Raw genomic sequence first — 54,501 nt, 5'->3', positions numbered from 1 at the left:
CCCTGCATCAAATGATTTTTGCTGATTTACTCACTACCGATTAAAAAGTAGACTCCCCCGCTGACGGATAAAAGGGCAACACAGGACCAGGGAAATGGCGAAAGGCATCGTGCTTTGTCAGGGTGACAAGACTAAATGCGGCGGTAAAATTACCGCAGGAACAGCGCAGGGTTTTTCTTTCGGCAAGCCTCAGGCAAGGGAAGGCGATCCTGTTACCTGTGGGAAAAATGGCAAAACGTATCGAATCATTGGCGATATATCTCACTATACCAGCGGACCCGATAATAAACGTATTGCCGGGTCGTTGGACAGCCATAACTCTTGCCCCTGCAAGGCGAAAATTATTCCTTCCAATCTTTACCCAACTTATACGCAGGAAGATGTTGCGGGGATACGGGGGATGGATGCCACCAAACAAGTGCCTGCTGAAACGGCAACAAAACCGAATCAATTTATCCAAAATCTTCTGGAGCAAAACAGGCAACTTGTTATCAGCCAACAAAATGAAAAACCTATACCAGATGGCGTTTATATCTGGACAGAAATCATCGGTGCAGGACACACGTTTGTTTCTGTACATGAAAATGACCGCATATACCTTTATACCTATGGGCGGTTTGGTAGAACCGGGCCTGGTGGATTCACAGGAGATGGAATTCTTAATTTTTTAAAAGATGAAGATGCAGAGGTCTACTATAAAAAGGAACTCCATAGAATGAATGCTCGTGTCTTTCGTATTGATGATGCAGACAAAAGATTGATCAGAACGTACTTTGAAGATCTTTGGATTAAGGACAATCCAGCAATTCAAACAGAGAAAATGAATGAAACAACCAAAAGGAGAGGTTGTACGATAGACGAGTATGATGTCACTGGGAATAACTGTACAACACATTCAGTTTCTGGAATAAAACTCTCTGGCTCAAAACTATTTAAAAGTGGTTATACTTCGCTTACTACTCATTTACCCATCGAAGCAGAGGACGACTTTACCGTCCCGATTTCTCTGCAACGACATTTAGCAAAAAGAGCAGCGGATATGTCTTCTATGTCCGTCATGGAGATGACAAAAAATTTTAAAACACAATATCCTAATAATGATAGCATCCACCCTTTAGAAAAATATCCCGGCAGAATGATCGACCAAGTTGCTGCGGAAATCGCTACTACTGGCAATTCTTTATCTCCGTACTCAGGTGGAACCATTGGTGGCCTTCCTGGAGGTTCTTATGACATTAACGAACAAGACTAAATTCTTTCTGCGTTGGAGTGGGATTGGAATTGTATCCATATTCTACTTTTTGGGTTTGATGATATCATCTTTTTCCTACTCTGATATCTACGATAAACAATCAATGCAGCTTACCAAAACCATACCCGTGACCGAGCATTGGGCAATAACTGAATCTTTAATTGAATCATTAAATGTAATTATTAACACAGCCTTTTTGGGTTTTATTATTTGCGTTCCCCTGATCCTGATTATATTCAAAAAAGTAAGATAATCCTGAATCCACCCAGACATAAACTTTTTATAATAATTAACAAAATCGATGTATCATCGTGAAATGGCTTCATAAGCAAAAATAGGTTTCTTACAACTAAAAAACAATATATTCAGACTGAAGAAATACGATTATTCAACATATTGTCAATAACTATTTAATTACGTCAAAAGATAGTTTGAAAAAATCAAAACAGACCAATCAATTTTAATCAGAGCAGCTTCACATTTTTTGAATTTCCCTGCATCAAATGATTTTTGCTGATTTACTCACTACCGATTAAAAAGTAGACTCCCCCGCTGACGGATAAAAGGGCAACACAGGACCAGGGAAATGGCGAAAGGCATCGTGCTTTGTCAGGGTGACAAGACTAAATGCGGCGGTAAAATTACCGCAGGAACAGCGCAGGGTTTTTCTTTCGGCAAGCCTCAGGCAAGGGAAGGCGATCCTGTTACCTGTGGGAAAAATGGCAAAACGTATCGAATCATTGGCGGTATATCTCACTATACCAGCGGACCCGATAATAAACGTATTGCCGGGTCGTTGGACAGCCATAGATCTTGCCCCTGCAAGGCGAAAATTATTCCTTCCAATCTTTACCCAACTTATACGCAGGAAGATGTTGCGGGGATACGGGGAATGGGGGAAAGAACTTTTCCTTTAGCAACTGAGCGGCAGCCTGAAATGCAGTCTGAACTTACACAAGTCGCACCAACAATCAGGGACGATATAAAACCTGAACCGCTGCCCCTACCCGCGCTGATTTTTCAAACCCTAAGACAGATGGATGATTATCAGGCTGACGATATGCGGCATGGTGATCTGGATATTGTCGCACTGAGAGACCGTTTTAATATTGACGTGCATGACGTTTCTACGAAGGTTAGTCCACATACTCTGAAATTAAAAGCGCCCATCGGATCCCATATATTCAAATCCCCGTATTCATTGCCTGATTTTGGGTTAAAAGAAATGCCATCCGTCAGTAAAGAACAATGTGCTGCATTGATGTTTGACGAGTTTCGCGAGCTGGCGAAGCTGTTTTCCTTTCATGGTGAATATAAAAATGTGATCACTGAGATGATTACGCATATGCAGGGAAATACAGGAAAGACCTTCAGGAGTTCGCTACTGGATAAGGCATTGAAACAGCAGATACTAAATGACGAATCTAAACATAGCTCATTGCTAACCATAAAAAACACATTAAAAGACATCATTGATTATGAAAAAAGAACAATCCCACACACAAAAAAAGAAGTATTTAAGACCTTATTAAATAAAAACTCCATCCTTCCTAAATTTAATCTTATAATAGACAGAATAAATGGACTTGTAATCAGCGTCCATGATACATGGTCAACTTACATAACCATTGAATCAATTTCCATCCAAAGTAACAAATACCATGCCATCATACATTATCGTATCCAGGACCATTTCGGCTTAGATGATCTTGACATTAAAAATCCGCTTTATAATAAGTTTAGAATTTTTCGTTTATGGTTTACTCTTCAACGGTGGAGTAAGTACAATTATCAACCATTCATCACTGAGATGAATGCTACTTTAGAGATATACGGGTGAAGATATGTATAAAAAATCTCTACCTGGATTAATAGTATTTCTTCTCTTTGCTTACATTTCAAGCAAAATAATAATACCTGTTGAGATTGTTGCTGTGCATGATGATGTCCTTCTTGTCAGACATTTTCCATTTTTAAAAAACAGGCAAATTGCATGGTGGGAAGCTAATAAAAAATGGTTAAAGGAAAAGTATGGAGTTCCTCATATACAAAGCGACGGTTATTACAATGTATTCATTCAAAATTTCGGAGAAGGTTATCAACCGGATCATGGAACTGATGAAGATTCTGATCTATTATGCTTCAATGATATGGTTTTTTCTTCACATTGCATTAAGAAGGACCCTTTATTATGGATCGGATGGAGTAAGAATTCTGGGCAATTTTATAGATAGAGTTGCATCAAAAAACATTTAAATTTAGCGTGTCTGAGGTAAATTTATAAGCAACTCCGCATTTTCAGGTTGTGGTTCACTCTTCAGCGTTGGGATGAATATGACTACAAACCGTTTATTACAGAAATGAACGCGACTGTTGACATAAGCGGCTGGAAAAATGAATAAACACAAAATAAGAACTTTCATAGGAATGATATTTTTTCAGGGCTTACCTACATTCTTTGGAGTTTTTTAACTCCTGTTGAGATAGTTGCAGTATATGGTAAAAATGAATGCAAGAAAGTTTATGACTGTCATGGTGACGTCATACTGGTCAGAAATTTCCCCCATTTAAAAAAAATGCAAATTACATGGTGGGAGAACAACAAAAAAATAATTAATGAAAAATATAACATTCCACACAAACGTGATGATGGTTACTACAGTATATCTATACAAGGATTTGGCGATGGATTTCGAGTTGACCGTGGAACGGATGAGGACTCAGATTTGCTATGTTTTTATGAAATACCAACCGAGGCTAGATGCATTAAGAAAGACCCACTAATAAATATTGGGTGGAGTAGAAACAGAGGTTTTTTTTACAACTAAAAACAATATACTCGCACTGAAGAAATACGATTAATTCATCTCTGGATTCATTATTTTTGTTACGCTGATAGTATATATATTTAAACGGGTAAGATAACTCAGATCGCCTCTGACATAAATCACCTGGCATCACCTGCACGAAAGCTGGATACAATTTGGAGTGTGCATTGTAAAAGGGAGAACGTTATTGGCCTGAAACTAAAGTAGGTAATTGAAATTACATGGTGCCGGTAATAGGAGTCGAACCTACGACCTTCGCATTACGAATGCGCTGCTCTACCAACTGAGCTATACCGGCATTGAGGCGGGTAACTACGGGGCAATAAGTTAGAAAAAACCGCCAAACGAGTCAAGTGGCAACATACCGCGGGCGGAACTTATCAGCATTCCCTGATAAAACCGTTCATATCGCAAACACCCACCTGTAGGTAGCGGCGCGATTTATCGCGCGGGTTTAAACCCCGGAGTTGCCTGAAAACCGCACGATAAATCGCGCCGCTGCGACTCCTTCAACCAAAGGTGTCTGCTGAACAGGAAAGATTCATCGCGCATATTATATTCAATTTTTTTGAATTCTTTCAGCAAATCCCTCAGCTTTTACTCACCCGGCGACAGGTCTATTCTCTCTCACATCGAGGCACAACGCCTCACCGATTAAACAAACTTCTGAGGAAATGACCATGAAATCCATCAAAACTTTCGTTGCAGTTGCCGCCCTGTCACTGGTTTCTTTCGGTAGCTTTGCGCAGAGCATCACTGCCTCCGCTTCTACCCTGGATGGCGCAGAAGCCAAAATCGCTGCACAGGCCAAACAGGCAGGGGCGTCATACAAAATCACCGGCGCACGCGTGGACAACGGTGCTTACCTGTCAGCTGAACTGACTAAATAGGGTAATAATTAGCACGATCACAGTTATCGCACTAATTATCAATTATGAAACGATAACTGTAGTTATTATTACTTTCATCGAAGGAACACAGCCTTCCAAACAAACAAATTAAGGATTAAGACCATGAAAACTATCAAAGCACTGTCAATCGCCGCTGTCGCCGCTCTTTCCCTGATGTCAGCAGCCAGCTTCGCGCAAAGCATCTCTGTTACCTCTTCAACGCTGGACGGTGCAGAAGCGAAAATCGCCGCGCAGGCAGCACAGCAGGGTGCACAGTACAAAATCACCGAAGCGAACACCAATAACCGTGTTCACATGACCGCAGAACTGTACAAATAACGGATGGTCGTACAGGGACGTGCCGGAAGAGGTCGCCGCAAGGCGGCCTTTTTCGCATCTGGAGACTGGACAGTTGCGCGATAAATCGCGTCGCTACAAATCAGTGACAAAAAAGGCACCATAAAAGGTGCCTGTTTTTCATCTGACAACACATCAAGCGCGTGGCGTATCGTCGCCCCAGCCAATCCATTTGTAGGTAGTTAACGCTTCCAGACCCATTGGCCCGCGCGCATGCAGTTTTTGCGTGCTGACTGCCACTTCAGCCCCAAGACCAAACTGGCCGCCGTCAGTAAAACGGGTGCTGGCATTGACGTACACCGCCGAGGAATCCACCTGATTAACGAAGCGGTTAGCATTGCCAATGCTGCGCGTCAGGATGCCATCGGAGTGCTGGGTGCCGTGTTCACGGATATGATCGATAGCCTCATCAATATTATCCACCAGCTTGACGTTAAGATCGTTCGACAGCCACTCATCGTCATACTCGGCAGCCTGCACCGCAACCACGCTGGCCGGGCCGTTCTGCACCAGACCAATTATGTTTTCATCGGCGTGCAGGGTAATTTTTTCATCCGCCATCCGTTGCAGGAAAGCCGGGATAAAACGCGCCACCTGATCACGATGAATCAGCAGCGTTTCCAGCGAGTTACAGGCACTCGGGCGCTGTTTTTTGGCGTTAACGATTACCGTCAATGCCGCCTCTGTCTCCATAGTTTCATCAAGGTAAAGATGACACACGCCGATCCCGCCGGTGATCACCGGGATGGTAGAGTTTTCACGGCACAGCTTGTGCAGGCCAGCGCCGCCACGCGGGATCAGCATGTCGACATAGCGATCAAGCTTCAGCAGTTGATTCACCAGTTCGCGATCCGGGTTCTCAATCGCCTGTACCGCACCCGCCGGTAAACCGTGCTGCATCAGGGCATTCTGAATCACCCGCACTGTCGCGGCGTTGGTACGATACGTCTCTTTGCCGCCGCGCAGAATCGCCGCATTGCCGGTTTTCAGACACAGCGATGCAACATCCACCGTCACATTGGGACGTGCTTCATAAATCACCCCAACCACACCGAGGGGTACGCGACGACGTTCAATACGCAGACCGCTATCGAGCAACCCGCCATCAATCAATTGCCCGACCGGGTCGGCCAGACGGCACACCTGACGCACATCATCGGCAATACCTTTCAGACGCTGCGGGTTGAGTGTCAGACGATCCAGCAGCGCTTCGCTCATACCGTTCTGGCGCGCATCGGCCAGATCCAGCTCATTGGCCGCAAGGATATCTGCGCTTTCCGCTTCCAGCCGATCGGCGATGGTCAGCAGCACCTGATTTTTCTGTGCGGTGGAGAGTTCCGCCAGTTTGTACGACGCTGCCCGCGCCGCTTTACCCATTTCTTCTAACATCATCCGCTCCTTAACTGACGATCATATCGTCGCGGTGCACCGCCACCGGGCCATATTCATAACCGAGGATCTCGCCAATCTGCTGGCTGTGATGCCCGGCGATCATCCGCATCGCATCGCTATTATAACGCGTTACGCCGTGGGCAATATCACGCCCCTCAAGGCTACGAATACGGATCACTTCCCCACGCGAGAAGTTGCCCTGCACCTCACGGATACCCTTCGGCAGCAGTGAGCTGCCGCGTTCAAGAATCGCCGCCAGCGCACCATCATCCACGGTGAGTTCACCGGCCGGTGGTGCGCCAAAGATCCAGCGTTTACGGTTTTCCAGCGGCGTTTGCTGAGCATGGAAACGGGTGCCAACTGGCTTACCTTCAATCACTTCGCCAATCACATTGCTACGGCTTCCGGCAGCGATAATCACGTCGATACCGGCGCGACAGGCCACATCCGCCGCCTGCAACTTGGTCGCCATACCGCCAGTGCCCAGGCCCGAGACGCTGCCACCCGCCAGGGTACGCAACGCATCGTCGATCTGGTGTACATCGCTGATCAATTCAGCTTCCGGGTTGCTACGCGGATCAGCGGTAAATAACCCCTGTTGATCGGTCAGCAACAACAATTTGTCGGCCCCGGCTAACATTGCCGCCAGCGCGGAGAGGTTGTCGTTATCGCCAACTTTAATTTCGGCGGTAGCAACCGCATCGTTCTCGTTGATCACCGGCACGATATGGTTGTCGAGCAGCGCACGCAGCGTATCGCGCGCATACAGGAAGCGCTCGCGATCTTCCATATCCGCACGCGTCAGCAGCATCTGGCCGATATGGATGCCATAAATGGAGAACAACTGCTCCCACAATTGAATCAGACGGCTCTGCCCCACCGCAGCCAGCAGCTGCTTTGAGGCGATGGTAGGTGGCAGTTCCGGGTAACCAAGGTGTTCGCGCCCGGCCGCCATAGCGCCCGAAGTAACGATAACGATACGATGGCCCGCCGCGTGCTGCTGTGCACACTGACGAACCAGCTCCACCATATGCGCCCGATTCAGTCGACGTGAACCGCCGGTGAGAACGCTGGTACCCAACTTGACCACAAGGGTCTGACTGCCACTCATGTTTTTCCTGCCATATAAGAAAAAAGTTCTGCGAAGGGACGTTTTATCAGGAGTGAGCAAGGAAGCCAACAGCCACCGGGGGAAAAGCACAAAATTCCCCGGACAATGCCGTAGACCAAAAGTTCGCGATTAACAAGAAAACAGAAAAACTGTCATAAAACTTTCATCGCCACCCGGTAAAAAGTCCCCGTGATTTATTACAAGTCCTTTCACGGGCATAACAAATTTTACTCATTGGGATTGATAGCAAAATGATGAAAAGCAAACTGGCATTAGTCGTCTCCGCGCTGGCTCTGGCCTCCACCGCACATGCCGCCGAAGTGTATAACAAAGACGGTAACAAACTGGACTTCTACGGCAAGGTGAAAGCTGAACACTACCTGAGCGACAATGCCAGCTCAGACGGTGACAAATCATACGTGCGCATTGGCTTTAAAGGCCAAACGCAGATCAACGACCTGATGACCGGTTACGGCCAGTGGGAATATCAGTACAACGTCAACAACTCGGAAGGTTCAGACGCCAACAGCGGCAACAAAACCCGCCTGGGCTTTGCCGGTCTAAAGTTCAGCCAGTACGGTTCATTTGACTACGGCCGTAACTACGGCGTGCTGTATGACGTGGAAGGCCTGACGGACGTGTTCCCGGAATTCGGTGGTGACGGCACCGCCCGCTCTGACAACTTTATGACCCAGCGCGCCACTGGCGTCGCCACTTACCGCAACAACAACTTCTTTGGCCTGGTGGATGGTCTGCGCTTCGCGCTGCAATATCAGGGCAAAAACGACGCCACCAGCGCCAACGCCCGTGGTAGCGCTACCGATACCTCCCGCCAGAACGGCGACGGCTACGGCGCATCGCTGGGTTACACCTTTGGTGACACCGGTATCAGCGCCATCAGCGCCATCACCTCTTCTGACCGCACCAACCAGCAGGAAGCCCGTACCTACGGTAAAGGCCAGAAAGCGGAGTCCTGGGGTGCTGGCCTGAAGTATGACGCCAACAGCGTTTACCTGGCCGCGATCTACACTGAAACCCGCAACATGACGCCAATCAGCGGCACTTATCAGGGAGCTTCAGTAGCCGGTGCGGCGAACAAAGCGCAGAACATCGAATTGGTGGCACAGTATCAGTTTGATTTCGGCCTGCGTCCGTCACTGGGCTATGTGCAGACCAAAGGCAAAGATATCGAAAACGGTATCGGCGATGCCGACCTGGTGAAATATATCGACGTGGGTGCGACTTACTACTTCAACAAAAACATGTCCATGATGGTGGATTACAAAATCAACCAACTGTCGGATGACAACAAACTGGCACTCAACAACGACGACGTTGTAGCTGTGGGCATGACTTACCAGTTCTAAAAACGTTTTACCCTCATTGTGTCTGTAATCAGAGGGCAGGCTCATCACCTGCCCTTTTTATTGGTTACGCGCTCAGCTTTACCGGTTGTTCATCAAATCCCGCAGCAGGTTTGAGATCCAGTTTCAGCTCATGCAGTGTCGCTTTAAGACGCTCGTGGAAGTTGCGCAGCGTCTCCTCAACTTTTGTATTGTTATCTTTGCCCTTGATGGCGGCAGCACTCCAGTTACCCGCTTTGTCGAACAGACCAAAGGTGTACTGGTAGGTAAAGTGATCTTCCTGGGCTTCCAGCTCCATCCACCAACCCCAGAATTCACGGCTTTCCGGTGCCGGTTTCACATTGATGCATACGGCAAGGCAATCAAAGAAGAAGCGTGTTTCTTCGCATTTCCCTTCACGAATATAGGGGCCAAGCTCGGTGAAGCGCTTAAGCAGACGGCTGCGGGGGTGACCACTCGGTAACGACATGCTAATTCTCCCTTTTCGATTAACGGACCGTGTAACGATTGCTACTTAGTCTTTTAACTGCTTTGCCAGCCAGTCGCAAATCTGATTTAGCGCTTTGTCGAAGCTACTGAAGACCGGTGCGGTTGGAATCATCAGCGTTTTCCCCTGTGCCGAGGAGCTGGCAATCATCCGCGCATCCTCTTCAGGACAGAACAGATCGTTGTTCCAGTAAGCCGCCAACATCGGGATCGGCGTACGGCGTCCCAACAACCCCTGGACTTTCAGCGAGTAGCGATTCAGTTCCGTACGCAGATTGCTGTCCGGGGTGGATGACATACCGAGGCGACTCGCCAGCATATCCATATACATATCCGGCAGCTGATCCTGACGCTGCGCATCGACAAACACGCCATGCACCATCGCACCCAGCGTGGCGACCGCACGCAAACGCGGCACTTCGAGATAAGCCAGTCGCGTTGCGACGTTGGCACCAAAACGGTAGCCAAATAACCCCACACGCGTGTGATCAATCCACGGGATGTTGTTCAGTTCACGCAGCACCTGCTGATGTAACTGGCTGGTGTCCTGATTCAGCGTCCATTTGCTGCTCAGCCCCACCGACGGCATATCCAGCGTCAGCATCGCGATACCGCGTGGAGCGAGGTAATCGTGGAACAGACGATAATGGTCGATTTGCAGCGAATCCAGCCCGCCGCACAGCATCACCGTCGGATAAGGCGCTTTGGCCTGCGCAGGCATATGCAGAAAGCCGGTCACCGGGCTGCCGCCGCTGATGGAGAAGGTCAGGGCTTTTAACTCGCCCGAAAGGCGCTGGGTGGCTTCTTCGTAAGCCCGGTTGGCGAGCACCTGCGCCTGATCGGCCAGCTCGTCACCTTTAATATAGGGATAGGCTGCCAGGCTGTAGAGATTGGCCGCGTGCAACCACTCCTGACCTGCCTGTTCAGGGTTTTCATCCTGCATCGCTTCCTGCTGCCACACCGCCGCCTGCTTCGACCACTCAAAATTCCAGTTGCCGCTGCGGTAGCCAATCACCGTATCCAGCAATTCATCGCTGGTGTGTTCAACATTGCTGATGGCGATACGCGCCAACACTTCGCTGATCTCCTGCGGCGTCAGTCCACGCCAGGTCCACAGCAGTTTGTTCAGCATGCGATACCAGCAATGCTGGGTATCCCCTTCCAGCGTGTTATGTACCTGGATTGGGCTATGGTGCTCACGTCGCACCAGGGCGGATGTTTCAGGGTGTTTGAAACGCGGTTTGAATAGCTCTTCGCTGAGGTTTTTGCTCGGCATCGTAAACTCTCTCCTGCGACGGTCACGGCGAGGATCAGTTTACTGCACCCGCACTGTCGGTGCGAGAGACAGAAAGCACAACGCCCGGCGAAACCGGGCGTTGTTTGCGTTACATCAATCAGCTTTTGACGATGGGGGGAATGTACACCACACCCATGTCCCACGGCTGTTCGATCCAAGTGTTCTGCGGGATATCGACGATGTAATCATCCACCAGCGCACGGCCTGCCGGTTTCGCAAAGATGGTGACGAAACGTGCTTTCGGGTACATATCGCGGATTGCCTGCGCGGTGCCACCGGTATCCACCAGATCGTCAATCACCACGAAGCCTTCACCATCACCTTCTGCGCGCTTCAGCACGGTCATCTCACGCTGATGGTCGTGATCGTAGCTGGAGATGCACACGGTATCGACGTAGCGAATACCCAGTTCACGCGCCAGCAATGATGCCGGCACCAGACCACCACGGCTTACCGCGATGATGCCTTTCCACTGTTCCACAGGAAGCAGGCGCTGGGCCAGTTTACGGGCATGAATCTGCAACATGTCCCAGGTGACGACGTATTTTTCGCTCATAAAAGGAGTCCCGGCCAATTGAAGTTGGCTTAAAAATGTGCAAGGGGGAATGGGTTGCGCGAGATTATAAGGATCTGTCGCATTAAAAACCAGCATCTGCACATCGGTTGCGGGTTTTTAACGCGCCTGATTACGCACCCGGCCAGAAACAGTGATATTCTCAGCCCCATCACGTCAGATGAGCTGACGGCGATCTTTCACTGGAACCCCGCGTGCGAGCGGCCTGTCCGCCACGCTGACACAGGAGACGCGTTGTGTCTGAATTGTCTCAACTTTCCCCCCAGCCGCTGTGGGATATTTTCGCCAAAATCTGCTCCATTCCACACCCGTCTTATCATGAAGAAGCGCTGGCCGAATACATCGTCGGCTGGGCCAAAGAGCAAGGATTTTGGGTTGAACGCGATCAGGTCGGAAACATCCTGATTCGTAAACCCGCCACCAAAGGCATGGAAAAACGCACGCCGGTCGCCTTGCAGGCGCATCTCGACATGGTGCCGCAGAAAAACAATGACACGGTGCACGACTTCACCAAAGATCCCATTCAGCCGTATATCGATGGCGAATGGGTGAAAGCGCGCGGCACCACGCTGGGTGCCGATAACGGCATCGGTATGGCCTCGGCGCTGGCAGTGCTGGCTGACAACAGCCTGACACACGGCCCGATTGAAGTGCTGCTGACCATGACGGAAGAATCCGGTATGGATGGCGCGTTTGGTTTACAACCAAACTGGTTGCAGGCCGATATCCTGATCAACACCGACTCAGAAGAAGAAGGTGAGATCTACATGGGTTGCGCGGGCGGTATCGATTTTATCACCACCCTCCCGTTGAGCCGTGAGGCAGTGCCTGCCGGTTATGAAACCCTGAAGCTGACGCTGAAAGGCCTGAAAGGCGGCCACTCCGGCGCAGATATCCACCTCGGTCTGGGCAATGCCAACAAGCTGCTGGCGCGCTTCCTCGCCGCCCATGCGCGCGCCCTTGATGTGCGTCTGATTGAGTTCACCGGCGGTACGCTGCGTAACGCCATCCCGCGTGAAGCCTTCGCGACCCTGGCGATCGACAGCCACAAAGTCGATGCGCTGAAATCGGCGGCGGCGCATTTCCAGGCGACGCTGCAAAACGAGCTGGGTATTAAAGAGAAGAACATCGCGTTGCTGAGCGAGCCGTTGGCGCATCAGGGCCAGGCGCTGACTGCCGACAGCCGTGATCGCTTCCTGAACCTGCTGAACACCACCCCGAACGGTGTGATCCGCAATTCAGACGTGGCGAAAGGCGTGGTGGAAACCTCGCTTAACGTCGGCGTGGTGACGATGGACCAGGACAACGCAGAAATCATCTGTCTGATCCGTTCGCTGATCGATACCGGTAAAGACTACGTGGTAGAAGTGCTGACCTCGCTGGGTGAGCTGGCGGGTGCTAAAACCGCACCGAAAGGCGGTTACCCAGGCTGGCAGCCGGATGCCGATTCGCCGATCATGGCGCTGACGCGTAAAACCTACGAAGCGCTGTTTAGCAAAACGCCGAACATCCAGGTGATCCACGCCGGTCTGGAGTGTGGTCTGTTCAAGAAACCGTATCCGAATATGGATATGGTCTCCATCGGGCCGACCATCACTGGCCCGCACTCCCCGGATGAGCAGGTTCACATCGCCAGCGTCGGTTTGTACTGGCAGCTGCTGACCTCATTGCTGAACGTTGTGCCAGAAAAAGTGTAACTATTTCGTAAAGTGACTAACCAGGCTCCGGCCTGGTTTTTTTATGCCTGTTAACAACCCCAGCATAATTCGCTACAAATCCCTCACATCACCTCCCTCTTTCACCAGTGGCTTTGGTTACAGCCAGTTTTAGCCGCCGTTACGCCCAGATGTCTGGATGGCTAATAAGATTTTGTGCTAGCTTATGCGCTTTCGTTTGTTGCCGAGCCTGGATGTTCAGGAAAAAATGCGCCCAATTCTCTTTATTAAAGGCCCTGTCCATGAGTGCGATTAACCGCCTGGAGATGCGTAATATCTCCATCGCTTTTGGCGGTTTTGCCGCGCTGACCGAGGTGGATTTCACCACCGACGGTGGCTCGGTGCATGCGCTGACCGGCGCGAATGGCGCGGGGAAATCAACACTGATGGCGGTGCTGGCCGGTGCCCACAGCCATTATCACGGCGAGATCCTGCTCGACGGTGCTCCCGTCACCATTCGCTCACCGCGCGATGCTAAAAAACTGGGTATTCATCTGGTCCAGCAGGAAGTGGATGTGGCGCTGGTGCCACAGCTCAGCGTGGCGGAAAACATCCTGCTTGATCATCTGGCAGAACCCGGCCACGGCTATCGCTGGGGCGAGATCCGTCGCCAGGCGCGTGCGCTGCTGGAGCAGTTGGAAGTGAACATTGATGTCAAACGCCTGGTGGAACGCTGCTCGCTGGCGGAGAAGCAGCAGATTTTGCTGGCACGCGCCCTCTCCCACCACTGCCGCTTCCTGATTCTGGATGAACCCACCGCGCCGCTTGACCAGCATGAAAGCGAGCGTCTGTTTAACGTGGTACGCCGTTTACAGGGCAACGGCATTGGCGTGGTGTTTATTTCCCACCGTATCCATGAACTGAAAGCGATTTGCGACCAACTGACGGTGCTGCGTGACGGACGGTTAATCGAAACCGCACCGATGGCCGCACTCAGCGGTGAACAAATCGTCGAGAAGATGCTCGGCCACCAGCTGACCGATGTCTACCCGCCACGTCGTGAACGTCAGTCGCAACCGCTGTTGCTGTCGGTGGAAGGTCTGCACGACGACCAGTTGTTGCAGGATATCTCGCTGCGTCTGCATAAAGGGGAGATCCTGGGGATCGCCGGTCTGGCCGGTGCCGGGAAAACCGAGCTGTGCAAAGCATTATTTGGTGCCAGCAAAAGCCGCGTCAGCAAAGGCGAGTTACATGGTAAGCCGTGGCAGCCGCGTTCCCCGCACGATTCGGTAGAAAATCGCATGGCGCTGGTGCCGGAAGAACGGCGTAAAGAAGGCATCTTTATTGATGAGTCGGTGGCGATGAACCTGAGCATCAGCGCCGATAACAGTTTCTCCCGCTGGAGCCTGTTTGGTCATCGCCAGGCCTGGCGCTGGGCGGAAGAGGTGATTAACCGCCTCAACGTGCGTACCACTGGTCCGGCGCAGACGCTGCGCCGCCTGTCCGGCGGTAACCAGCAGAAAGTGGCGATCGGCAAATGGCTGCGCAATAACGCTGACGTGCTGATTTTTGATGAACCGACTAAGGGTGTCGATATCAAGGCGAAAACCGATCTGTTCAGCCTGATCGACGGTTTAGCGCGGGAAGGCAAAGGCATCATCTACGCTTCGGGCGAGTTTTCCGAACTGGTGGGCCTGTGTGACCGTATTTGTGTGCTCTGGGATGGGCGCATTGTGGCAGAAATGGAGGGACGTGAGGCCACAGAAGAGACGCTTTTGCTTTATTCCACCGGAGGAACCCCTGCGTGAGCAGCAAAGAAATAATCCTGAACCCGCAGCCTTCTCTGCGCCATCAACTGTTTGATTTTCTCTATAAATGGGGCATGTTGCTGACGGTGGTGATCCTGATCGCTGCCTTTGGCCTCGCGTCAGACAGCTTCCTTGAACCCACCAATATCATCAACATTCTTCGCTCGATCGCCATTGTGACGGTGATTGCGATTGGCGTGTCAATCTCGCTGACCATCGGCGGCTTTGACTTGTCGGTTGGCTCCACCGCGTCGTTAGCAAACGCGCTGGTGATTTCGCTGTTCGTCTGGTACGGCTTTGGCACTACCGAGGCGATCATTATCACCCTGCTGCTGTGCACCCTTGTGGGCCTGTTTAACAGCTTCCTGATTGTGGTGCTGCGCATTCCCGACATGCTGGCGACCCTTGCCACCCTGTTCGTGATTCAGGGCGTGGCAATGACCTACAGCTTTGGCGGCTCGATTACCGAGAACATGGTGATGCCAAATGGCGACATGGCGGAAGGGGCCATTCCGGCAGGTTTTAACCTGCTCGGCCAGGTACCAACCATCGTCATTATTATGCTGGTGGTGACCGTGGTCGCCCAACTGGCGTTGTCGCTGACCAAACATGGCCGCCGTATGTATGCCCTTGGCGGCAACCCGGAAGCGGCGCGTCTCTCCGGCATTCGCACCACCCGCTATCGCGTGCTGGCTTATGTGATCGCCTCACTGCTGGCGGGTCTGGGCGGCATCTTGCTGGCATCGCGTATTGGCTCGTCACAGGTGAATGCCGGTGGCGGCTATCTGATGGATGCGGTGGCGGCGGCGTGGATTGGCTTCTCGCTGGCCGGTTCCGGCAAACCTAACGCGCTCGGCACCCTGGTGGGTGCGGTGATCCTCGGCGTGCTGCAAAACGGGCTGGTGATGCTTTCCGTGCCTTACTACGCGATGGACATTATTAAAGGCCTGGTGCTGGCTCTGGCCCTGGCGATTACCTATATCCAGCGCCGCTAAGGCGCTTCCCTTGAGAAAGAGAACAACATGAAAAAAATCACCCTTTCGCTGCTGGCCGTAAGCCTGCTGAATGCCAGCGCCGCCTTTGCCGACACCGTGGTGCCGGTACCTGCCGCCATCGCTAATCATCAGGGACCGGTGCGTATCGCAATTATTCGTAACCTCGGTTCTGACGATAACACCACCCAGTTTGTCGCCGGTGCGATTCAGCAGGGCCGCCAGTTGGGCTTTAAAGTCAGCACCTTTCTGAGCAACGGTGATGACGCTCGCTTCCAGGATTTCGTCAGCCAGGCCATCAGCCAGAAGTATGACGGCATCATCCTGTCTCACGGTAAAGAACCCTACTCCACCGCGCTGGTGAAGCGTATCGCTGATGCCGGAATTAAACTGTCGGTGTTTGATACTCCGGTGGATACCCCGGTGAACGGTGTGACGGTGACGGCGCAAAATGATGCGTCACTGGCGCAAGAGTCACTCGGCCAGATGATCAAAGATTTCAACGGCAAAGCGAATATCGTCAAGCTGTGGGTCGGTGGCTTCCCGGCGATGGATCGCCGCCAGGTGGTGTATGAAAAACTGCTGAAAGAGAATCCAGGCATTCATCAGCTGGAGTCGATTGGTGCCGTTTCTTCTGACGTTCAGGGCGACACCGCCAACAAAATTGGCGCGATTCTGGCCAAGTACCCGAAAGGGAAGATTGATGCCATCTGGGGTTCGTGGGATGCCTTCAGCCAGGGGGCTTACAAGGCGTTGCAGGAGAATGGTCGTACCGAGATCAAGCTTTATAGTATTGATGTCTCCAACCAGGACCTGCAACTGATGCACGAGAAGAACAGCCCGTGGGTGCAGACGGTAGCGGTTGATCCAAAAACCATCGGTGCGGTGAATATGCGCCTGGTGGCGAATAAAATCGCCGGTGAAGCCACCCCTGCCAGCTACGAGTTTAAAGCGTCGGCAATTTCGCAGCAGCAGCTGAACAGCCAGCAAGGTGCAGTGAATGTGGCGTCGCTGAACAAAATTATTCCGGGCTGGGGCGAAAACAGCGATTTCGTCGCTCCGTGGTTCGCCACGCTGGAAGCGAAGTACGGCAAGAAATAATTTTTGCCCTCACCCTAACCCTCTCCCGCAAGCGGGAGAGGGGACCGATCGAGCCTGTGGCACACCTCCCTCTCCCTCATGGGAGCCGATCGAGCCTGTGGCACATCTCCCTCTCCCTCATGAGAGCCGATCGAGCCTGTGGCACATCTCCCTCTCCCTCATGGGAACCGATCGAGCCTGTGGCACATCTCCCTCTCCCTCATGGGAGCCGATCGAGCCTGTGGCACATCTCCCTCTCCCTCATGGGGACCGATCGAGCCTGTGGCACATCTCCCTCATGGGAACCGATCGAGCCTGTGGCACATCTCCCTCTCCCTCATGGGAACCGATCGAGCCTGTGGCACATCTCCCTCTCCCTCATGGGAACCGATCGAGCCTATGGCACATCTCCCTCTCCCTCATGGGAGCCGATCGAGCCTGTGGCATATCTCCCTCTCCCTCATGGGAGAGGGCCGGGGTGAGGGTATCAGCCCGCACCTCACTACAACCCCAGCAACAACTGCCTTTCCAACTGTGGATTCACCAGCGTGACATGCAATCCCACCAGCCTGACGCCCCGTCCGGCACGGCGTTCATCCCAGGTTTTGCGCGCCACGGCGATCATGTCCTCTTTATTCAGCACCGGCCAGATATGCTCCTGGGTCGTCAGCTGGAAATCATTAAACTTCAGCTTCACCCCCTGACGAGCGATCAGTTTATCCGGGCGAATTCGCGTCAAACGACGCTCCAGCTCCTCGTACAGATAATCAATAATCTCCAGGCACTGCTCCCAGCGATGAATATCTTCCATCAGGGTGCGTTCAACGCCGAGAGATTTGCGTTCCCGCTCCACCACCACGCCACGCTCATCAACGCCGTGGCTGCGCTCCCACAACACCCGGCCAAATTTGCCGAAGCGTTTGAGCAGACGCGCCAGGTCGGTTTGCTGCACATCGCCACAGGTCAGAAGCCCCATCTCCTCCAGTTTTTTCGCCGACACTTTGCCAACACCCGGAATTTTGCTCAGCGGCAGCGTCAGCAAAAAATCCGGCATCGCCTGCGGCGTAATGACGAACTGGCCGTTGGGCTTGTTCAAATCCGACGCGATTTTGGCGAGAAACTTAATTGGCGCGATACCTGCTGATGCGGTGAGCTGCGTTTCCCGCCAGATGTCGGCGCGGATCGCCTGCGCCATCAAAGTGGCAGATCCCTGACAATGTGGACTGTCGGTCACATCAAGGTAAGCTTCATCCAGCGAAAGCGGCTCAATCAGGGAAGTATACCGGGCAAAGATCGTGCGGATCTGGCGCGAGGCTTCTTTGTAGGCTTCGAAACGTCCGGGCAGCAGACGCAGATGTGGGCAGAGCTTTAACGCCATCGCGGTAGGCATCGCGCTACGGACGCCATACTCGCGTGCCGGATAGTTGGCGGTACTGATGACGCCACGCTGTACCCGGCTGCCGCCAATGGCGATGGGGATATCACGCAAAGAGGGATCGTCGCGCATTTCAACTGCCGCGAAGAAGCAGTCCATATCGACATGAATGATCTTACGCATACCCCCTCCGAATACTGGATAAGTATACAGCATCGAAAGATATCAGCAATATTTGTCGCTGCCAGCATTAAAGTTTACAAATTTATGGCCGTAATCCCATTGAGAAATGGCTATTTTCTCAGCCACCGGCTTGATTAAACGCCAGACAATGTTAATGTTGCGCTGCGGTAGCGGATATTTCCGATAATGCAATACAGAGACGTTATGCGTCAGAGTTTTTCTTCACTTCAAGGTACACACAGAATGGGCAGAATCGCATTATTCCTTGCGATGATTGTTATGCCGGTCCTTAGCTGGGCAATGACGCCAGAGCCAGTTAACCCACAGGCTCCGGTCAGTAAAGAACTAAAAAAACAATTACTTGGCACGCCGGTTTATATTCAGATCTTCAAGGAAGAACGCACGCTGGAACTGTACGGCAAGATCGGTAATGAATATCGTCTGCTGGATAGCTACCGCATTTGTAATTTCTCTGGCGGCTTGGGACCCAAACGCCGTGAGGGCGATTTTAAAAGTCCGGAAGGATTTTATAGCGTCAAGCTGAATCAGTTAAAACCGGATAGCCACTATTATCGCGCCATCAATACCGGCTTCCCGAATCAATTTGACCGTGATAATGGTTACAGCGGCAAATATCTGATGATTCACGGCGACTGTAAGTCAATTGGCTGCTATGCCATGACCAACGCCTACATGGACGAGATTTATACCTATGTGAACGCGGCGCTGCGTAACGGCCAGCAAGAGATCGCCCTGAGCATCTTCCCGTTCCGTATGACCGACAGCAATATGCAGCGTCATCGCTACTCCACTTACGCCAGCTTCTGGCGTCAGTTGCAGCCGGGCTATGCGTACTTTGAGAAGTACCATCAGCCGCCGACGGTCAACGTGACCGCCACCGGCCAGTATGCGGTGAACAGCAGTCCGGCGGTGATGACCGCGCCAGACGCTGCATCAAAATCATTCCTGGCGCTCTCCCAGGCAAAATAATACCCATTCACCTGGCACTATCCGGTGCCAGGTTTCATTTCCCGTTAGCGGTTGCGTTGCAATCACCGTCACCACATCCTGCGGCGTGGTCTGCTGCTGAAAATCAATTTCCACATCCTGATCAAGCAACTTCGCTTTACCAAAGGGCGCACGGCGGGTGATCCAAAACAGATTGGTGGAACAGAACGCCATCAGATAACGTCCGTCCGACAACAGCATATTAAACACCCCTTTCTGCCGCAGTTCCGCCGCCAGCTCGGCGATATAACGGAACACCGCAGGCCAGTTACCCGGCGTACGCGGATAACGCGTGGTGAGTTTGTGCAGGATCCAGCAAAACGCTTTTTCACTGTCCGTCTCGCCAACCGGACGGAAATGGCCGGTATCAAGCTGACGATACCCTTTCAGCTGGCCGTTGTGCGCATAGGTCCAGTTACGGCCCCACAGCTCGCGAGTAAAGGGATGGGTGTTTTCCAGCGACACTTCGCCACGATTCGCCTGGCGGATATGGGCCACCACCGAATGTGACTTGATCGGGTATTCCTGTACCAGACGGGCAATCGGCGAGTTAAAGCTCGGCAGCGGATCTTTAAAGGTGCGGCACCCTTTATCTTCGTAAAAGGTAATGCCCCAGCCATCTTTGTGCGGCCCGGTTCCGCCGCCACGCTGTACCAGACCGGTAAAACTGAAACAGATATCCGTGGGGACATTGGCGCTCATCCCGAGCAATTCGCACATAGCTACCGCCTTAGTAAAATCCTCCCACTGACGTGGGAGGAGAAGCCACGACTTACTTCACCATCTCTTTTTCAATCAGCAGCATCAGAATATGGATCACTTTAATGTGAATCTCCTGGATGCGGTCAGCGTAGCCAAAATGCGGCACACGGATTTCGATATCCGCCGTTCCTGCCATCTTGCCACCGTCTTTACCGGTCAGGGTGATCACTTTCATGCCCTGCGCGCGTGCGGCTTCCACCGCTTTGATGATGTTGGCGGAGTTGCCAGAGGTGGAAATACCCAGCAGCACGTCCCCCGCACGGCCCACCGCTTCGATATAGCGAGAAAACACGTAATCGTAACCAAAATCATTGCTGACGCACGACAGGTGGCTGACATCAGAGATAGCGATGGCCGGATAGCCAGGACGGTTTTCACGGTAACGCCCGGTCAGTTCTTCAGCGAAGTGCATGGCATCGCAATGCGAGCCGCCGTTACCGCAGGAGAGAACTTTGCCGCCCGCTTTGAAGCTATCCGCCAGCATCACTGCGGCGCGCTGAATCGCGTGGATATTGGCTTCATTGCTGAGGAAGTTATTCAGCGTATCGGCGGCTTCATTAAGCTCTGACCGGATAATGTCCTGATACATAGGGATGTCCTTTAGAGGAAAGATTGACTCCGCAAGTTTAACGGAATGGCGTTAAGGCGCAAAGCATCCAGACCTGACGTCTGGCGGGAAAAAGCGTCGGGTTATGTGTCAGATCAATCTGCCAGGATGATTTTGTGAGTTTGGTTGTAATTGCGTTGTAAACAGATTGATAAATTTTCGCGGCTGCTCTAAACCTTAACACATAACAGGTCAGACCTCTTACAACTTACGGAGCGGTTCATTATGCTGGTTGCCTCAATCGTTGCGACGCTGATATTGATTAGCGCCCTCTTCTATCATCAACTTTCTCTGCGGCTGAGCAGTGCCATTCTGCTGTTGTGGACCGCTGCGCTGGCGTTTAGCGGGCTGTGGACACCCTGGTTGCTGCTGCCTCTCGCGATCATCCTGCTGCCGTTTAACCTGCCGACCATGCGTCGCAGCATGTTTTCCAAACCGATGTTACATAGCTTCCAGAAAGTGATGCCGCCGATGTCGCGTACGGAAAAAGAAGCGATTGATGCGGGTACCACCTGGTGGGAAGGTGATTTGTTTCGTGGCAAACCGGATTGGCAGAAACTGCACAACTATCCGCAGCCGCGATTGACGGAAGAAGAACAAACCTTCCTGGATGGCCCGGTGGAAGAAGCCTGTCGTATGGCGAACGATTTCCAGATCACCCACGAAATGGCTGATCTGCCGCCAGAGCTGTGGGCCTATCTGAAAGAACATCGTTTCTTCGCCATGATCATCAAGAAAGAATACGGCGGACTTGAGTTCTCAGCTTACGCCCAGGCGCGCGTACTGCAAAAACTGGCTGGAGTCTCAGGCATTCTGGCGATCACCGTTGGCGTACCGAACTCCCTCGGCCCCGGTGAACTGCTACAGCATTACGGCACCGATGAGCAGAAGGATCACTATCTGCCGCGCCTGGCGCGTGGCGACGAGATCCCATGCTTTGCTCTGACCAGCCCGGAAGCCGGCTCCGATGCCGGGGCCATTCCCGATACCGGCGTGGTGTGCATGGGTGAGTGGCAGGGTAAGCAGGTACTTGGCATGCGCCTCACCTGGAACAAACGCTATATCACGCTGGCACCGATCGCCACCGTGCTTGGTCTGGCGTTTAAACTGTCCGACCCGGATCATCTGCTGGGCGAGACGGAAGAGTTGGGGATTACCTGCGCGCTGATCCCGACCCACACCCCAGGCGTGGAAATTGGTAACCGCCACTTCCCGCTGAACGTGCCCTTCCAGAACGGTCCGACGCGCGGCAAAGATATCTTTGTGCCGATTGATTACATTATTGGCGGCCCGGCAATGGCCGGTCAGGGCTGGCGTATGCTGGTGGAATGCCTGTCCGTTGGTCGTGGTATCACCCTGCCCTCCAACTCCACAGGCAGCCTGAAAACCATCGCACTGGCGACCGGTGCCTACGCGCACATCCGCCGCCAGTTCAAAGTCTCCATCGGCAAGATGGAAGGGATTGAAGAACCGCTGGCACGCATTGCCGGTAACGCCTATGTGATGGATGCGGCGGCAATCCTTATCACCAGCGGCATTATGCTCGGCGAGAAGCCAGCGGTGCTGTCGGCGATTGTCAAATATCACTGCACCCATCGCGGCCAACAATCGATTATCGATGCGATGGATATCGCCGGTGGCAAAGGCATTATGCTCGGCGAGAACAACTTCCTTGCCCGCGCATACCAGGGTGCCCCGATTGCGATCACCGTCGAAGGCGCCAATATCCTGACGCGTAGCATGATTATCTTCGGCCAGGGTGCGATTCGTTGCCATCCGTGGGTGCTGGAAGAGATGAATGCGGCGGCGAAAAATGATTTGGTCGCGTTTGACCGTGCATTGTTCAGCCATATCGGCCATGTCGGCAGCAATAAAGTGCGTAGCCTGTGGCTTGGTCTGACCGGCGGTCGTACCAGCGCCACCCCAACCCGTGACGCCACACGCCATTATTATCAGCAGATTAACCGTCTGAGCGCCAACCTTGCCCTGCTGTCGGACGTCTCGATGGCAGTGCTGGGCGGCAGCCTGAAACGCCGTGAACGCATCTCCGCGCGCCTTGGCGATGTGCTGAGCCAACTCTATCTGGCATCAGCCACGCTGAAACGCTATGAAGATGAAGGACGCAATGAAGCCGATTTGCCGCTGGTGCACTGGGGCGTACAGGATGCGCTGCATCAAGCCGAAGTGGCGATTGATGACCTGCTGCGCAACTTCCCGCATCGCCTGGTGGCTGGCGCGCTACGTATGGTGATCTTTGCTGGTGGGCATCACTGCCCGGCGCCGTCTGATAAGCTCGACCACAAGCTGGCGAAGTTGTTGCAACTGCCGTCAGCCACTCGCACCCGTCTGGGACGTGGTCAATATCTGACACCGAGCGCACATAACCCGGCTGGACAACTGGAACAAGCGTTGCAGGATGTGATGGCGGCTGAAGTGATTCACGATCGCCTGTGCAAACAGCTGAAGAAAAATCTCTCCTTCACCCGTCTGGATCAACTGGCCCAGCGTGGCCTGAAAGAGGGTTGGATTGATGAGACAGAAGCCCAGGTCCTGACCCGTGCCGAAGTCAGTCGCTTGCGTGCGATCAACGTTGATGAGTTTGCACCGGAAGCGCTGGCGGTACCCAAACCGCAAAGCAAAGCGCCCACCCGCGCCAGTGAAGCGGCATAAACGATGACGAAACGCGCCGCACGAAGTCGTAGCGGCGCGATTTATCGCGCTTGCTGAACGATTTATCCCGCCTGACGAATCCGGGCAATCAATCCATCAACATCATCAATATGGTTAGCCGCCAGAATCAACGTGCGTCCCAGGGTGATGCAGCTGCGGATGCACTCGGTACGCATCGCATCATCGCCAATCAGTTTGAAATCCGCCACATGCGACATCCCTACGGTACGGCGAATCAGCTCGGTGCCGCAGTAACCGATGGTATCGCTCCAGACTTTACGCAGGAAGGCTGCGGCATAACCCGGATATGCCAGCGCCACGTCGGAGGTTTTGGCGGCAGCCAGCTCGAGGAAACGGCTCTCGAAAATGCTCCAGACCTGATGAACATCGCTCAGGCGACGTTCGCGCGCTTCCGCCGCTTCACGCGGGGCCAGCAGACCCGGCAGGCAGCAGTAGTTAATCAGCAGGTTCCCCAGCGCGGTGCCAACATCAAAACCAATCGGACCGAAGTAGCCAAATTCCGCATCAATCGCTTTCAGGCTGCCATCCGCCACAAAGATTGATCCGCTGTGAATATCGCCGTGTAACAAGGCTTCCGCATCGGCAAAGAAACGGTGCTTCAGACCAGCCACCGCAATTCTCAGCGCATCATCGCTGCGCAGGCTTTCCACCAGCGATTGCAGCGCTGCCGGATATTTGTTGCGTTCATGGTCGATATAGGGGTCGTTGAAGAACAGATCTTCAGTGATTTCACACATCTCCGGGTTGATAAAGCGCGCAACTTCGGCTTTTTTCTTATGCGGATGCAGAATGAAATCGGAGGTATGGAATAGGGTCTGCGCCAGGTATTCGCCCAATTGGCTGGCCGCCTGCGGATAATATGCGCCTTTCACCAGCTCACCACGCCAGATGCGATGGCTGGAGAGATCTTCCATCACCATCACCGCCAGATCGGCATCGTAATGGGTTACGTGCACGGTATGCTGCGGGCAATGTTTGTAGTGTTCTACCAACGTCTGCGCTTCCAGACGGGCACGATCCAGGGTTAACGGCCAGGATTCACCGACGCAGCGCACATAAGGCAGCGCCTGCTTAACCACCACACGGCTGACGCCCTGGTTGTCGTAAATCTTAAATACCAGGTTAAGATTTCCATCACCGATCTCCTCGGCGCTCACCAGCGCTGACGGATCGTCCACACCGCCAAATTGTTTTGCATATTCCACAGCATCGGCAGCGGTGAACGTACGGTATTGCGACATTGCCTGTTCCTCGTGAATCGTAAGTAATAAGCCGTTCAGACGTCTATACATCCGTCACGCATGTTGGCACAATAGCCGCCATTAACGCAACAGGGATTTCACACCATGCAAACACTTCGCACTACCAGCCTGGAAATTCGCGATAACCAGCTCTGGATCCTCGACCAGCAGGCGCTGCCCCAGCAGAAAAATTGGTTGCCTGCACACGATGTCGTACAACTGGTTGATCATATCCACGCATTGCGGGTGCGTGGCGCACCGTTAATCGGCCTTTCCGCCAGCCTGCTGCTGGCGTTACTGGCGGAACAGGGCATGGCGCAGGCGGCACTGGCTGAAGCGCTGGAGGTACTGCGTGCGGCGCGTCCGACGGCGGTGAATCTGATGAACAACCTCGATCGTATGAAAGTGGCGCTGGCACACCCGGATTTTGTCAGCGCGCTGACCCACGAGGCACTGCGCCTGGTAGAGGAAGATAAACAGCTGTGCGACAACATTGCCCGGGCAGGTAGCGCGTTAGTGAAGCCAGGCAGCCAGTTGCTGACCCACTGCAACACCGGAGGCCTGGCGACCGCAGGCGTGGGCACCGCGCTGGGGGTGATTGCTCATGCGCACCAGCAGGGTAAGGTGAAAAATGTTTGGGTGGATGAAACCCGTCCGTTATTGCAGGGGGGCCGCCTGACCGCATGGGAATTGGGTGAGTTGGGGATTCCTTACCATCTGATCACCGATTCAATGGCTGCCAGCCTGATGGCGCGCGGCGTGGTTGATGCCATTTGGTTTGGTGCGGATCGCATTGCGGCCAATGGCGATGTGGCGAATAAAATAGGCACCTACAGCCTGGCGGTGCTGGCGCAGTACCACGGCGTACCGTTCTATGTAGCGGCACCGCATACCACGCTGGACCGCCTGTGCCCGAATGGCGACGCCATTCCGATTGAACAACGCGCCGCCAGCGAAGTCACCGGCGTAGCAGGCAGTTTTGGCAGCGTGCAGTGGGCACCAGAGAACGCTGCCGTTTACAACCCGGCGTTTGATGTCACGCCCGCGGCGTTAATCAGTGGTTGGGTGCTGGATACCGGCGTGGTGACGCCTGAGCAGGTTAAAGAGGGGATTTTTCAGGTTAGGTGAGGTGCGGTGAGGGGAGATGCGGTCTGTTACCCTCACCCCGGCCCTCTCCCATGAGGGAGAGGGAGATGTGCCATATGCCAGATTGACTCGATCAGTCCCCTCTCCCGCTGGCGGGAGAGGGTTAGGGTGAGGGTCATAACTCGCGCCAAATCAAGCCAGACGCGGATAAGCATCCGCAATGCTGTCGCCAGTGAAGTTCGCAATCCAGCCTTCCTGGTTGTCGAAAATACGGATGGCGGTAAAGTGCGGCTCAGAACCCATATCAAACCAATGCGGCGTGCCAGCCGGCACTGAAATCAGATCCTGTTTTTCACACAGGATCTGGTACACCTGACCATCCAGATGCAGGCAGAACAGACCTGAACCTTCAACAAAGAAGCGAACTTCATCTTCGCTGTGGGTATGTTCATTGAGAAACTTGCTGCGCAGCGCTTCTTTCTGCGGGTTGTCGGCACGCATGCTCAACACATCCCAGCTCTGATAACCTTTTTCGGCCACCAGACGATCGATCGCATGCTGATAAGCTTTGATCACCGTGTCAGAATCCGGGGTGGCACCCAGATCGCGATCTGCTTCCCAGCGTTCAAAACGCACGCCTTTGGCGTTGAGACGCTCGCGAATCGCTTCTGCATCGGTACTGTGCCACACCGGCTGGCTGGCTTCGGTATCGGTAAAAATGGTCAGTGCACTCATCCTAAATCGACTCCGGGTTAATCTGGGAAAAATCATTTACCTGACGATGACGGCTTTCGCTATCCGCCTCGCCGCGAATTAATTGCAGGGTATGCCAGCCCGCTTCGGCAGCGGCATCCAGTTCCTGATGAATATCGGACAGGAACAACAGTTCCGACGGCGCATAACCAATCTGCTGCGCAATATTGCGATAGGACTGGGTTTCGCGCTTGGCACCGACGCCAGTGTCAAAATAGCCGCTAAACAACGACGTTAAATCACCTTCATCGCTGTAGCCAAATAATAATTTCTGCGCCGCCACGGAACCGGAGGAATATACGTACAGCGCCTTGCCCTGCTGTTGCCAGCGTTCAAATGCGGGTAACACATCCGGGTAGAGATGGCCGGTAAACTGGCCACTGACATAGCCATCTCGCCAGATCATGCCCTGCAACGCTTTCAGGCCGGGTGATTTGCGATCCTGATCGATGTAGCTCAGCAGGGTAGCAATCACCTCGTCCAGCGAAGCTTGCGCTGCGCCGGACTCCTCACGTACCGCCGCAAGCGCCGCCGCCACTGGCGCGTCGTCCTGATGTTCACGAACAAACGCCGTCAGATGCTGGCGGGCATAGGGGAACAGCACGTTGTGGACAAAGCGAATATCGCTGGTGGTGCCTTCAATATCGGTAACAATTGCGCGAATCATCTGGCCTCCAGCAGCCGACGTTGTAGTTCACATTCAAACAAAAATTCCAGCCCTTCCAGATGACGGCGGGCTTCATTGACGTCTTTGCCCCAGCAGGTCAGACCGTGGCCGCGGAGCAAAAAGCCGTAACGCAGCGGCGTCTCACGGGAAAAAGCCGCGATACGTTCCGCCAGCGCATCAATATCCTGGTCGTTATCGAACAGGGGAATCGCGACAGTGTTAAGGTGAGTCTCCTGACCGGCGAGGGTTTTCTGCATCTCATAACCACTCAGCAGCAACGCGCTGCCCTTTTCCACGCGCGACAGTACCGTCGAGTTCACCGTATGGGTATGCAACACCGCGCCTGCTTGCGGAAACAGGCGATAGATTAAGGTATGCAGGCCGGTTTCCGCCGACGGCTTACGCCCGGAGGGTACCGCGTTAGTGGCGATCTCTACCTGAATAAAGTCATCGCGCGTCAGACGCCCTTTATCCTTGCCTGATGCGCTCAGCAGGCAGTATTCGTCATCCTGACGCACCGACATGTTGCCGCCAGTGGCCGGTGCCCAGCCTTTTGCGCCAATCCAGTGGCAGGCCGCCACCAACTGTTCCAGTGGAAGAAAATCGGTCATAGCGATGTTGATATCCCGCAGGTTAGTTTGGACGTCTAAGCGTCTCGATTGCCAAATATTAACATCCTGTTTATAGTGGCAGCAACAGAGGGTTAACTCCGCAACGACATTCGCGCTGAAGGCAAAGATCAATGACGCAGCACAACCTGATTCCCGAGAGCAAATTACCGGCGCTCGGCACCACCATTTTTACCCAAATGAGCGCGCTGGCGCAGCAATATAACGCTATCAACCTGTCTCAGGGCTTCCCTGATTTTGATGGTCCACGTTACTTACAGGAGCGCCTGGCGTATCACGTCAGCCAGGGAGCAAACCAGTACGCCCCGATGACCGGTGCGCTGCCGCTGCGCGAAGCCATCGCCGCCAAAACCGCTGAGTTGTATGGCCACCAGCCAGACGTCAACAGCGATATTACCGTCACCGCCGGTGCCACCGAAGCCTTATATGCCGCCATCACCGCGTTGGTGCGCCCGGGCGATGAAGTGATCTGTTTCGATCCCAGCTACGACAGCTATGCCCCGGCGGTACAACTGGCTGGTGGCGTGCTGAAACGCATCGCCTTGCAGCCACCGGGTTTCCGCGTCGACTGGGCTGAATTCCGCAGCCTGCTGAGTGCTAAAACCCGTCTGGTGATCCTGAATACGCCGCACAATCCTTCCGCCACCGTATGGCGCAAAAGCGATTACGCTGCGCTGTGGCAGGCGATCGCCGAGCAGGAAATCTATGTCCTGAGCGATGAAGTTTACGAGCACATCTGCTTCGCCGAAGAGGGACACGCCAGCGTGCTGGCCCATGCCGAACTGCGTCAGCGGGCAATTGCCGTGTCATCTTTTGGTAAAACCTTCCATATGACCGGCTGGAAAGTGGGTTACTGCGTAGCACCGGCCGCCATCAGCGCCGAGATCCGCAAAGTGCATCAGTATCTCACCTTTTCGGTGAATACCCCGGCGCAACTGGCGATTGCCGATATGCTACGTGCCGAGCCAGAACATTATCGTGAGCTGCCGGAATTTTACCGCGCCCGTCGCGATCGTCTGGTGCAGGCGCTGGCGAAAAGCCGCTTTGAAGTGCTGCCATGTGAAGGCACCTACTTCCTGCTGGCGGATTACAGCGCGATTTCCGATCTGGATGACGTCAGCTTCTGCCAGTGGCTGACCAAAGAAGTTGGCGTAGCGGCCATTCCGCTGTCGGTATTTTGCGCCGATCCGTTCCCGCATAAGCTGATCCGCCTGTGCTTTGCTAAACAGGAAGCGACGCTCGACGCCGCAGCGGAGCGTTTATGTCAGCTTTAAAAATTACCGTATTGCAGGAAACCCTGAGCTGGATGGATGGCGCGGCCAATCTGCGTCATTTCGACGGCGTACTGAAGGGAATTGAAGGACGCGATCTGATTCTGCTGCCGGAGATGTTTACCACCGGCTTTGCGATGGAAGCGGCAGAAAGCTCGCTACCGCAGGAAGAGGTCGTCGCATGGTTGCATCAGCACGCCAAAGCCAGCAATGCGTTGATTGGCGGCAGTGCCGCGATTCAGACCGAAAAAGGCACGGTTAACCGTTTCCTGCTGGTTGAGCCGGATGGCACGCTGCATCAATATGACAAGCGTCACCTGTTCCGCATGGCAAATGAACATCAGCATTATGTTGCCGGTGAAACCCGTGAGGTATTCACCTGGCGCGGCTGGCGTATTCTGCCGCAGATTTGTTATGACCTGCGCTTCCCGGTGTTTACCCGCAACCGTAATGATTATGATCTGGCGTTATTCGTCGCCAACTGGCCAGCACCGCGTGCACTGCACTGGCAGTCACTGCTGATGGCAAGGGCGATTGAGAACCAGGCTTATGTGGCGGGTTGCAACCGCGTCGGCAGCGATGGCAATCAACATCAGTACAGCGGCGACAGCCGGATTATTTCACCACTGGGTGAGATTCTGGCGGCGGCCGAGCCGTTTGCCCGTGCGCGTATTGATGCGGAATTGTCGCTGGAGGAGTTGCAGGCGTATCGCGATCGCTTCCCGGCGTGGCGCGATGCGGATCAGTTTACGTTGTAATACCCTCACCCTAACCCTCTCCCGCCAGCGGGAGAGGGAACTGATCGAGTCAATCTGGCATATGGCACGTCTCCCTCTCCCTCATGGGAGAGGGAACTGATCGAGTCAATCTGGCATATTGCACATCTCCCTCTCCCTCATGGGAGAGGGCCGGGGTGAGGGTAACAGACCGCACTCAACTACCGCGATAAGTCGACCACGACCAGGGCGAAATCAGAAACGGCAGATGATAATGGCTGCCGGTTTCACCCAGCACAAAATCGATCTGGGCACTGACGTATAACGCGTCACGCCCTGTTGCTGCAAAATAATCACCAATCTCGGCAACCAGACGATAATGCCCCGGTGCTAACGGCTCCGGTGTCAGGTCTTTAATTCGCCCGTCAGCATCGGTGTGGCCCTGTGCCAGCAGCAACCATCCCTCCGGGCTGTCCTGCTCCAGCGCGACCGCCACCCCAATCGCCGGTTTACCCAGCGCGGTGTCCAGAATATGCGTGGTGATGGTACTCATGCGATGCTCTCCTTTAACCTTAATAAGGTAATTTCCCGCAGTTGCGTCAGCGCTTCTTGCTGTTCGGTCACGACATCATTGTTAAGCCGACGTTGCAGTTCTGCCAGCATCTCTTCACCGCTACGCCCTTTGGCACGAATCAAAAACACCCGGCCAAAGCGCTGTTCATAACGCTGATTACCCGCCAGCATGGCAAATTGTAACGCGCCGTTGGCATCCAGCATCGCCGATTGCTCACTGCGCGAAAACGTGGCTTCTTTGTCTTCGCCAGCGGCTTTTTCCCCGATGCGAGGATGTGCACTCAGCGCCTGCTCCAGCTCCGCACCCTGCCACTGCTGCGCCAGACGCTCCGCCTCAGCCAGCAACTGTTGTGGGTTGCTGAATGGACGCGCTGCCACCAGCGCCTGTTGCCAGGCAGGAATGGCGACACAATGGGCAATCGCCGCCTGCGCCTCCGCGGGCGACAACTGATTAAAGTTTTCCAGCTTCATGCCACCACTCCTTTTTTATCCACGGGCCAGGTCGCACACCGCCTGCACATAAGCCTGCACGCCGAACGCCACATCCGCAGCCTGCACCGACTCTGCCGGATGATGGCTGATACCGCGATGGTTGCGCACAAACAACATGCCGACCGGCCAGCGTTCCGCGATGGCAATCGCATCATGCCCTGCCCCGCTGGGCAGAGACAGGCTGCGCCCCTGCACCGTTTCGACCGCATGACTCAGCGCCTGTTGCAGACGCGCATCACAGGCAGTGGCGTTGATGCGATAAAACTCATCGGCGTCAAACGTCAGCCCACGGCGTAAGGCGATGGCCTCGGCCTGAGTCAGCAGCATCGACAGCAAACGTTCCAGCGGTTCATCCTGTGGGCCACGCACATCCAGCGACAGTTGTACTTCGCCGGGGATCACATTCACCGCGCCGGGCGCGCAGTGCAGCGTCCCGACCGTCGCCACCAACTGCGGGTCCAGCTCGCGGGTGGTCTGCTCAATAAACACCATCCACTCGGCGGCAGCGGCCAACGCATCTTTACGGTGCGTCATCGGCACCGTACCCGCGTGCCCCGCCTCGCCGGTAAAGCGGCAGTTCAGGCGGCGTGCGCCGTTGATGGCGGTCACTACGCCGAGCGCCAGATCGTCCTGCTCCAGACATGGGCCTTGCTCGATATGCAGCTCCAGATAGGCGGCGATATCGTTCACATCACGCGCGGCGTCAAGAATTTTTGCCGCATCTAAACCGACATCCTGCATCGCCTGAGCCACGGTGATACCGTTGCCATCAGGATGGGTAATCCAGCTTTCCGGCCAGCTTCCGGTAATGCCCCGGCTGCCGAGCAGCGTGATACCAAAACGCGTGCCCTCTTCATCGCCAAAGCCAACGATTTCCACCGCCAGCGGCAGACGCTGTTGGTGATCGTGCAGCCACTGCACGGTTTCAATGGCCGTCAGCACACCGAGCATACCGTCATAGCGCCCGGCATTACGTACGGTGTCGAGATGTGAACCGAGCAGCAACGCCGGTGCGCCTGGGGTGGCGGATTCGTAGCGGCCACAAATGTTACCCACCGCATCCTGCCACACCGTCATTCCTGCCGCCTGCATCCACTCGCCGACACGCTGATTGGCACGCATCTGCTCTGGCGAGAGGTAGACACGCATCAGGCCATCGTCGGTTTCGCTGATCTCAGCCAGCGCATCGCAACGCGCCATGACACGGGCGGCGGCTAACTGCGCCTCGCTGGCGGTCATCAGGCTTTCACTCATGCGTGGCTCCCGTAGTGATCCCAGGCCGCCTGGAGCGCCGCACCTTGGGTGGAACGGAAGCCGAGATGATTCAGCACCGCTTCCAGCGCCGTCAGGGTTTGCATCACGCAATCTTTGCGCGCGTTATAGCCCATAGTGCCGATACGCCACACTTTGCCGTGCAGGGGGCCAAAGGAGGTGCCAATCTCGATACCGAAATCTTCCAGCACCAGCTTACGCACCTGATCGCCGTTAACGCCCTGCGGGATCACCACGCCAAGCACGTTATTCATTTTATGTTGCAGGTCGCCGAAGGTTTCCAGTCCCATCCCCTGAATGCCTTTCAGCAGCGCATCGCCGTGCAACTTATGACGGGCGATTCCGTTATCCAGACCTTCCTGCATAATCAGGCGCGCGCACTCGCGTGCGCCAAACAACGCGGTAGTGGCTTCGGTATGGTGATTAAGACGCTCCGGTCCCCAGTAATCCATGATCATGCCGAGGTCGAAGTAGTTGGAGTAGATCATCTCGTCGTCGCCGTCCTGATGCTCGGCGGTGCGGATGCCCTCTTCCACGCATTTACGCTTGCGGATCACCGCTTCCATCTGCGGGCTGAGGGTGATCGGCGAGGTACCGGATGGACCGCCAAGGCATTTCTGCATCCCGGCAGACACCGCATCCAGCCCCCAGGCGTCAGTCTCCAGCGCGTTCCCCCCCAATGAGGCGGTGGCATCGGTGTAGAACAGCACGCCATATTTCTGACAAATCGCCCCCAGCTCGGCCAGCGGTTGCAGCATGGTAGTGGAGGTGTCGCCCTGCACCGTCAGCAGCAGACGCGGCTTGATACGTTTGATGGCATCTTCGATCTGATCCGGTGTGAACACCTCGCCCCACGGCACTTCAATGGTGTGCACTTCCGCACGGCAGCGACGCGCGATTTCACACAGCAAATGACCAAAACGACCAAACACCGGCACCAACACTTTGTCACCCGGACGGATCGCTGACAGCAGGACCGCTTCGATCCCGGCGCGTGAGGTACCGTCGATCAACATCGTCCAGCGGTTTTCGGTGCGGAATACGCCACGATACAGCGCCATCACCTCATTCATGTAATTCGTCATCGCCGGATCGTATTGACCAATCAGTTGCGTCGACATGGCGCGCAGCACGCGCGGATCGGCGTTGATCGGTCCCGGACCCATCAGCAGACGCTGCGGCGGATTGATTTGCGGAAATTGCGTGATGTCCATGATGAATTCCTTGTTGATGTCTTAGAGACGGACCGTCGAGATAAACTGTTTCAACTCCGCCGTTTGCGGATTGGCGAACAACGTTTTGCTGTCGCCCTGCTCCCAGACGCGCCCCTGATGCATAAAGACCACTCGATCACCCACATCGCGGGCGAAGTTCATTTCGTGTGTCACGAGAATCAGCGTCATACCTTCGGCAGCCAGCTGCTCCAGCACTTTCAACACTTCACCCACCAGCTCGGGATCGAGTGCGGAGGTGATCTCGTCACAAAGTAATACTTTGGGTTGCATTGCCAGCGCACGGGCGATCGCCACACGCTGCTGCTGACCACCCGAGAGATTGGCCGGGTAATAATCCAGGCGTTCACCGAGGCCAACTTTTTCCAGCATCTGCTTCGCCAGGTCCCGGCATTCGGCTTCGCTTTTTTTCAGCACGCGGCGCGGAGCCAGCATCACGTTTTCCAGCGCCGTCATATGCGGGAACAGGTTAAAACTCTGGAACACCATTCCGACCGAGCGGCTGATTTCACGCGCCTGCGATTCACGGTCGGTAATGGTCATCCCGCCCAGTTTGATGCTGCCTTCCTGATAGCCTTCCAGCCCGTTCATGCAGCGCAGCAGGGTACTTTTGCCCGATCCGCTCCGTCCGATGATGGAGATCACTTCGCCCATTTCGATATCGAGATCGACACCTTTAAGGACGTGGTTGTCGCCGTAGTACTTCTGTACCTGATTAATGGTGATGAGCGGCATTGAATTTTTTCTCCAGGTACTGGCTGTAACGCGACAGCGGATAACACATCAGGAAGTAACCCAACGCCACCAGGCCAAATACCTTAAACGGCTGATAAGTCACGTTGTTCAGAATGGTGCCGGCTTTAGTCAGTTCGACAAAACCAATGATTGAAGCCAGCGCGGTGCCCTTGATCACCTGCACGGCAAAACCGACCGTTGGGGCGATGGCAATGCGGATTGCCTGCGGGGCAACCACGCGATACAGCGTCTGGCCGAAGGTCAGGCCCAGGCAGCGCGAGGCTTCCCACTGCCCTTTCGGCAAGGCACGGATGCTGCCGTACCAGATATCCACCAGAAAGGCGCTGGTGTAGAGCGTCAACGCCAGTGAGGCAGCGGTCCAGGGGGCAACGTCGATGCCAAACAGTGCGACACCGAAGAAAGCCAGAAACAACTGCATCAGCAGCGGCGTCCCCTGGAACAGTTCGGTATAACCACGAATCACCCGCATCAGCCACGGCTTACGCAGCAGGCGCAGAAACAGCAGCGGCAGGGTCACCAGCGTGCCACCAAAGAAGGCCACCAGCGACAGCAAAATCGTCCAGCGCGCCGCCAGCAGCAGGTTGCGCACGATATCCCAATCGGTAAACGTGGTCATGATGGCTGCGCTCCAAACCATTTACGCCCTACGGCCAGCAGTAGCTGACGCATGGCAATCGACAACGCCAGGTAGATCAACGTCGTCACCAGATAGACTTCAAAACTCAAAAAGGTGCGTGACTGAATCAGGTTGGCGGCGAAGGTCAGTTCCTCATAGGAGACTTGCGATACCACCGAAGAACCCAGCATCACGATGATGCACTGACTGACCAGCGCCGGATAAATACGTTGCAACGACGGCGGCAGCACCACACGCAAAAACGTCTGGCTGCGGGTCAGGCCGAGTACACGGCCCGCTTCCCATTGCCCCTTTGGTGTCACCTGGATACCGGCACGAATTATCTCGGTGCTGTAGGCACCGAGGTTAATCAGCATCGCCAGCAGCGCAGCTTCGCCCGCCGTCAGTTTCAGACCAAGATTGGGTAAACCAAAGACGATAAAAAACAGCTGCACCACAAAGGGCGTGTTACGAATCAGCTCGACGTAAATGCCCCAGATGCGCCCCGCCAGGCTGGGTTTACCGCTGCGTAGCGCGGCACCGAGAATACCCAGCGCGACGCCACCCACCGTTGCCAGCACCGTCAGTTGGATGGTGACCCACAGCCCTGCCAGTAACTCCGGCCAGTGTGGCCACAGCGCAGCAAAGTTAAGTTGCCCAATCATTGGCCGTCCTTCTTATGCGCCGAGGTTGGCCGGCAGTGGCGCTTTCAGCCACTCTTCGGACAGTTTGTTCAGGGTGCCATCTTTAATGCCCTGCCCGATAAGCGCATTCACTTTATCTTTCAGCGCTGGCTCGTCTTTCTTCAGACCGATAAAGCACGGGGAGTCTTTCAGCATAAACTGCGCCACCGGGGCTTTGGCCGGGTTCTGACGGGCAATCGCTGCGACGACCAGGTTACCGGTGGCGATAAACTGCACCTGACCTGAAAGATAAGCAGACAGCGTGGTGTTGTTATCTTCGTAACGTTTCACCTCGGCATCTTTCGGAGCGATACCGGTCAGAACCATATCTTCTACCGCACCACGGGTTACGCCGATGGATTTGCCGCTCAGCGCCGCCGCATCTTTGATTTCTTCGCCTTTCGGACCAAATACGCCAAGGAAGAACGGTGCGTAAGCACGGCTGAAGTCGATCACTTTTTCACGCTCGGCGTTTTTCCCCATGCTGGAGATCACCAGATCGACTTTGTCGGTTTGCAGGTAAGGCACACGGTTGGCACTGGAAACGGGCACCAGCTGCAACTTCAGTTTCATCTCTTTGGCGAGGTACTTCGCCATGTCGATGTCGTAGCCCTGCGGCTGTAAATCGGTGCCGACAGAACCGAACGGCGGGAAGTCCTGCGGCACGGCAATGCGGATCACGCCGCGTTTCTGGATGTCCTGCAACTGATCGGCCATTGCGCTACCAACCTGCGCCATCATCAGAGCAGCGCCCGCTACCGCCATTAAAACTTTTTTCATTATGCACCCCGGTGAGTTTATGTGAAACAAAAGATTCTTGATGAATCGTTCTGCAACTAATGTGCCAACCGAAACAAAAAGAACACTTCCACGTAAAATCAGGGTTTCTGCATTATCAGACGAAAAAAAACGGGCGCATTGCCCGTCTGTGATTCTGATCAAAAAAGGTGCAAAGCACCAAAAAGGTGCCCTTTAACGGTGTTCCAGCTCATCCAGATGCTGATAAAGGTCGGCAATCTGGTGAATTCGCTGACGCCCCTCTGACAACATTTCATGCAGCAACGCATTGGCCAGCAGGTTAATCAGACTCATGGCAGAAGCGTAGCTATCGAAGGCGGAGACGCTGTCGAGCGGCGCACACAACTGCCAACGCGCCAGGGTGAGGATGCCCTGCGCCTGGGGTTCGCACAGCGCCAGTACCGGAATGTTGCTCTGCTGCAACTGCTGCATCAACGGACGGATAATGCGTGGACGGCGACGAAATGCCATCACCACCACCACATCATCAGGGGTGATATCCACCAGCTCCTCACCCAGCGTCTGACCCGGTTGCGGCAGCACATGGACCTGAGGACGGGCCTGCATCAGCTGTTGGCGCAGGTGCAGCGCTACCGGATAGGCGTTACGCATACCAATGATAAACAAGCGTTTTGCCTGTGCCAGCGCCTGAATCACCTCACCAAATTGCTGCGGGTCGATGCCGTTGACCCACTGCGTCAGGTTCGCCATCTCCTGCTTATAATGGCGCGACAGCAGCGTGTTGCCCTGCACAGCATCACGGTTGTCGGTCAACGGCATGCCACTCTGGCGCAGCGTGCGCAATTCATCGCGCATGTCTTTATATTTTTCGTAACCGAGGCGCTTAAACAGCCGGCTCACCGTGGCTTTTGATACCCCGCTCAGCCGCGCCAGCTCGGCGCTGTTGTAGCTGATCAGGTCATCAAAATGGTCAAAGACAAAATCGGCAATGCGCTGCTCCTGCGGCGACAGTTGCGGATAGTGACTGCGGAGGCGTTCATCTAGCTGTTTCATCATTCGTCCTGTAACTTTCGTTTCATCACAAGCTAGCATAAATCGATCCACAATGGTGTCCGACCAAAACTGGAACAGCTCTTGCTATAACTTTGCCATGTACCCAAAAATGAGTTCACTATGATACAGAGCAATATGGCCCCGTTAGGTATGGCCGTAACCCCGCATCATCTCGCCAGTGAAAGTGCCTTAGCCGTGCTGCGCGAAGGTGGCAACGCCATCGAAGCTATGGTGGCGGCTGCCGCCACTGTCGCCGTGGTTTACCCGCATATGAATGGTTTAGGTGGCGATGGCTTCTGGCTGATCGTGCCTCCCGGTGGTGATCCGATCGCCATTGACGCCAGCGGTGCTGCCGGTTCACTGGCGCACTTTGATTTCTACCACGGCGCAACAAAAATTCCACACCGTGGCCCCAAAGCGGCCCTGACCGTGGCCGGTACCGTCAGCGGCTGGCAGGAGGCGCTGGCCTTCTCTGCTGAGTTGGGCAGCCCGGCACTGCCGCTGGCACGTCTGCTGCGCGATGCCATCCGCTACGCGGCCGACGGTATTCCCGTCACCGCTTCACAGGCGGCAGCGACAGCAGCGAAACGTGATGAATTACAGGATCAGCCCGGTTTTGCCGCCAACTTTTTACCCGATGGCGAAATACCTGCCGCAGGCAGCCGCTTTACCCAACCGGCGCTGGCGAACACGCTGAGTTTGTTGTGCGAACAGGGGTTAGACAGTTTTTATCGCGGTGAGCTGGCGCACCATCTGGCGCGTGAGATGTCCGCGCTGGGTATGCCGATCACGCTGGAAGATTTGCAACGCCAACAGGCACGCCGCTGCACGCCGTTGCATCTGGCCCACAGCGAAGGCGACATCTGGAACATGACCCCGCCGACCCAGGGGCTGGTATCGCTGGCGATTCTCGGCATCACCGATCGCCTCAACATGGCGGAAGCGGATGACGCGCAGACCGTGCACCGCATCGTTGAAGCCACCAAGAAAGCCTTTGGCCTGCGTGACCAACATATTACCGATCCGCGTCATATCGACATTGATGTGCAGAGCCTGCTGGATGCTGATCATCTGGCTGGCCTCGCCGCGCAGATTGATGATGCGACCGCCGCCCCCTGGGGCACCGGCAAAGGCCCCGGTGATACCGTGTGGATGGGGGTGATGGACAGCAGCGGGCTGGCAGTCTCCTTTATCCAGAGCATTTACCACGAATTCGGTAGTGGCGTGGTGCTGCCGGGTACCGGCATCACCTGGCAAAACCGCGGTGCGGCTTTCAGTTTACAGCCGGGCCACCTGTTGGCGCTGGCACCAGGCAAACAGCCCTTCCATACCCTTAACCCGGCGGCGGCACGGCTGAAAGATGGCCGCACTATGGTTTACGGTTCAATGGGTGGCGATGGTCAGCCACAGACCCAGGCGGCGATCTTTACCCGTCATGTGATTCAGGGGCTGCCGTTGCAACAGGCGGTGAGCGCACCACGCTGGCTGCTGGGCCGCACCTGGGGACAATCCTCTGACTCCCTCAAGCTGGAAGCGCGTTTCGCGCCGGAAACGGTGCAGCAATTACGCGAGCTGGGTCATGAAGTGGAGCTGTTGCCCGATTTTAGTGAGGTGGTGGGTCACGCAGGTGCCATCATCCGTCATAACAACGGCATGTTTGAAGGCGCATTTGACCCTCGCAGCAACGGCAGCGCCGCAGGTTTCTAAGGAGAAAAGATGACGACACAACCGGACTGGGCCGCCTATATCGCCCAGATGGAACAGATTCTGGCGCTGGAGCTGGATGAGGCGCGCCGCGCCGAGCTTTTAACCCAATTCAACCGTATTGCCGCGATGGCCGAACCCTTGATGGCCTTTCCACTCGACGATCGCATGGAAGTGGCGGGAGTGTATAAGCTATGAAACTTTCCACCCTCTCGATAAGCGCGCTGCAACAGGCACTGAGCAACGGTGAGATTAGCGCACGCGCCATTGCTGAGCAGACATTGACCGCGATTGAACAACATAACCCGGCGCTGAATGCCTGGACCGAAGTCACCGGTCAGCGCATGTTGAAAGAAGCGGATCAACTGGATACGCAGCGCCAGCGCGGTGAAACGCTCCCCCCGCTGGCGGGAATTCCCTATGCGGTGAAGAACCTGTTTGATGTCGCCGGGCACAGTACCCTGGCCGGTGCCAGCCTGTTCAGCGAACGTCCGGCGGCACGCGACGATGCCTGGGCAGTGAGTAAACTGCGCCAGTCAGGCGCGCTGCTCTCCGGCATGTTGAATATGGATGCTTACGCATACGGCTTCACCACCGAAAACACCCATTACGGACCCACGCACAACCCGCGCGATCTCAGCCGGGTGGCGGGCGGCTCCTCGGGCGGTTCCGCCGCTGCGGTCGCTGCCGGATTGGTGCATTTCTCCCTCGGGAGCGATACCAACGGTTCGATTCGCGTACCGGCCTCGCTGTGCGGCATTTATGGTCTGAAACCGACTTTTGGTCGCTTGTCGCGTAGCGGCAGCCATCCGTTTGTTGCCAGCCTTGACCATATCGGTCCGTTTGCCCGCTCGGTAGAAGATCTCAGCCTGGTGTACGACACCTTACAAGGTGCGGATGCCAGCGATGCGTTTCAGGCTGCCCAACCGGTGACGGCAGCCAGCCCAACCCTGACTCAAGGACTTGAAGGGCTGCGTTGTGGTGTGCTGGGCGGTTTCTTCTCTACCTGGTGTGATGATGACGCGCGAGCCGCGCTGGCTATTGCTGCCAAAGCGCTGACGGCCAGCGATGAAGTGACAATGGCGAATGCCGAGATTGCACGCTCTGCTGCCTTTATCCTGACCGCTGCCGAAGGGGGGAATCACTATCTGCCGAAACTGCGTGAGATGCCGGAACGTTTCGAACCGAACTCGCGTGAACGCCTGTTAGCGGGTGCGATGCTGCCCTCCGCCTGGTATGTGCAGGCACAGCGCTTCCGTCGCCATTTCCAGCAGCAGGTACTGCCGCTGTTTGAACATTTTGACGTGCTGATCGCCCCGGCGACGCCATGCAGCGCGACCACCATCGGTCAGGAAACCATTCGTATTAATGGGCAGGATCTGCCAACCCGTGCCAGCATGGGGATGCTGACCCAGCCGATCTCCTTCCTCGGCCTGCCGGTCTGTACCGTGCCGCTACCTACCGCCAGCGGCTTGCCGATTGGTTTGCAGTTGATCGCAGCACCGTTTAAAGAACACCTGGCATTGCGCGCCGCCTGGGCGCTGCAACAACAAGGGCTGACGCTGCCGCAAACTACCCTGATGGACGCATAACCATGACCCCAGAGAATATCGATCGTCCGGCGATTGTCGCCGAAGTCACCGCCGCGTTTTACCGCTACGAGCAGGCACTGGTCAGCAATGACGTAGCAGTGCTGGATGAACTGTTCTGGCACGACAACCGCACCGTGCGTCTCGGCGCCGGTGAAAATCTGTATGGCATTGAGGAGATCCGGGCGTTTCGTGCGGCTCGTCCCTCTGCCGGATTGGATCGCGACTTGCGCCATACGGTGATCACCACCTTTGGTGATGATTATGCGGTGTGCAGCACCGAGTTCACCCGTGCCGGGACGGAGAAGATTGGCCGTCAGCAGCAGACCTGGGTCCGACTGCCGTGCGGCTGGCGTATTGTTGCCGCGCAGGTGAGTTTGATGGTTTAAATGCATCCACAACCGTAGCGGCGCGATTTATCGCGAAATTCCCTGCGCGATAAATCGCGCCGCTACGGGGGCTTTTATTCTGCGGGATGAGTCTCCATCCAGTGGTCGGCAATCTGCTGGCGCGTACACACCCATACCTGGTCGTGTTGTTGGATATGGTCAAGGAAACGCTGCAAAGCACGGAATTTGCCAGGACGGCCCAACAGACGGCAATGCATGCCGATCGACATCATCTTCGGTGCAGTTTCCCCTTCTTCGTACAACACATCAAAGGTATCGCGCAGGTAGGTGTAGAACTGCTCGGCGGTGTTGAAACCCTGCGGTGAGGCAAAGCGCATATCGTTACATTCCAGCGTATAAGGAATGATCAAATGCGGTTTTACCGTGCCATCCTGGCAGGTCACCTGCGTCCAAAACGGCAAGTCATCGCCGTAGTAATCGCTGTCGTAGCTAAAACCGCCCTGCTCCACCACCAGGCGGCGTGTGTTCGGGCTGTCGCGCCCGGTGTACCAACCCGTCGGTGCTTTGCCAAACAGATCTTTCAGCACATCGACCGCCTGCTGCATATGCTGGCGCTCAGTCTTCGCATCCATCCCCTGATAGTGGATCCAGCGCCAGCCGTGGCTGACCACGTCATAGTCGGCGGCTTTGATCGCAGCAACGATTTCCGGATGGCGTGCCAGCGCCATCGCCACGCCAAAAATGGTCAGTGGCAAACCGCGCTTTTGAAATTCGTGGTGAATGCGCCAGAAACCCGCGCGGGAGCCGTACTCGTAGAGCGAGTCCATCGACATGTGACGATCGGCATAGCTGGCAGCGCCGATGATGTCGGACAGAAACTGCTCAGAACCGGCGTCGCCGTGCAACACGTTATTTTCGGCACCCTCTTCGTAATTGAGGACAAATTGCACCGCCACGCGAGCTTTCCCCGGCCACTGGGCATGCGGTGGCTGACCAGCGTAACCAATCAGGTCACGCGGATAGTTTTTGTTGAAGCTGTACTCTTTCTTTTCAGATACATCACTCATTCTGTAAGTTCCTGTGTAAACCTCAACCAGTGCTTAGTTTAGGTGCTGGAAGGCACCCGTGAGCGGTTTTTCTAGCGGGTAATCGAGATCGCCATGTTTGCTGGTGCCAAAGCCCAGCGCCACCAGCGACTCCACCATTTTGACCGCCGCACCGACACCGTCGATCACCGGTAAACCGAGTTCGCGGGTCAGATCCTGGGCCAGCGTCGCCATGCCGCCACATCCCAACACAATCGCCCCGCTACCATCTTCCCGTTTCGCCTGGAGACAACGCTGACGCACCTTTTCCTGCGCCACACCGCTACCATCTTCCAGTGCCAGCACCGGTAAATCGATGGCATGCAGGGCGGCACAATGATGGGTAAAACCATATTGCTGCAACAGATGGCGCGCAATGACCAGGGTCCGTGGCAGCGTGGTCACGATGGAAAAACGCGTCGCCAGCAGCGTCGCGGTATGCATCGCGGCTTCGGCGATACCCACCACCGGGCCGGTCGCCAACTCGCGCGCAGCCAGTAAACCGGGATCGCCAAAACAGGCGATCACATGACCACTGACACCCTGCGCTTTACCCCGCTTCACCTGCTCCAGCACCCCAAGGGCGGCGATTGCCTCATCAAAGTGGCCCTCAATAGATGGCACTCCCTGGCTCGGGCACACCGCGATAATTTCAGTGCCCGGTGCCGCCACAGCTCGCGCAGCCTGGCCGATGGTTTCCGTCATCGCCAGGCTGGTGTTGGGGTTAATAACCTGAATCAGGCTCATCAGGTGACTCCTTTACCGGCGAACAGCCGGGCAAAATCGGGGAGGGTTTCACCGCTGCGCTCAAAGTGCAGGCTGGCAACGATATGTTCGAAGTGATGATGGAGCGCAGCCGTCAGACCGGCCAGATCTTTCTGCCGCAGCAGATCCACCAGCCGATCGTGATGATCACAACGGCAGCCGCGCTGCCAGGGGGCACCGTACGCCGCAATGACCAGCGAGGAGCGTTGCGTCAGGTGCGTCACCATTTCGGTCAGCACCTGGTTACCTGAAATCGCCTGGAGCTGAATATGAAACGCGGCCGACAACCGAATCGCCGCTGCACCATCGTGTTGTTCATGCGCATGCTGTTCTGCGGCGATCAAATCCGCCAGCGCCGCCAGATGCGGTGGTTGCACATGGGCCAGTACCGCCGACAGGTTGGCGCATTCCAGCAAACTGCGTGTGGCGAAGATATCCCGTGCTTCCTCCACCCCAGGTGTCGCCACCTGTGCACCACGCCTGGGCGATAAGGTAATCATTTGCACCGCAGCGAGGCGTTGCAGCACCTTGCGGATACCGGTACGGCTGACGCCAAACACTTCAGACAGCGCCTCTTCGGGCAATTTGCTGCCGGGGGGCAACTGGTGTTCAACAATCGCGCTTAACAGCGCCTGGTAGATGGGTTCGTCTCTATCATTCAGATCTGCGGCCGTTCGCTGGCCTGTTTCACTCTTCATTTCCCACTCCGGTAAATGTCTGTGCACAGCACATCGTATACGCGAAAAACAATTTTTGTATACAAGAAATCAATTCTGGCCTGGATCCTGCAATACCGTTTCACGCTGTGATTATTATTCATTATTAAAGAGAGGAGCAGGTTTCATGCCAAATCATTCTGAAGTGACCTCTGCGGTGGCCTCTGAAGCCAACGCCCACTATAGCCCACGGCTTTGCAATGAGGATCTGGCACCCACGCGGGACCAGAACTGGTCGTGGTACAACATTTTCTCTTTCTGGATGTCGGACGTGCACAGCATGGGCGGCTATGTGGTGGCGGCCAGTTTCTTCACACTCGGGCTGGCAAGCTGGCAGGTGTTGCTGTGTCTGCTGGTGGGGATTTGTATTGTGCAGCTGTGCGCCAACCTGGTGGCGAAGCCAAGCCAGATGGCGGGCGTGCCTTATGCGGTGATTTCGCGTCAGGCGTTTGGTGTGTTCGGTGCCAATATTCCTGCAATAATCCGTGGCCTGATCGCCTTTGCCTGGTACGGAATTCAGACTTACCTTGCAGCTAACGCGTTGATGCTGGTGCTGCTGAAGTTCTTCCCGTCACTGTCCAGCATGACGCACAGCAGCTGGCTGGGCTTATCGCAACTGGGCTGGTGCTGCTTCGGCCTGATGTGGTTCTTGCAGGCGCTGGTGTTCTGGCACGGAATGAACGCTATCAAACGTTTCATCGATGTGGCGGGTCCCGCGGTGTACGTGGTCATGGTGGCGCTGGCAGGATGGATTGTATACAAGACCGGTTTTGACGGTATCTCTTTTACCCTGGCCAGCAAGCAGTTGAGTGCGGGCGAGCAGACCTGGCAGATGATCACCGCAACGGCGCTGGTGGTGTCCTACTTCTCCGGCCCGCTGCTTAACTTTGGTGACTTTTCTCGCTACGGTAAAAATATGGGTGAGATTCGCCGTGGCAACCGCTGGGGCCTGCCGTTCAACTTCCTGCTGTTCTCGATTGTGACGGTGGTGATTGTCTCTGGCTCCAATTCACTGTTCGGACGCATGATTACCGACCCTATCGAAACCGTCAGTATGGTGGGTAACGATTTGGCGGTGGCGCTTGGTCTGTTAACGATGATCACCGCGACTATTGGTATCAATATCGTGGCAAACTTCGTGTCACCCGCCTTCGACTTTTCCAACTGCTCACCGCAGAAAATCAGCTTCCGTACCGGTGGCATGATCGCTGCCGTCGGTTCTGTCTTGCTGACCCCGTGGAACCTGTTCCAGTCACCTGAATTGATTCACTACACGCTGGATGTTCTGGGTTCCTTTATCGGACCGCTGTTTGGCATTCTGATCGCCGATTTCTATCTGATCAAACGCAGCAAAGTGTATGTCGATGATCTGTTTGATGATACGCCGAAAGGCCGCTACTGGTATCAGGGTGGCTTTAACCCGAAAGCCATTGCCGCGCTGCTGCCTTCGGTGGGAATTTGCCTGATTATCAGCTTTATTCCGTCACTGCATGAGGTTGCCAACTTTAGCTGGTTTATCGGAGTAGCGCTCGGCATGGGCTGCTATCGCTGGCTGGCGCGTGCTGAACGTGAAGTACCGGCGGCCACGTATCGTGGCAAGGTGGTGGTGCAGAAGGATTAAACCGAACGGCGCGATAATCGCGCCGTTTGATTGTCGAATCCGAAAAAGCAAAAAGCCGATTCATTACTGAATCGGCTTCTTTAAATAGATTGGCGGTGCGGACGGGACTCGAACCCGCGACCCCCGGCGTGACAGGCCGGTATTCTAACCGACTGAACTACCGCACCGCGCTGTGTTCCCCGTCGGGAACGAGGCGCATATTAATGGCACGGCGATCTGCCGTCAACGCTTTTTCTGTGGGTTTGTTTCGTTTGCTGTTTTTTTCAGCTTAACGTTGCTTTTCCACGCAAAATCAGCCATTTCAGGCACGCCACAGGCAGCTACCGCCCTTCTTCATCACCAGATCTAAACGGCTTTCATGTGCCAGGCACTCTTCATCGCTGGCGCTGACGACGCGCAGACCCGACGCCGGGCGAACAATGCGCTGAATATTTTCGCCATCCACCTGGCTGCTCTGCTCGCTCTCGTGGGAAAAAGCCAACGATGTCTGGCCACCCGTCATGGTCAGGAACACCTCGGCGAGAATTTCGGCATCGAGTAATGCGCCGTGCAGCGTTCGTTTGCTGTTATCAATTTCCAGACGGCTACAGAGCGCATCAAGGCTGTTACGCTTGCCGGGGAACATCTTGCGCGCCATCGCCAGGCTGTCAGTAATTTGGCAGAACGTCTCGGTTTTGCCGATGTCGCGCTGCAACATGGCAAACTCGTAATCCATAAAGCCGATATCGAACGATGCGTTATGGATCACCAACTCCGCACCGCGGATATACTCAAGAAACTCCGCGGCAATGTCGCTAAAGCTCGGCTTATCCGCCAGAAATTCATCGGCAATACCATGAACGCCAAAGGCTTCCGGGTCCACCAGACGATCTGGCTTGAGGTAAATGTGAAAGTTATTACCGGTCAGGCGGCGGTTGATCACCTCAACCGCACCGATTTCAATGATGCGATGTCCTTCATAGTGCACACCGATCATGTTCATGCCGGTGGTTTCGGTATCGAGGACGATCTGGCGGTTATTTGCAGTGCTCATAGGACTCGTTTATGTCAGACTTGGTGTTTTGTCAGTAAGGAAGTCTACCAGAGATGCGTAAACAGGTAGAAATATTCACCGATGGATCCTGTCTCGGCAATCCCGGCCCCGGTGGCTATGGTGCCATTCTGCGTTATCGCCAGCATGAGAAAACCTTCAGTGCCGGTTACCGCCTCACCACCAATAATCGTATGGAACTGATGGCGGCGATTGTCGCGCTGGAAGCGCTGACGCAGCCGTGTGAAGTGGTGATCAGCACCGACAGCCAATATGTACGCCAGGGTATTACCAGCTGGATTCATAACTGGAAGAAACGCGGCTGGAAAACCGCTGAGAAAAAACCGGTGAAGAATGTCGATCTGTGGCAACGGCTCGATCTGGCGCTGAGCTCGCATCAAATCTCGTGGGAATGGGTGAAGGGCCATGCCGGTCACCCGGAAAACGAACGCTGCGATGAGCTGGCGCGCAGCGCCGCCAGCCAGCCGACCCAGGATGATGTCGGTTATCAGCCGGAATCCTGATCCTTCATGTTGCGGAACTGGCGCGTCGCGTTAACCGTCTGCCGCAGTTGCGTTTTACTCAGGCTTTTTTTCACTTTGGTGGGCGTTAACGGGAAGGTTCGTTTACGCGCCACCACCACATTCAGACAGCCCAATGCCGGCAGATGCGCGCTGATCACTTTACCGCCCTGCCGGTGCCACGGCACCACCTGGAAGCGAGTACGATAAACCACTTCATAGTTCAGCAGATGCAACCAGTCCAGCAGACGCATCTGGCTAAACATCCGACCGCTCCACGGGGCTCGGCTATGCAGACCCGGAATGCCTTTGCTGATACCCAGCAGGCTAAACGGATTAAAGCCGCTGATAATCATCCAGCCATCGTCAATCAGCACTCGATCAACCTCACGCAGCACGCGATGCGGATCCTGGCTCCAGGACAAGGTGTGAGCTAACAGGCAGGCATCAATCGATTTGGATTCGAACGGCAGTTGGGTCGCGCGGGCAATCACCTGCAACTCGTCACCCTGCTCCCCAACATTCACCTGATGCGAAATGGGGCAGTGGCTGGTATTGATTTCTGCGCTTAAATTGCCAATTTTAAGCATATGAAAGCCATACAGCTTCCCGAGGTAAGGTTGCAGTTGCTGGGTTAAGGCGTCGCGAAAATAATCGCCCCAGGGCATGTCGCGCCAGGAGCGTGGCGCAGTCAGGATTTGGCGTGTTTTAGCCGGCTTCATGCTTTACCATCTTCCTTTTTCTACGGCCTGAGAGGTGTTTATGAATCTTACCAGTATTCCCGCGTTGCAGGATAACTACATCTGGACACTGACCGATGAACACAATCACTGCCTGATTGTCGATCCCGGCGAAGCACAGCCCGTGCTGGATAAAATCCGTGTTCATCGCTGGCAGCCGGTGGCAATTTTACTGACACACCATCATCACGATCATGTCGGTGGTGTCGCTGAACTGTTGCAGCAGTTTCCTGAACTGGAGGTTTTCGGTCCACAAGAAACTGCGGATAAAGGTGCAACCCGCATTGTTGGCGATGGGGATGAATTTACCCTGTTGGGGATAAATTTCCGTGTCATCGCTACCCCCGGCCACACTTTAGGACATATCTCATATTACAGCTCGCCTTATCTTTTCTGTGGTGACACGATGTTTTCCGGTGGCTGCGGCCGATTATTTGAAGGCACCGCACAACAAATGTTTGAGTCATTTCAAAAGCTTAACCAGCTACCTGGCGACACTCTGATTTGCTGTGCACATGAGTACACTTTATCCAATATGAAGTTTGCTGCGGCTATTCTGCCCCATGACCCGAAAATTTTAGCAAGGTTCCAGCAAATTAAGGACTTACGAGCAGAAAATCGCATTACTTTGCCAACAAATTTGGCTTTAGAGCGTGAAATAAATTTATTTCTTCGCACGCAAGATGCTGATTTACAAAAGGCTTTAGGCGGTAATTTTACAACTGCGCCACTATGGCAAACTTTTGCAGATCTACGCGAGAAGAAAGATCGTTTTTGATATTTGTGGTTGTGTTGTGTCAGACCGTCAAGTATGATTGCTCGTCTTTTAAGCGAACTATTGACACACACATGAAGGCAAAAGCGATATTAATCGCCTCTGTCTTGCTGGTGGGAGGTTGTCAGGCATCAAGGAATGACGCCACTATCCCGCAACAGCATGCTCAGAGCCTGTCTTCAGCTGGTCAAGGTGAAAATGGAAAGTACGGAGATCGCTTGTTGTCGCCGCGCTGGCAAGATGATGGAACAAGCCTCGCAGAAGACACTGATCTCTGGAATCACATTAGTGACGAGTTGAAGATGGGGATTCCGGATAACTCCCGGATCCGCGAACAAAAAACAAAGTACTTAAAAAATAAGAGCTATCTCCACGATGTAACATTACGGGCAGAGCCGTACATGTACTGGATAGTCGAGCAGATACAGAAACGTAAGATGCCGATGGAACTGGTACTGCTACCCATAGTGGAGAGCGCTTTTGACCCACATGCAACATCTTCTGCGAATGCCGCTGGCATTTGGCAGATTGTTGCAACAACGGGCAAAAACTATGGTTTGAAACAGAACCAATGGTATGACGGTCGCCGGGATGTGGTGGCGTCTACCAAGGTTGCGCTGGATATGATGCAGCGTCTCAACACCATGTTTGACGGTGACTGGTTACTGACCGTTGCCGCTTATAACAGTGGTGAAGGACGTGTGTTGAAAGCGATAAAACAGAATAAGGCGCGCGGTAAGCCGACCGATTTCTGGAGTTTGTCGCTGCCCCGCGAAACCGCGGTTTATGTTCCTAAAATGTTGGCCTTGAGCGATATTCTCAAGAACAACAAGCGCTACGGCATCAAATTGCCGACCCCGAACGAGAGCCGAGCACTGGCTCGTGTTGAAGTGGGTCAACAAATTGAGCTGACGCAAGCCGCAGATATGGCTGGCATGTCGTTAAGTAAGCTGAAAAGCTTCAATGCTGGCTATAAACACGGCAGCACAGCGCCGAATGGACCGCACTACATTATGGTGCCTAAGTCCAACGTTGCTCAGCTGCGCAATTCACTGGCATCTGGTGATATTGCCGCCGTGCAGCCTTCTCAACTGGCAAAAGCCAGTGATGTGGGAAGCAGCTACACGGTTCGCAAAGGCGACACCTTGTCTGGCATTGCCAGCAAGCTCGGCGTGAGCATTAATACACTGAAGCAGCAGAATAACCTGCGCGGTGCCTCAGTTCGCATCGGTCAGAAACTGACCATCGGCGATAAAGGTTCGCAGCTGGCCGATAACGGCAACAGCATCACCTATCGTGTTCGTAAGGGTGATTCTCTTGCCAGTATCGCGCGACGTCATGGAGTCAATATTCAGGACGTTATGCGCTGGAACAGTGTATTAAGTGATGCGAAGAGCATTCAGCCGGGTGATAACCTCACGCTGTTTGTTCATAATAGCGCAACGCCAGACACCTAATGTCGCGAAAAGGCTGACAAATGTCAGCCTTTTTCTTTTTATGCGGGTGAGCAAAATCTGCTGTACGTGGCAGTTTAGCGCGGAGTGGTTCTGGTGGAGTTAAATTCAACCAGCAACGGGTTATGGTCAGAAGCACGCGTCACCAATACCGAGGCTTCACTGACCTTCATATCACGGTAGAAGACAAAATCCAGCGGTCGACCAAAAGCTTTGCGCCGATGGTCATCGGTAAACGTCACTTCATGTAAAGCCATGTCCTGAGCGAAGCGAAACAACGCCTTCATCCTCTGACGACTCCAGGCATTAAAATCCCCGGCCATAATCACCGGCCCTCGATGGTACTGGATTTGCTCCCCAATCGGCCCCAGCTGTTTGCTGTAGACATCGATACCCAGGCTGAAATTGACGGCATGGATGTTCACCACCATCAACATTTCTCCATTGGGCAACGGATAAGCGGTCACCAGCGCGGATTTTGCCAGCCGTAATAACGGCTCACGCTCACGCAATGGGCAGCAGTACACCGGATGAGCCGACGCCAGCGTCATCACCCCAGAGGGATGCTGTGGCAGCACAAAAGCAGGTACCTGGTCAGCAGCCAGATAGTTACTGGTGGCGAACTTCACCAATTCAGGGGTGGTTTGCGCTTCCTGTAGCAACACCAGATGAGCATCTTTGCCAAAGCCTTGCAGCACTGACATCCAGTCTGCACGTTGCTGTTTAAAGATGTTCCACACCAATACCCGTAATGTCGGGTCGGCTGTGAGTGGTGCGCCGGGCGGTAACGCTTGCCCAACATGTAGCATCGCCCCTGGCGGAAAGATCCGCTCAGCAGGCTGTCCTGCTACATAACGCATTGCATAGGTTTTTTTCCGCACTTTCCCGCCTGGCTAGTTACAAACATACTTCACCTGACTGTTATAGGGATTTTAGCGCGGGGTTTCAATTGGTGTTCTTGATTGTCGGAATGGCCTTAACGGCATTTGAGTGCATCAGCCCACCTGAGCGTGGGCTGGAAAGCGAATTATTCGAGGGCAATCACCGCGCGCGGCCTGTCCAGCGCACCGCTCAGACGCACCAGTAACAAAGCGATAAAGACGATGACTGCACCGACCCAGGGAGTTTGTGCTAACCCATATTGCTGCACGATATGACCGCCCACAGAAGAGCCCAGCGCAATGCCAATATTAAAAGCGGCAATATTTAAACCCGAGGCGACATCTACCGCACCAGGGGCGTAATGTTCTGCCTTCTGCACTACATAAACCTGCAACCCCGGCACGTTGGCGAAAGCAAAAATACCCATCACCACTACGGTCACTAATGCCAGATAGTGCATACTCGACGTCACCTGAAAGACGCCCAACAGTACCGTCAGTGCGGCGAAAATGAGGGTCAAAGCCGGCACAGCGCCATGACGATCCGCCAGCTTACCACCCCAGATATTGCCAATTGCCACCGCGATGCCATAGCCCAGTAAGATAACGCTCACAGCCGAAGGTGAGAAACCCGCCAGTGACTGCATCATCGGTGCCAGAAAAGTAAAAGCAGTGAACACCCCACCGTACCCGAGGGCAGTGATGGCATAGATCAACAACAAACGTGGATTGGTTAACACACGGGCCTGCTGTCGTAACGAAGTAACGGGCGGCTGAGCGATATGGCGTGGAACCAGCAGCATACTGGCGACCAGGGCAATAACCCCCAACATCGATACCGCCAGGAAGCTCTCACGCCAGCCAAAATGCTGCCCGATCAGCGTTCCCAGTGGCACGCCCGTTACCAGGGCAACTGTCAAACCGCCAAACATAATCGCAATAGCGCTGGCCGCTTTCTCTTTACTCACCAAACTGGTCGCGATGGTTGACCCTACCGAAAAGAACACACCATGTGCCAGACCAGTGAGCAGTCGCGCAATCACCAATGTTTCATAGTTCGGTGCCTGCCAGGCTACCAGATTGCCAAGGGTGAAAAGCGCCATTAACCCCATCAGCAAATGTTTACGCGGTAATTTCCCGGTCAACGCCGTTAGCACCGGAGCACCGATGGCTACCCCAAGGGCGTAGATAGATACCAGCATCCCGGCTGAAGGCAGGGTAATCGCAAGTTGTTGCGCGATGGTCGGGATCAACCCGACGATGACAAATTCAGTGGTTCCGATAGCAAAGGCGCTGATGGTCAGCGCCCAGAGTGCAAGTGGCATGATTGACTCCCAATTAGTTTTGATGGGCGCCAGTATCCGCTTATGGTTTAATAACAAAAAGGTGCAAAGTAACAATAGACTTTTGCTTGTGGAGGGATAATGAAGGCATCATCAGACGAGCTGAAAGTGTTTATTGCGGTAGTGGAAAGCGGGAGCTTTAGCCGTGCTGCTGAACAATTACATATGGCCAACTCGGCGGTCAGCCGGACGGTGAAAAAGCTGGAGACTAAGTTGGGTGTGGCGTTATTGACACGTACCACTCGCCAGCTCGCCCTCACGCATGAAGGTGAACACTACTTTCGTCGCATACAAAAATTGATGCAGGAGATGTCAACAGCGGAGAGCGAGTTGATAGACAGACAGCAAGCTCCGCGTGGCGTGCTGCGCATTGATGCCGCAACGCCGGTGATCCTGCATTTGTTGTTGCCGATGGTTAAACCGTTTCGCGCACGCTATCCCGATGTCACTCTCTCGTTGATTTCCTCGGAGAGCTTTATCAATCTTATCGAGCGTAAAGTCGATGTGGCCATTCGCGCCGGAACCCTGACCGACTCCACCCTGCGCGCTCGTTTATTATTTATCAGCTATCGCAAACTGGTCGCCACCCCTGCGTACCTGGCGAAGTATGGTACTCCACGCTCTGTGGCCGATTTAGCGCACCATGAATGTCTCGGTTTCGTTGAGCCTTTACGGTTGAATCGCTGGCCTGTGGCGCAGGAAAATGGCGAACTTTATGATATTAATCCGGGAATGTCTTCGAACAGCGGGGAAACAATCAAACAACTTTGCCTGAACGACAATGGTATTGCCTGCCTTTCTGACTATATGGTTGATCAAGAAATTGCCGATGGGACCTTTGTAGAGTTGCTGGCGGATCAGCGTTTGCCGGTAGAAATGCCGTTTAACGCAGTTTATTACAGTGATCTTGGTGTCAGTCAGCGAGTACGGGCATTTATTGATTTTCTCAGCGATTGGGTGCAGAACCAGCCCTGGCGAAGCCAGGACTGATTTTTTTGCTTAATCCCAGGCCGGAGCCAAACCATCCGGACTAACCAGACGATGCCGACGATCCAGGGCGTGGATCTTATCCATATCATCAGAATCCAGCTGTAAATCCTGAGCTTGCAGATTTCCGGCTAGGTTGTCGCGTTTGGTCGATGACGGAATGACGGCATAACCCAACTGCATTGCCCATGCCAGCACTACCTGCGCTGGGGTTGCCCGGTGCTTCTGTGCAATAGCCTGAATGACTCCATCTTTCAGCGCTTCACCATAGGCCAGTGTCATGTAAGAGGTGATGTGAATCCCCTGCTCCCGGGCAAACTTCACCACCTGCTCGTTCTGCAAATAGGGATGAAGCTCAATCTGGTTGGTAGCAATATTTTCCACACCGACCGCTTCAATTGCTTCTTTCATCAATGCAATCGGGAAGTTGGAGATACCGATTTGACGAGTCAGGCCCGCTTCTTTGGCGGCCAGCAGTGCCTGCATGCTCTCTTTTACCGAAACGCTGGCTCCCGGCGACGGCCAGTGGATCAGGGTAAGATCTACATAGTCGGTGCGCAGTTTCACCAGGCTCTCTTTAAGGCTGGGGATCAATTTATCAACAGAGAGATTTTCCACCCAGATCTTGGTGGTCACGAATAACTCGTCTCGTGCAACGCCACTTTCGGCAATCGCCTGACCTACAGCAGCCTCATTTTCATAGATTTGTGCGGTATCGATTGTTCGATAGCCAAGCTCAAGTGCGGTTTTAACCGAATGAATAACAACATCGTCTTGCAGACGGAAAGTACCTAAACCAAAAGCAGGGATTGTCATGATTTCCTCATCGTTGAATGAAATGTTTTCGATGGGAGCATTTTGACAGCTTCTTTATTGCTGAAAAATCCGCTTATAAGCAGAGGAATTTTGCGTTTCAGTCAATAATACGCTAAAGAAATACAGAAATGAAAAAGCCCTGACTTTTCAGTCAGGGCTAATCAAGAGAGTGGCGGTGCGGACGGGACTCGAACCCGCGACCCCCGGCGTGACAGGCCGGTATTCTAACCGACTGAACTACCGCACCACCGAATACTGCATTACCAGCGGGGTCTCGCTGATAAGCGGTGTTACCTTTTCAGGTAAATACCTTAAATTGATGCCTGGCAGTTCCCTACTCTCGCATGGGGAGACCCCACACTACCATCGGCGCTACGGCGTTTCACTTCTGAGTTCGGCATGGGGTCAGGTGGGACCACCGCGCTACAGCCGCCAGGCAAATTCTGTTTATCCGCACCGCCCTCACAGGCCATACGAATCAATCCGTTCGAACAATGCTGAAAATTCTCGCGTCTCTCAACTCAAAACGCCTCTGGCGTTGTAAGGTTAAGCCTCACGGGTCATTAGTACCGGTTAGCTCAATGCATCGCTGCACTTACACATCCGGCCTATC

General features: G+C 54.3%; 55 protein-coding genes, 3 tRNA genes and 1 rRNA gene. 26 read left to right on the top strand and 33 right to left on the bottom strand.

Annotation, left to right across the window (positions count from 1 at the left end):
* The first annotated feature begins 94 nt into the window (after positions 1-94).
* The 5 genes from CTZ24_RS04315 to CTZ24_RS04295 all read left to right on the top strand — a co-directional run bounded on the left by CTZ24_RS04315 (position 95) and on the right by CTZ24_RS04295 (position 4,080).
* Positions 95-1,252 (top strand): PAAR domain-containing protein, encoded by a 1,158-nt coding sequence (locus CTZ24_RS04315; protein ID WP_208724906.1) that lies wholly within the window; start codon positions 95-97, stop codon positions 1,250-1,252.
* A gap of 586 nt (positions 1,253-1,838) precedes the next feature.
* Positions 1,839-3,092 carry a PAAR domain-containing protein gene (locus CTZ24_RS04310; RefSeq protein ID WP_208724905.1) on the top strand — a complete coding sequence of 418 codons (1,254 nt, stop codon included), beginning with the start codon at positions 1,839-1,841 and terminating at the stop codon, positions 3,090-3,092.
* Positions 3,093-3,096: 4 nt separating this feature from the next.
* Complete coding sequence (locus CTZ24_RS04305) at positions 3,097-3,486, top strand: DUF943 family protein (protein WP_208724904.1); 390 nt, start codon at positions 3,097-3,099, stop codon at positions 3,484-3,486.
* A gap of 42 nt (positions 3,487-3,528) precedes the next feature.
* Positions 3,529-3,654: a DUF3289 family protein gene (locus CTZ24_RS04300; protein WP_208725491.1), complete on the top strand. Its 126-nt coding sequence runs from the start codon at positions 3,529-3,531 to the stop codon at positions 3,652-3,654.
* Between the two features lie 30 nt (positions 3,655-3,684).
* Positions 3,685-4,080, top strand: a complete 396-nt coding sequence (locus tag CTZ24_RS04295) for a DUF943 family protein (protein ID WP_208725492.1) — start codon at positions 3,685-3,687, stop codon at positions 4,078-4,080.
* Positions 4,081-4,302: 222 nt separating this feature from the next.
* Here CTZ24_RS04295 and CTZ24_RS04290 read toward each other — a convergent pair.
* Positions 4,303-4,378 (bottom strand) — tRNA-Thr (locus tag CTZ24_RS04290).
* A 382-nt stretch (positions 4,379-4,760) separates the two neighbouring features.
* Here CTZ24_RS04290 and CTZ24_RS04285 point away from each other — a divergent pair.
* Together CTZ24_RS04285 and CTZ24_RS04280 are read left to right on the top strand one after the other, a co-directional pair.
* The gene (locus CTZ24_RS04285; protein ID WP_013508023.1) at positions 4,761-4,970 is read left to right on the top strand and encodes a YdgH/BhsA/McbA-like domain containing protein; all 210 of its coding nucleotides are present in this window, start codon (positions 4,761-4,763) and stop codon (positions 4,968-4,970) included.
* A gap of 123 nt (positions 4,971-5,093) precedes the next feature.
* Complete coding sequence (locus CTZ24_RS04280; protein ID WP_013508022.1) at positions 5,094-5,309, top strand: YdgH/BhsA/McbA-like domain containing protein; 216 nt, start codon at positions 5,094-5,096, stop codon at positions 5,307-5,309.
* A 153-nt stretch (positions 5,310-5,462) separates the two neighbouring features.
* Here CTZ24_RS04280 and proA read toward each other — a convergent pair whose 3' ends face one another.
* Both proA and proB read right to left on the bottom strand, forming a co-directional pair.
* Entirely contained in the window at positions 5,463-6,716 is a 1,254-nt protein-coding gene (gene proA / locus CTZ24_RS04275; RefSeq protein WP_208725490.1) for a glutamate-5-semialdehyde dehydrogenase, read from the bottom strand.
* Positions 6,717-6,726: 10 nt separating this feature from the next.
* A complete protein-coding gene (gene proB, locus CTZ24_RS04270; RefSeq protein WP_021186172.1) occupies positions 6,727-7,830 on the bottom strand; it encodes a glutamate 5-kinase in 1,104 nt (367 codons plus the stop codon).
* 251 nt (positions 7,831-8,081) lie between these two features.
* On the opposite strand from proB, the gene ompC reads away from it, so the two are divergent.
* On the top strand, positions 8,082-9,197 hold the full coding sequence (ompC, locus tag CTZ24_RS04265) for a porin OmpC (RefSeq protein WP_208724903.1): 1,116 nt from the start codon (positions 8,082-8,084) through the stop codon (positions 9,195-9,197).
* A 64-nt stretch (positions 9,198-9,261) separates the two neighbouring features.
* Here ompC and crl read toward each other — a convergent pair whose 3' ends face one another.
* The 3 genes from crl to gpt form a co-directional block, all read right to left on the bottom strand.
* A complete protein-coding gene (crl, locus tag CTZ24_RS04260) occupies positions 9,262-9,663 on the bottom strand; it encodes a sigma factor-binding protein Crl (RefSeq protein WP_208724902.1) in 402 nt (133 codons plus the stop codon).
* Between the two features lie 45 nt (positions 9,664-9,708).
* Positions 9,709-10,956, bottom strand: a complete 1,248-nt coding sequence (gene frsA, locus CTZ24_RS04255; RefSeq protein ID WP_021186169.1) for an esterase FrsA — start codon at positions 10,954-10,956, stop codon at positions 9,709-9,711.
* Between the two features lie 118 nt (positions 10,957-11,074).
* On the bottom strand, positions 11,075-11,533 hold the full coding sequence (gpt, locus tag CTZ24_RS04250) for a xanthine phosphoribosyltransferase (RefSeq protein WP_021186168.1): 459 nt from the start codon (positions 11,531-11,533) through the stop codon (positions 11,075-11,077).
* Between the two features lie 254 nt (positions 11,534-11,787).
* Here gpt and pepD point away from each other — a divergent pair, with 254 nt between their 5' ends.
* The 4 genes from pepD (at position 11,788) to CTZ24_RS04230 (ending at position 17,107) form a co-directional block, all read left to right on the top strand.
* Positions 11,788-13,248 carry a beta-Ala-His dipeptidase gene (gene pepD / locus CTZ24_RS04245; protein ID WP_021186167.1) on the top strand — a complete coding sequence of 487 codons (1,461 nt, stop codon included), beginning with the start codon at positions 11,788-11,790 and terminating at the stop codon, positions 13,246-13,248.
* 260 nt (positions 13,249-13,508) lie between these two features.
* Entirely contained in the window at positions 13,509-15,014 is a 1,506-nt protein-coding gene (locus tag CTZ24_RS04240; protein WP_244634021.1) for a sugar ABC transporter ATP-binding protein, read from the top strand.
* Positions 15,011-16,009, top strand: a complete 999-nt coding sequence (locus CTZ24_RS04235) for an ABC transporter permease (RefSeq protein WP_021186165.1) — start codon at positions 15,011-15,013, stop codon at positions 16,007-16,009. The genes CTZ24_RS04240 and CTZ24_RS04235 overlap by 4 nt, the downstream gene beginning before the upstream one ends.
* A 27-nt stretch (positions 16,010-16,036) precedes the next feature.
* Positions 16,037-17,107, top strand: a complete 1,071-nt coding sequence (locus CTZ24_RS04230; RefSeq protein ID WP_021186164.1) for a sugar ABC transporter substrate-binding protein — start codon at positions 16,037-16,039, stop codon at positions 17,105-17,107.
* Positions 17,108-17,588: 481 nt separating this feature from the next.
* On the opposite strand, the gene dinB is transcribed toward CTZ24_RS04230, so the two are convergent.
* Positions 17,589-18,644: a DNA polymerase IV gene (dinB, locus tag CTZ24_RS04225; protein ID WP_208724900.1), complete on the bottom strand. Its 1,056-nt coding sequence runs from the start codon at positions 18,642-18,644 to the stop codon at positions 17,589-17,591.
* A gap of 243 nt (positions 18,645-18,887) precedes the next feature.
* Here dinB and dpaA point away from each other — a divergent pair, with 243 nt between their 5' ends.
* A complete protein-coding gene (dpaA, locus tag CTZ24_RS04220; RefSeq protein WP_021186161.1) occupies positions 18,888-19,634 on the top strand; it encodes a peptidoglycan meso-diaminopimelic acid protein amidase in 747 nt (248 codons plus the stop codon).
* On the opposite strand, the gene CTZ24_RS04215 is transcribed toward dpaA, so the two are convergent.
* Together CTZ24_RS04215 and lpcA are read right to left on the bottom strand one after the other, a co-directional pair.
* A complete protein-coding gene (locus tag CTZ24_RS04215) occupies positions 19,605-20,372 on the bottom strand; it encodes a class II glutamine amidotransferase (protein ID WP_021186160.1) in 768 nt (255 codons plus the stop codon). The genes dpaA and CTZ24_RS04215 overlap by 30 nt on opposite strands.
* Positions 20,373-20,424: 52 nt before the next feature.
* Entirely contained in the window at positions 20,425-21,003 is a 579-nt protein-coding gene (gene lpcA, locus CTZ24_RS04210) for a D-sedoheptulose 7-phosphate isomerase (RefSeq protein ID WP_013508007.1), read from the bottom strand.
* A gap of 243 nt (positions 21,004-21,246) precedes the next feature.
* Between lpcA and fadE the strand changes: the two genes are divergently transcribed.
* Complete coding sequence (gene fadE, locus CTZ24_RS04205) at positions 21,247-23,691, top strand: acyl-CoA dehydrogenase FadE (RefSeq protein WP_208724899.1); 2,445 nt, start codon at positions 21,247-21,249, stop codon at positions 23,689-23,691.
* Positions 23,692-23,753: 62 nt separating this feature from the next.
* Here fadE and mtnK read toward each other — a convergent pair whose 3' ends face one another.
* The gene (gene mtnK / locus CTZ24_RS04200; protein WP_021186158.1) at positions 23,754-24,953 is read right to left on the bottom strand and encodes an S-methyl-5-thioribose kinase; all 1,200 of its coding nucleotides are present in this window, start codon (positions 24,951-24,953) and stop codon (positions 23,754-23,756) included.
* 105 nt (positions 24,954-25,058) lie between these two features.
* On the opposite strand from mtnK, the gene mtnA reads away from it, so the two are divergent.
* Positions 25,059-26,081 (top strand): S-methyl-5-thioribose-1-phosphate isomerase, encoded by a 1,023-nt coding sequence (gene mtnA, locus CTZ24_RS04195; protein WP_208724898.1) that lies wholly within the window; start codon positions 25,059-25,061, stop codon positions 26,079-26,081.
* A gap of 150 nt (positions 26,082-26,231) precedes the next feature.
* Here mtnA and CTZ24_RS04190 read toward each other — a convergent pair whose 3' ends face one another.
* From CTZ24_RS04190 to CTZ24_RS04180, 3 genes are read right to left on the bottom strand one after another with little or no spacing between them, the layout of a single operon-like run.
* Positions 26,232-26,774: a 1,2-dihydroxy-3-keto-5-methylthiopentene dioxygenase gene (locus CTZ24_RS04190; protein ID WP_208724897.1), complete on the bottom strand. Its 543-nt coding sequence runs from the start codon at positions 26,772-26,774 to the stop codon at positions 26,232-26,234.
* A 1-nt stretch (position 26,775) separates the two neighbouring features.
* Positions 26,776-27,459 (bottom strand): acireductone synthase, encoded by a 684-nt coding sequence (gene mtnC, locus CTZ24_RS04185; protein WP_021186155.1) that lies wholly within the window; start codon positions 27,457-27,459, stop codon positions 26,776-26,778.
* A complete protein-coding gene (locus CTZ24_RS04180; protein WP_208724896.1) occupies positions 27,456-28,070 on the bottom strand; it encodes a methylthioribulose 1-phosphate dehydratase in 615 nt (204 codons plus the stop codon). Before CTZ24_RS04180 ends, mtnC begins: the two co-directional genes overlap by 4 nt.
* Before the next feature lie 131 nt (positions 28,071-28,201).
* On the opposite strand from CTZ24_RS04180, the gene CTZ24_RS04175 reads away from it, so the two are divergent.
* Together CTZ24_RS04175 and CTZ24_RS04170 are read left to right on the top strand one after the other, a co-directional pair.
* Positions 28,202-29,362, top strand: coding sequence for a pyridoxal phosphate-dependent aminotransferase (locus CTZ24_RS04175; RefSeq protein WP_208724895.1), 1,161 nt, complete (start codon positions 28,202-28,204; stop codon positions 29,360-29,362).
* Positions 29,350-30,117, top strand: a complete 768-nt coding sequence (locus CTZ24_RS04170; RefSeq protein WP_208724894.1) for an amidohydrolase — start codon at positions 29,350-29,352, stop codon at positions 30,115-30,117. Before CTZ24_RS04175 ends, CTZ24_RS04170 begins: the two co-directional genes overlap by 13 nt.
* Positions 30,118-30,292: 175 nt before the next feature.
* Here CTZ24_RS04170 and uraH read toward each other — a convergent pair whose 3' ends face one another.
* The 9 genes from uraH to hpxU form a co-directional block, all read right to left on the bottom strand.
* Positions 30,293-30,628, bottom strand: coding sequence for a hydroxyisourate hydrolase (gene uraH / locus CTZ24_RS04165; RefSeq protein ID WP_208724892.1), 336 nt, complete (start codon positions 30,626-30,628; stop codon positions 30,293-30,295).
* On the bottom strand, positions 30,625-31,119 hold the full coding sequence (gene uraD / locus CTZ24_RS04160; protein WP_208724890.1) for a 2-oxo-4-hydroxy-4-carboxy-5-ureidoimidazoline decarboxylase: 495 nt from the start codon (positions 31,117-31,119) through the stop codon (positions 30,625-30,627). Before uraD ends, uraH begins: the two co-directional genes overlap by 4 nt.
* Positions 31,120-31,134: 15 nt before the next feature.
* Positions 31,135-32,394 (bottom strand): allantoate amidohydrolase, encoded by a 1,260-nt coding sequence (gene hpxK, locus CTZ24_RS04155; RefSeq protein WP_208724888.1) that lies wholly within the window; start codon positions 32,392-32,394, stop codon positions 31,135-31,137.
* Positions 32,391-33,626, bottom strand: a complete 1,236-nt coding sequence (locus CTZ24_RS04150) for a pyridoxal-phosphate-dependent aminotransferase family protein (protein ID WP_021186146.1) — start codon at positions 33,624-33,626, stop codon at positions 32,391-32,393. The genes hpxK and CTZ24_RS04150 overlap by 4 nt, the downstream gene beginning before the upstream one ends.
* Before the next feature lie 21 nt (positions 33,627-33,647).
* The gene (locus CTZ24_RS04145) at positions 33,648-34,379 is read right to left on the bottom strand and encodes an amino acid ABC transporter ATP-binding protein (RefSeq protein ID WP_208724887.1); all 732 of its coding nucleotides are present in this window, start codon (positions 34,377-34,379) and stop codon (positions 33,648-33,650) included.
* Positions 34,360-35,016, bottom strand: a complete 657-nt coding sequence (locus CTZ24_RS04140) for an amino acid ABC transporter permease (RefSeq protein WP_021186145.1) — start codon at positions 35,014-35,016, stop codon at positions 34,360-34,362. Before CTZ24_RS04140 ends, CTZ24_RS04145 begins: the two co-directional genes overlap by 20 nt.
* Positions 35,013-35,681, bottom strand: a complete 669-nt coding sequence (locus CTZ24_RS04135) for an amino acid ABC transporter permease (RefSeq protein WP_021186144.1) — start codon at positions 35,679-35,681, stop codon at positions 35,013-35,015. The genes CTZ24_RS04140 and CTZ24_RS04135 overlap by 4 nt, the downstream gene beginning before the upstream one ends.
* Positions 35,682-35,693: 12 nt before the next feature.
* Entirely contained in the window at positions 35,694-36,479 is a 786-nt protein-coding gene (locus tag CTZ24_RS04130; RefSeq protein ID WP_208724884.1) for a transporter substrate-binding domain-containing protein, read from the bottom strand.
* A 192-nt stretch (positions 36,480-36,671) separates the two neighbouring features.
* Positions 36,672-37,511, bottom strand: a complete 840-nt coding sequence (gene hpxU / locus CTZ24_RS04125; RefSeq protein WP_021186142.1) for a MurR/RpiR family transcriptional regulator HpxU — start codon at positions 37,509-37,511, stop codon at positions 36,672-36,674.
* Positions 37,512-37,631: 120 nt separating this feature from the next.
* Between hpxU and CTZ24_RS04120 the strand changes: the two genes are divergently transcribed.
* Genes CTZ24_RS04120 through hpxZ form a run of 4 tightly spaced genes read left to right on the top strand, consistent with a single transcriptional unit; the run spans position 37,632 to position 41,193 of the window.
* The gene (locus CTZ24_RS04120; protein WP_208724883.1) at positions 37,632-39,218 is read left to right on the top strand and encodes a gamma-glutamyltransferase family protein; all 1,587 of its coding nucleotides are present in this window, start codon (positions 37,632-37,634) and stop codon (positions 39,216-39,218) included.
* A 9-nt stretch (positions 39,219-39,227) separates the two neighbouring features.
* On the top strand, positions 39,228-39,413 hold the full coding sequence (hpxX, locus tag CTZ24_RS04115) for an oxalurate catabolism protein HpxX (protein WP_021186140.1): 186 nt from the start codon (positions 39,228-39,230) through the stop codon (positions 39,411-39,413).
* A complete protein-coding gene (locus CTZ24_RS04110) occupies positions 39,410-40,807 on the top strand; it encodes an AtzE family amidohydrolase (RefSeq protein ID WP_208724881.1) in 1,398 nt (465 codons plus the stop codon). Before hpxX ends, CTZ24_RS04110 begins: the two co-directional genes overlap by 4 nt.
* Positions 40,808-40,809: 2 nt before the next feature.
* On the top strand, positions 40,810-41,193 hold the full coding sequence (hpxZ, locus tag CTZ24_RS04105; protein WP_021186138.1) for an oxalurate catabolism protein HpxZ: 384 nt from the start codon (positions 40,810-40,812) through the stop codon (positions 41,191-41,193).
* Between the two features lie 74 nt (positions 41,194-41,267).
* On the opposite strand, the gene puuE is transcribed toward hpxZ, so the two are convergent.
* The 3 genes from puuE to CTZ24_RS04090 are packed head-to-tail and all read right to left on the bottom strand — an operon-like array spanning position 41,268 to position 43,702.
* On the bottom strand, positions 41,268-42,221 hold the full coding sequence (gene puuE / locus CTZ24_RS04100; protein ID WP_208724880.1) for an allantoinase PuuE: 954 nt from the start codon (positions 42,219-42,221) through the stop codon (positions 41,268-41,270).
* A gap of 33 nt (positions 42,222-42,254) precedes the next feature.
* Entirely contained in the window at positions 42,255-42,986 is a 732-nt protein-coding gene (gene hpxA, locus CTZ24_RS04095) for an aspartate/glutamate racemase family protein (protein WP_208724878.1), read from the bottom strand.
* Positions 42,986-43,702, bottom strand: coding sequence for a GntR family transcriptional regulator (locus tag CTZ24_RS04090; protein ID WP_208724876.1), 717 nt, complete (start codon positions 43,700-43,702; stop codon positions 42,986-42,988). Before CTZ24_RS04090 ends, hpxA begins: the two co-directional genes overlap by 1 nt.
* Before the next feature lie 145 nt (positions 43,703-43,847).
* On the opposite strand from CTZ24_RS04090, the gene CTZ24_RS04085 reads away from it, so the two are divergent.
* Positions 43,848-45,341 carry an NCS1 family nucleobase:cation symporter-1 gene (locus CTZ24_RS04085; protein WP_208724874.1) on the top strand — a complete coding sequence of 498 codons (1,494 nt, stop codon included), beginning with the start codon at positions 43,848-43,850 and terminating at the stop codon, positions 45,339-45,341.
* 90 nt (positions 45,342-45,431) lie between these two features.
* Here CTZ24_RS04085 and CTZ24_RS04080 read toward each other — a convergent pair.
* A tRNA-Asp gene (locus CTZ24_RS04080) sits at positions 45,432-45,508 on the bottom strand.
* Positions 45,509-45,642: 134 nt separating this feature from the next.
* Positions 45,643-46,374 carry a DNA polymerase III subunit epsilon gene (dnaQ, locus tag CTZ24_RS04075; RefSeq protein WP_021186133.1) on the bottom strand — a complete coding sequence of 244 codons (732 nt, stop codon included), beginning with the start codon at positions 46,372-46,374 and terminating at the stop codon, positions 45,643-45,645.
* Positions 46,375-46,427: 53 nt separating this feature from the next.
* Here dnaQ and rnhA point away from each other — a divergent pair, with 53 nt between their 5' ends.
* Complete coding sequence (gene rnhA, locus CTZ24_RS04070) at positions 46,428-46,895, top strand: ribonuclease HI (RefSeq protein ID WP_208724872.1); 468 nt, start codon at positions 46,428-46,430, stop codon at positions 46,893-46,895.
* Here rnhA and CTZ24_RS04065 read toward each other — a convergent pair.
* Entirely contained in the window at positions 46,880-47,614 is a 735-nt protein-coding gene (locus CTZ24_RS04065; protein WP_021186131.1) for a class I SAM-dependent methyltransferase, read from the bottom strand. The genes rnhA and CTZ24_RS04065 overlap by 16 nt on opposite strands.
* Before the next feature lie 40 nt (positions 47,615-47,654).
* On the opposite strand from CTZ24_RS04065, the gene gloB reads away from it, so the two are divergent.
* Positions 47,655-48,410: a hydroxyacylglutathione hydrolase gene (gene gloB / locus CTZ24_RS04060; RefSeq protein ID WP_208724870.1), complete on the top strand. Its 756-nt coding sequence runs from the start codon at positions 47,655-47,657 to the stop codon at positions 48,408-48,410.
* Between the two features lie 71 nt (positions 48,411-48,481).
* Positions 48,482-49,864, top strand: a complete 1,383-nt coding sequence (mltD, locus tag CTZ24_RS04055) for a murein transglycosylase D (RefSeq protein WP_208724869.1) — start codon at positions 48,482-48,484, stop codon at positions 49,862-49,864.
* A 74-nt stretch (positions 49,865-49,938) separates the two neighbouring features.
* Here the strand turns inward: mltD and CTZ24_RS04050 are convergent, their stop codons facing one another.
* Together CTZ24_RS04050 and CTZ24_RS04045 are read right to left on the bottom strand one after the other, a co-directional pair.
* The gene (locus CTZ24_RS04050) at positions 49,939-50,742 is read right to left on the bottom strand and encodes an endonuclease/exonuclease/phosphatase family protein (protein ID WP_208724867.1); all 804 of its coding nucleotides are present in this window, start codon (positions 50,740-50,742) and stop codon (positions 49,939-49,941) included.
* A 146-nt stretch (positions 50,743-50,888) separates the two neighbouring features.
* Positions 50,889-52,067 (bottom strand): MFS transporter, encoded by a 1,179-nt coding sequence (locus CTZ24_RS04045; protein WP_208724865.1) that lies wholly within the window; start codon positions 52,065-52,067, stop codon positions 50,889-50,891.
* Positions 52,068-52,166: 99 nt separating this feature from the next.
* Here CTZ24_RS04045 and yafC point away from each other — a divergent pair, with 99 nt between their 5' ends.
* Positions 52,167-53,075 carry a DNA-binding transcriptional regulator YafC gene (gene yafC / locus CTZ24_RS04040; RefSeq protein ID WP_021186126.1) on the top strand — a complete coding sequence of 303 codons (909 nt, stop codon included), beginning with the start codon at positions 52,167-52,169 and terminating at the stop codon, positions 53,073-53,075.
* 9 nt (positions 53,076-53,084) lie between these two features.
* On the opposite strand, the gene dkgB is transcribed toward yafC, so the two are convergent.
* The 3 genes from dkgB to rrf form a co-directional block, all read right to left on the bottom strand.
* On the bottom strand, positions 53,085-53,888 hold the full coding sequence (gene dkgB, locus CTZ24_RS04035) for a 2,5-didehydrogluconate reductase DkgB (protein WP_208724863.1): 804 nt from the start codon (positions 53,886-53,888) through the stop codon (positions 53,085-53,087).
* A gap of 170 nt (positions 53,889-54,058) precedes the next feature.
* Positions 54,059-54,135 (bottom strand) — tRNA-Asp (locus tag CTZ24_RS04030).
* A gap of 74 nt (positions 54,136-54,209) precedes the next feature.
* Positions 54,210-54,325, bottom strand: a 5S ribosomal RNA gene (rrf, locus tag CTZ24_RS04025).
* Between the last annotated feature and the right edge of the window lie 176 nt (positions 54,326-54,501).

The sequence above is a fragment of the Pantoea phytobeneficialis genome (assembly GCF_009728735.1).
GTDB lineage: Bacteria > Pseudomonadota > Gammaproteobacteria > Enterobacterales > Enterobacteriaceae > Pantoea > Pantoea phytobeneficialis.
Note: the sequence above shows the minus strand (reverse complement) of the source record. Positions and strands in the feature narration are given on the sequence as shown.

What these genes read in the sequence shown, in the direction of transcription:
- proB (WP_021186172.1), bottom strand. Translation starts at nt 7,830, where the DNA reads ATGAGTGGCAGTCAGACCCTTGTGGTCAAGTTGGGTACCAGCGTTCTC.
- CTZ24_RS04120 (WP_208724883.1), top strand. Translation starts at nt 37,632, where the DNA reads ATGATACAGAGCAATATGGCCCCGTTAGGTATGGCCGTAACCCCGCAT.
- hpxX (WP_021186140.1), top strand. Translation starts at nt 39,228, where the DNA reads ATGACGACACAACCGGACTGGGCCGCCTATATCGCCCAGATGGAACAG.
- CTZ24_RS04090 (WP_208724876.1), bottom strand. Translation starts at nt 43,702, where the DNA reads ATGAAGAGTGAAACAGGCCAGCGAACGGCCGCAGATCTGAATGATAGA.
- mtnK (WP_021186158.1), bottom strand. Translation starts at nt 24,953, where the DNA reads ATGTCGCAATACCGTACGTTCACCGCTGCCGATGCTGTGGAATATGCA.
- CTZ24_RS04280 (WP_013508022.1), top strand. Translation starts at nt 5,094, where the DNA reads ATGAAAACTATCAAAGCACTGTCAATCGCCGCTGTCGCCGCTCTTTCC.
- CTZ24_RS04305 (WP_208724904.1), top strand. Translation starts at nt 3,097, where the DNA reads ATGTATAAAAAATCTCTACCTGGATTAATAGTATTTCTTCTCTTTGCT.
- frsA (WP_021186169.1), bottom strand. Translation starts at nt 10,956, where the DNA reads ATGCCGAGCAAAAACCTCAGCGAAGAGCTATTCAAACCGCGTTTCAAA.
- rnhA (WP_208724872.1), top strand. Translation starts at nt 46,428, where the DNA reads ATGCGTAAACAGGTAGAAATATTCACCGATGGATCCTGTCTCGGCAAT.
- mltD (WP_208724869.1), top strand. Translation starts at nt 48,482, where the DNA reads ATGAAGGCAAAAGCGATATTAATCGCCTCTGTCTTGCTGGTGGGAGGT.
- CTZ24_RS04170 (WP_208724894.1), top strand. Translation starts at nt 29,350, where the DNA reads ATGTCAGCTTTAAAAATTACCGTATTGCAGGAAACCCTGAGCTGGATG.
- puuE (WP_208724880.1), bottom strand. Translation starts at nt 42,221, where the DNA reads ATGAGTGATGTATCTGAAAAGAAAGAGTACAGCTTCAACAAAAACTAT.
- CTZ24_RS04310 (WP_208724905.1), top strand. Translation starts at nt 1,839, where the DNA reads ATGGCGAAAGGCATCGTGCTTTGTCAGGGTGACAAGACTAAATGCGGC.
- mtnA (WP_208724898.1), top strand. Translation starts at nt 25,059, where the DNA reads ATGCAAACACTTCGCACTACCAGCCTGGAAATTCGCGATAACCAGCTC.
- mtnC (WP_021186155.1), bottom strand. Translation starts at nt 27,459, where the DNA reads ATGATTCGCGCAATTGTTACCGATATTGAAGGCACCACCAGCGATATT.
- CTZ24_RS04065 (WP_021186131.1), bottom strand. Translation starts at nt 47,614, where the DNA reads ATGAAGCCGGCTAAAACACGCCAAATCCTGACTGCGCCACGCTCCTGG.
- fadE (WP_208724899.1), top strand. Translation starts at nt 21,247, where the DNA reads ATGCTGGTTGCCTCAATCGTTGCGACGCTGATATTGATTAGCGCCCTC.
- hpxK (WP_208724888.1), bottom strand. Translation starts at nt 32,394, where the DNA reads ATGAGTGAAAGCCTGATGACCGCCAGCGAGGCGCAGTTAGCCGCCGCC.
- dkgB (WP_208724863.1), bottom strand. Translation starts at nt 53,888, where the DNA reads ATGACAATCCCTGCTTTTGGTTTAGGTACTTTCCGTCTGCAAGACGAT.
- CTZ24_RS04045 (WP_208724865.1), bottom strand. Translation starts at nt 52,067, where the DNA reads ATGCCACTTGCACTCTGGGCGCTGACCATCAGCGCCTTTGCTATCGGA.
- CTZ24_RS04175 (WP_208724895.1), top strand. Translation starts at nt 28,202, where the DNA reads ATGACGCAGCACAACCTGATTCCCGAGAGCAAATTACCGGCGCTCGGC.
- CTZ24_RS04140 (WP_021186145.1), bottom strand. Translation starts at nt 35,016, where the DNA reads ATGACCACGTTTACCGATTGGGATATCGTGCGCAACCTGCTGCTGGCG.
- gpt (WP_021186168.1), bottom strand. Translation starts at nt 11,533, where the DNA reads ATGAGCGAAAAATACGTCGTCACCTGGGACATGTTGCAGATTCATGCC.
- CTZ24_RS04180 (WP_208724896.1), bottom strand. Translation starts at nt 28,070, where the DNA reads ATGACCGATTTTCTTCCACTGGAACAGTTGGTGGCGGCCTGCCACTGG.
- gloB (WP_208724870.1), top strand. Translation starts at nt 47,655, where the DNA reads ATGAATCTTACCAGTATTCCCGCGTTGCAGGATAACTACATCTGGACA.
- CTZ24_RS04215 (WP_021186160.1), bottom strand. Translation starts at nt 20,372, where the DNA reads ATGTGCGAATTGCTCGGGATGAGCGCCAATGTCCCCACGGATATCTGT.
- uraD (WP_208724890.1), bottom strand. Translation starts at nt 31,119, where the DNA reads ATGAAGCTGGAAAACTTTAATCAGTTGTCGCCCGCGGAGGCGCAGGCG.
- dnaQ (WP_021186133.1), bottom strand. Translation starts at nt 46,374, where the DNA reads ATGAGCACTGCAAATAACCGCCAGATCGTCCTCGATACCGAAACCACC.
- dinB (WP_208724900.1), bottom strand. Translation starts at nt 18,644, where the DNA reads ATGCGTAAGATCATTCATGTCGATATGGACTGCTTCTTCGCGGCAGTT.
- dpaA (WP_021186161.1), top strand. Translation starts at nt 18,888, where the DNA reads ATGGGCAGAATCGCATTATTCCTTGCGATGATTGTTATGCCGGTCCTT.
- CTZ24_RS04085 (WP_208724874.1), top strand. Translation starts at nt 43,848, where the DNA reads ATGCCAAATCATTCTGAAGTGACCTCTGCGGTGGCCTCTGAAGCCAAC.
- hpxU (WP_021186142.1), bottom strand. Translation starts at nt 37,511, where the DNA reads ATGAAACAGCTAGATGAACGCCTCCGCAGTCACTATCCGCAACTGTCG.
- CTZ24_RS04150 (WP_021186146.1), bottom strand. Translation starts at nt 33,626, where the DNA reads ATGGACATCACGCAATTTCCGCAAATCAATCCGCCGCAGCGTCTGCTG.
- lpcA (WP_013508007.1), bottom strand. Translation starts at nt 21,003, where the DNA reads ATGTATCAGGACATTATCCGGTCAGAGCTTAATGAAGCCGCCGATACG.
- CTZ24_RS04315 (WP_208724906.1), top strand. Translation starts at nt 95, where the DNA reads ATGGCGAAAGGCATCGTGCTTTGTCAGGGTGACAAGACTAAATGCGGC.
- CTZ24_RS04190 (WP_208724897.1), bottom strand. Translation starts at nt 26,774, where the DNA reads ATGAGTGCACTGACCATTTTTACCGATACCGAAGCCAGCCAGCCGGTG.
- hpxZ (WP_021186138.1), top strand. Translation starts at nt 40,810, where the DNA reads ATGACCCCAGAGAATATCGATCGTCCGGCGATTGTCGCCGAAGTCACC.
- CTZ24_RS04130 (WP_208724884.1), bottom strand. Translation starts at nt 36,479, where the DNA reads ATGAAAAAAGTTTTAATGGCGGTAGCGGGCGCTGCTCTGATGATGGCG.
- CTZ24_RS04285 (WP_013508023.1), top strand. Translation starts at nt 4,761, where the DNA reads ATGAAATCCATCAAAACTTTCGTTGCAGTTGCCGCCCTGTCACTGGTT.
- CTZ24_RS04240 (WP_244634021.1), top strand. Translation starts at nt 13,509, where the DNA reads ATGAGTGCGATTAACCGCCTGGAGATGCGTAATATCTCCATCGCTTTT.
- CTZ24_RS04145 (WP_208724887.1), bottom strand. Translation starts at nt 34,379, where the DNA reads ATGCCGCTCATCACCATTAATCAGGTACAGAAGTACTACGGCGACAAC.
- hpxA (WP_208724878.1), bottom strand. Translation starts at nt 42,986, where the DNA reads ATGAGCCTGATTCAGGTTATTAACCCCAACACCAGCCTGGCGATGACG.
- CTZ24_RS04230 (WP_021186164.1), top strand. Translation starts at nt 16,037, where the DNA reads ATGAAAAAAATCACCCTTTCGCTGCTGGCCGTAAGCCTGCTGAATGCC.
- proA (WP_208725490.1), bottom strand. Translation starts at nt 6,716, where the DNA reads ATGTTAGAAGAAATGGGTAAAGCGGCGCGGGCAGCGTCGTACAAACTG.
- CTZ24_RS04110 (WP_208724881.1), top strand. Translation starts at nt 39,410, where the DNA reads ATGAAACTTTCCACCCTCTCGATAAGCGCGCTGCAACAGGCACTGAGC.
- yafC (WP_021186126.1), top strand. Translation starts at nt 52,167, where the DNA reads ATGAAGGCATCATCAGACGAGCTGAAAGTGTTTATTGCGGTAGTGGAA.
- ompC (WP_208724903.1), top strand. Translation starts at nt 8,082, where the DNA reads ATGATGAAAAGCAAACTGGCATTAGTCGTCTCCGCGCTGGCTCTGGCC.
- CTZ24_RS04135 (WP_021186144.1), bottom strand. Translation starts at nt 35,681, where the DNA reads ATGATTGGGCAACTTAACTTTGCTGCGCTGTGGCCACACTGGCCGGAG.
- uraH (WP_208724892.1), bottom strand. Translation starts at nt 30,628, where the DNA reads ATGAGTACCATCACCACGCATATTCTGGACACCGCGCTGGGTAAACCG.
- crl (WP_208724902.1), bottom strand. Translation starts at nt 9,663, where the DNA reads ATGTCGTTACCGAGTGGTCACCCCCGCAGCCGTCTGCTTAAGCGCTTC.